Annotated in this window: 64 protein-coding genes and 2 tRNA genes (2 of these 66 cut by a window edge); 35 read left to right on the forward strand and 31 right to left on the reverse strand. The window is 58.9% G+C overall.

Going from position 1 to position 53,205, the window contains the following annotated elements; translation table 11 throughout:
- Positions 1-506, reverse strand: partial view of a valine--tRNA ligase gene (locus tag ACR0JA_RS07400; RefSeq protein WP_480572189.1) — the 5' end (the start) only. The gene continues 2,656 nt to the left of window position 1, outside the view; only the first 506 of its 3,162 coding nucleotides appear in the window; it begins with the start codon at positions 504-506; the stop codon falls past the left edge of the window.
- Between the two features lie 97 nt (positions 507-603).
- Entirely contained in the window at positions 604-1,503 is a 900-nt protein-coding gene (locus ACR0JA_RS07405) for a phytanoyl-CoA dioxygenase family protein (protein WP_480572192.1), read from the reverse strand.
- Positions 1,504-1,893: 390 nt separating this feature from the next.
- Between ACR0JA_RS07405 and ACR0JA_RS07410 the strand changes: the two genes are divergently transcribed.
- Complete coding sequence (locus ACR0JA_RS07410; protein ID WP_480572195.1) at positions 1,894-2,970, forward strand: DUF2235 domain-containing protein; 1,077 nt, start codon at positions 1,894-1,896, stop codon at positions 2,968-2,970.
- A 4-nt stretch (positions 2,971-2,974) separates the two neighbouring features.
- Here the strand turns inward: ACR0JA_RS07410 and ACR0JA_RS07415 are convergent, their stop codons facing one another.
- Both ACR0JA_RS07415 and ACR0JA_RS07420 read right to left on the reverse strand, forming a co-directional pair.
- Positions 2,975-3,718: a hypothetical protein gene (locus tag ACR0JA_RS07415; RefSeq protein ID WP_480572198.1), complete on the reverse strand. Its 744-nt coding sequence runs from the start codon at positions 3,716-3,718 to the stop codon at positions 2,975-2,977.
- Positions 3,719-3,841: 123 nt separating this feature from the next.
- The gene (locus ACR0JA_RS07420; protein WP_480572201.1) at positions 3,842-4,411 is read right to left on the reverse strand and encodes a GcrA family cell cycle regulator; all 570 of its coding nucleotides are present in this window, start codon (positions 4,409-4,411) and stop codon (positions 3,842-3,844) included.
- Positions 4,412-4,536: 125 nt separating this feature from the next.
- Between ACR0JA_RS07420 and ACR0JA_RS07425 the strand changes: the two genes are divergently transcribed.
- Positions 4,537-5,340, forward strand: a complete 804-nt coding sequence (locus tag ACR0JA_RS07425; RefSeq protein WP_480572204.1) for an ABC transporter permease — start codon at positions 4,537-4,539, stop codon at positions 5,338-5,340.
- On the opposite strand, the gene ACR0JA_RS07430 is transcribed toward ACR0JA_RS07425, so the two are convergent.
- On the reverse strand, positions 5,322-6,212 hold the full coding sequence (locus ACR0JA_RS07430; protein WP_480572207.1) for a DMT family transporter: 891 nt from the start codon (positions 6,210-6,212) through the stop codon (positions 5,322-5,324). The two genes, ACR0JA_RS07425 and ACR0JA_RS07430, sit on opposite strands and share 19 nt — an antisense overlap.
- Before the next feature lie 294 nt (positions 6,213-6,506).
- Between ACR0JA_RS07430 and ACR0JA_RS07435 the strand changes: the two genes are divergently transcribed.
- Positions 6,507-7,694, forward strand: coding sequence for an acetylornithine transaminase (locus ACR0JA_RS07435; protein ID WP_480572211.1), 1,188 nt, complete (start codon positions 6,507-6,509; stop codon positions 7,692-7,694).
- A 73-nt stretch (positions 7,695-7,767) separates the two neighbouring features.
- Entirely contained in the window at positions 7,768-8,694 is a 927-nt protein-coding gene (gene argF, locus ACR0JA_RS07440; protein WP_480572214.1) for an ornithine carbamoyltransferase, read from the forward strand.
- Here argF and ACR0JA_RS07445 read toward each other — a convergent pair.
- Complete coding sequence (locus tag ACR0JA_RS07445; RefSeq protein WP_480572217.1) at positions 8,691-9,287, reverse strand: ferric reductase-like transmembrane domain-containing protein; 597 nt, start codon at positions 9,285-9,287, stop codon at positions 8,691-8,693. The two genes, argF and ACR0JA_RS07445, sit on opposite strands and share 4 nt — an antisense overlap.
- Positions 9,288-9,290: 3 nt before the next feature.
- A complete protein-coding gene (locus ACR0JA_RS07450) occupies positions 9,291-9,779 on the reverse strand; it encodes a twin-arginine translocation pathway signal (RefSeq protein WP_480572220.1) in 489 nt (162 codons plus the stop codon).
- A 294-nt stretch (positions 9,780-10,073) separates the two neighbouring features.
- Here ACR0JA_RS07450 and ACR0JA_RS07455 point away from each other — a divergent pair, with 294 nt between their 5' ends.
- Positions 10,074-11,036 carry a pirin family protein gene (locus ACR0JA_RS07455; RefSeq protein ID WP_480572223.1) on the forward strand — a complete coding sequence of 321 codons (963 nt, stop codon included), beginning with the start codon at positions 10,074-10,076 and terminating at the stop codon, positions 11,034-11,036.
- 79 nt (positions 11,037-11,115) lie between these two features.
- Complete coding sequence (locus tag ACR0JA_RS07460) at positions 11,116-12,102, forward strand: 2-dehydropantoate 2-reductase (RefSeq protein WP_480572226.1); 987 nt, start codon at positions 11,116-11,118, stop codon at positions 12,100-12,102.
- 9 nt (positions 12,103-12,111) lie between these two features.
- On the opposite strand, the gene ACR0JA_RS07465 is transcribed toward ACR0JA_RS07460, so the two are convergent.
- From ACR0JA_RS07465 to hrpB, 3 genes are all read right to left on the reverse strand, one after another.
- Positions 12,112-13,590 carry an inorganic phosphate transporter gene (locus ACR0JA_RS07465; RefSeq protein ID WP_480572229.1) on the reverse strand — a complete coding sequence of 493 codons (1,479 nt, stop codon included), beginning with the start codon at positions 13,588-13,590 and terminating at the stop codon, positions 12,112-12,114.
- Between the two features lie 85 nt (positions 13,591-13,675).
- Complete coding sequence (locus ACR0JA_RS07470) at positions 13,676-14,134, reverse strand: NUDIX hydrolase (protein WP_480572232.1); 459 nt, start codon at positions 14,132-14,134, stop codon at positions 13,676-13,678.
- 100 nt (positions 14,135-14,234) lie between these two features.
- Positions 14,235-16,685, reverse strand: coding sequence for an ATP-dependent helicase HrpB (gene hrpB / locus ACR0JA_RS07475; protein WP_480572408.1), 2,451 nt, complete (start codon positions 16,683-16,685; stop codon positions 14,235-14,237).
- A 130-nt stretch (positions 16,686-16,815) separates the two neighbouring features.
- Between hrpB and meaB the strand changes: the two genes are divergently transcribed.
- The 4 genes from meaB to ACR0JA_RS07495 all read left to right on the forward strand — a co-directional run bounded on the left by meaB (position 16,816) and on the right by ACR0JA_RS07495 (position 19,557).
- Complete coding sequence (meaB, locus tag ACR0JA_RS07480; protein ID WP_480572235.1) at positions 16,816-17,787, forward strand: methylmalonyl Co-A mutase-associated GTPase MeaB; 972 nt, start codon at positions 16,816-16,818, stop codon at positions 17,785-17,787.
- 231 nt (positions 17,788-18,018) lie between these two features.
- Positions 18,019-18,306, forward strand: coding sequence for a 50S ribosomal protein L28 (gene rpmB, locus ACR0JA_RS07485; protein ID WP_170473488.1), 288 nt, complete (start codon positions 18,019-18,021; stop codon positions 18,304-18,306).
- A gap of 393 nt (positions 18,307-18,699) precedes the next feature.
- Entirely contained in the window at positions 18,700-19,050 is a 351-nt protein-coding gene (locus tag ACR0JA_RS07490) for a hypothetical protein (protein WP_480572238.1), read from the forward strand.
- Positions 19,051-19,095: 45 nt separating this feature from the next.
- A complete protein-coding gene (locus tag ACR0JA_RS07495; protein WP_480572241.1) occupies positions 19,096-19,557 on the forward strand; it encodes a copper chaperone PCu(A)C in 462 nt (153 codons plus the stop codon).
- Between the two features lie 84 nt (positions 19,558-19,641).
- On the opposite strand, the gene ACR0JA_RS07500 is transcribed toward ACR0JA_RS07495, so the two are convergent.
- Together ACR0JA_RS07500 and ACR0JA_RS07505 are read right to left on the reverse strand one after the other, a co-directional pair.
- Positions 19,642-20,250 carry an HdeD family acid-resistance protein gene (locus ACR0JA_RS07500; RefSeq protein WP_480572244.1) on the reverse strand — a complete coding sequence of 203 codons (609 nt, stop codon included), beginning with the start codon at positions 20,248-20,250 and terminating at the stop codon, positions 19,642-19,644.
- A 56-nt stretch (positions 20,251-20,306) separates the two neighbouring features.
- Positions 20,307-21,002: an NAD-dependent deacylase gene (locus tag ACR0JA_RS07505; RefSeq protein WP_480572411.1), complete on the reverse strand. Its 696-nt coding sequence runs from the start codon at positions 21,000-21,002 to the stop codon at positions 20,307-20,309.
- Positions 21,003-21,030: 28 nt separating this feature from the next.
- On the opposite strand from ACR0JA_RS07505, the gene ACR0JA_RS07510 reads away from it, so the two are divergent.
- Positions 21,031-21,474: a low molecular weight protein-tyrosine-phosphatase gene (locus tag ACR0JA_RS07510; protein ID WP_480572247.1), complete on the forward strand. Its 444-nt coding sequence runs from the start codon at positions 21,031-21,033 to the stop codon at positions 21,472-21,474.
- Here ACR0JA_RS07510 and ACR0JA_RS07515 read toward each other — a convergent pair.
- Both ACR0JA_RS07515 and ACR0JA_RS07520 read right to left on the reverse strand, forming a co-directional pair.
- The gene (locus tag ACR0JA_RS07515) at positions 21,471-22,412 is read right to left on the reverse strand and encodes a LysR family transcriptional regulator (RefSeq protein WP_480572250.1); all 942 of its coding nucleotides are present in this window, start codon (positions 22,410-22,412) and stop codon (positions 21,471-21,473) included. The two genes, ACR0JA_RS07510 and ACR0JA_RS07515, sit on opposite strands and share 4 nt — an antisense overlap.
- A gap of 65 nt (positions 22,413-22,477) precedes the next feature.
- The gene (locus ACR0JA_RS07520) at positions 22,478-22,786 is read right to left on the reverse strand and encodes a hypothetical protein (protein ID WP_480572253.1); all 309 of its coding nucleotides are present in this window, start codon (positions 22,784-22,786) and stop codon (positions 22,478-22,480) included.
- 271 nt (positions 22,787-23,057) lie between these two features.
- Here ACR0JA_RS07520 and ACR0JA_RS07525 point away from each other — a divergent pair, with 271 nt between their 5' ends.
- Together ACR0JA_RS07525 and lepA are read left to right on the forward strand one after the other, a co-directional pair.
- The gene (locus ACR0JA_RS07525; protein ID WP_480572256.1) at positions 23,058-23,582 is read left to right on the forward strand and encodes a hypothetical protein; all 525 of its coding nucleotides are present in this window, start codon (positions 23,058-23,060) and stop codon (positions 23,580-23,582) included.
- A gap of 128 nt (positions 23,583-23,710) precedes the next feature.
- Positions 23,711-25,510 (forward strand): translation elongation factor 4, encoded by a 1,800-nt coding sequence (lepA, locus tag ACR0JA_RS07530; protein ID WP_480572259.1) that lies wholly within the window; start codon positions 23,711-23,713, stop codon positions 25,508-25,510.
- Here the strand turns inward: lepA and ACR0JA_RS07535 are convergent, their stop codons facing one another.
- Complete coding sequence (locus ACR0JA_RS07535) at positions 25,511-26,254, reverse strand: hypothetical protein (RefSeq protein WP_480572262.1); 744 nt, start codon at positions 26,252-26,254, stop codon at positions 25,511-25,513.
- Positions 26,255-26,836: 582 nt separating this feature from the next.
- Between ACR0JA_RS07535 and ACR0JA_RS07540 the strand changes: the two genes are divergently transcribed.
- Both ACR0JA_RS07540 and ACR0JA_RS07545 read left to right on the forward strand, forming a co-directional pair.
- The gene (locus ACR0JA_RS07540; protein WP_480572265.1) at positions 26,837-27,157 is read left to right on the forward strand and encodes a hypothetical protein; all 321 of its coding nucleotides are present in this window, start codon (positions 26,837-26,839) and stop codon (positions 27,155-27,157) included.
- Between the two features lie 92 nt (positions 27,158-27,249).
- Positions 27,250-27,696, forward strand: coding sequence for a hypothetical protein (locus ACR0JA_RS07545; RefSeq protein ID WP_480572268.1), 447 nt, complete (start codon positions 27,250-27,252; stop codon positions 27,694-27,696).
- Positions 27,697-27,902: 206 nt separating this feature from the next.
- Here the strand turns inward: ACR0JA_RS07545 and ACR0JA_RS07550 are convergent, their stop codons facing one another.
- Positions 27,903-28,040 (reverse strand): entericidin A/B family lipoprotein, encoded by a 138-nt coding sequence (locus ACR0JA_RS07550; RefSeq protein ID WP_480572270.1) that lies wholly within the window; start codon positions 28,038-28,040, stop codon positions 27,903-27,905.
- A gap of 98 nt (positions 28,041-28,138) precedes the next feature.
- Positions 28,139-28,480, reverse strand: coding sequence for an ArsR/SmtB family transcription factor (locus ACR0JA_RS07555; protein WP_480572273.1), 342 nt, complete (start codon positions 28,478-28,480; stop codon positions 28,139-28,141).
- Positions 28,481-28,834: 354 nt separating this feature from the next.
- On the opposite strand from ACR0JA_RS07555, the gene ACR0JA_RS07560 reads away from it, so the two are divergent.
- The 6 genes from ACR0JA_RS07560 (at position 28,835) to ACR0JA_RS07585 (ending at position 32,729) form a co-directional block, all read left to right on the forward strand.
- On the forward strand, positions 28,835-29,467 hold the full coding sequence (locus ACR0JA_RS07560) for an ATP-dependent Clp protease proteolytic subunit (RefSeq protein ID WP_480572276.1): 633 nt from the start codon (positions 28,835-28,837) through the stop codon (positions 29,465-29,467).
- A 134-nt stretch (positions 29,468-29,601) separates the two neighbouring features.
- Positions 29,602-30,867 (forward strand): ATP-dependent Clp protease ATP-binding subunit ClpX, encoded by a 1,266-nt coding sequence (gene clpX / locus ACR0JA_RS07565; protein WP_170717036.1) that lies wholly within the window; start codon positions 29,602-29,604, stop codon positions 30,865-30,867.
- 216 nt (positions 30,868-31,083) lie between these two features.
- A complete protein-coding gene (locus ACR0JA_RS07570) occupies positions 31,084-31,446 on the forward strand; it encodes a RidA family protein (RefSeq protein WP_480572279.1) in 363 nt (120 codons plus the stop codon).
- A 78-nt stretch (positions 31,447-31,524) separates the two neighbouring features.
- Entirely contained in the window at positions 31,525-31,908 is a 384-nt protein-coding gene (locus tag ACR0JA_RS07575) for an NADH:ubiquinone oxidoreductase subunit NDUFA12 (RefSeq protein WP_480572281.1), read from the forward strand.
- 12 nt (positions 31,909-31,920) lie between these two features.
- Positions 31,921-32,373: an outer membrane lipid asymmetry maintenance protein MlaD gene (gene mlaD, locus ACR0JA_RS07580; protein ID WP_480572283.1), complete on the forward strand. Its 453-nt coding sequence runs from the start codon at positions 31,921-31,923 to the stop codon at positions 32,371-32,373.
- Positions 32,370-32,729 carry a DUF2155 domain-containing protein gene (locus ACR0JA_RS07585; RefSeq protein ID WP_480572285.1) on the forward strand — a complete coding sequence of 120 codons (360 nt, stop codon included), beginning with the start codon at positions 32,370-32,372 and terminating at the stop codon, positions 32,727-32,729. Before mlaD ends, ACR0JA_RS07585 begins: the two co-directional genes overlap by 4 nt.
- Here ACR0JA_RS07585 and aat read toward each other — a convergent pair.
- The 4 genes from aat to ACR0JA_RS07605 form a co-directional block, all read right to left on the reverse strand.
- Positions 32,693-33,325: a leucyl/phenylalanyl-tRNA--protein transferase gene (aat, locus tag ACR0JA_RS07590; RefSeq protein ID WP_480572288.1), complete on the reverse strand. Its 633-nt coding sequence runs from the start codon at positions 33,323-33,325 to the stop codon at positions 32,693-32,695. The two genes, ACR0JA_RS07585 and aat, sit on opposite strands and share 37 nt — an antisense overlap.
- Positions 33,326-33,364: 39 nt before the next feature.
- Entirely contained in the window at positions 33,365-34,714 is a 1,350-nt protein-coding gene (accC, locus tag ACR0JA_RS07595) for an acetyl-CoA carboxylase biotin carboxylase subunit (RefSeq protein WP_480572291.1), read from the reverse strand.
- Positions 34,715-34,723: 9 nt separating this feature from the next.
- Positions 34,724-35,221 (reverse strand): acetyl-CoA carboxylase biotin carboxyl carrier protein, encoded by a 498-nt coding sequence (gene accB / locus ACR0JA_RS07600; RefSeq protein ID WP_480572294.1) that lies wholly within the window; start codon positions 35,219-35,221, stop codon positions 34,724-34,726.
- Between the two features lie 151 nt (positions 35,222-35,372).
- Positions 35,373-35,909 (reverse strand): helix-turn-helix transcriptional regulator, encoded by a 537-nt coding sequence (locus ACR0JA_RS07605; RefSeq protein ID WP_480572297.1) that lies wholly within the window; start codon positions 35,907-35,909, stop codon positions 35,373-35,375.
- A 176-nt stretch (positions 35,910-36,085) separates the two neighbouring features.
- Between ACR0JA_RS07605 and ACR0JA_RS07610 the strand changes: the two genes are divergently transcribed.
- The 5 genes from ACR0JA_RS07610 (at position 36,086) to ACR0JA_RS07630 (ending at position 41,981) form a co-directional block, all read left to right on the forward strand.
- Entirely contained in the window at positions 36,086-37,378 is a 1,293-nt protein-coding gene (locus tag ACR0JA_RS07610) for a helix-turn-helix domain-containing protein (RefSeq protein ID WP_480572300.1), read from the forward strand.
- Between the two features lie 78 nt (positions 37,379-37,456).
- A complete protein-coding gene (locus ACR0JA_RS07615) occupies positions 37,457-37,837 on the forward strand; it encodes a response regulator transcription factor (protein WP_480572303.1) in 381 nt (126 codons plus the stop codon).
- Positions 37,834-38,142, forward strand: a complete 309-nt coding sequence (locus ACR0JA_RS07620; protein ID WP_480572306.1) for a hypothetical protein — start codon at positions 37,834-37,836, stop codon at positions 38,140-38,142. The genes ACR0JA_RS07615 and ACR0JA_RS07620 overlap by 4 nt, the downstream gene beginning before the upstream one ends.
- A complete protein-coding gene (locus ACR0JA_RS07625; protein ID WP_480572309.1) occupies positions 38,130-40,811 on the forward strand; it encodes an ATP-binding protein in 2,682 nt (893 codons plus the stop codon). Before ACR0JA_RS07620 ends, ACR0JA_RS07625 begins: the two co-directional genes overlap by 13 nt.
- A 78-nt stretch (positions 40,812-40,889) precedes the next feature.
- Positions 40,890-41,981 (forward strand): FliM/FliN family flagellar motor C-terminal domain-containing protein, encoded by a 1,092-nt coding sequence (locus ACR0JA_RS07630; RefSeq protein WP_480572313.1) that lies wholly within the window; start codon positions 40,890-40,892, stop codon positions 41,979-41,981.
- Between the two features lie 81 nt (positions 41,982-42,062).
- Here the strand turns inward: ACR0JA_RS07630 and ACR0JA_RS07635 are convergent, their stop codons facing one another.
- Genes ACR0JA_RS07635 through ACR0JA_RS07650 form a run of 4 tightly spaced genes read right to left on the reverse strand, consistent with a single transcriptional unit; the run spans position 42,063 to position 44,254 of the window.
- Entirely contained in the window at positions 42,063-42,494 is a 432-nt protein-coding gene (locus ACR0JA_RS07635) for a protein tyrosine phosphatase family protein (RefSeq protein WP_480572315.1), read from the reverse strand.
- 9 nt (positions 42,495-42,503) lie between these two features.
- Positions 42,504-42,935, reverse strand: a complete 432-nt coding sequence (locus tag ACR0JA_RS07640; protein ID WP_480572318.1) for a DUF6691 family protein — start codon at positions 42,933-42,935, stop codon at positions 42,504-42,506.
- A complete protein-coding gene (locus ACR0JA_RS07645; RefSeq protein WP_480572321.1) occupies positions 42,935-43,363 on the reverse strand; it encodes a YeeE/YedE family protein in 429 nt (142 codons plus the stop codon). Before ACR0JA_RS07645 ends, ACR0JA_RS07640 begins: the two co-directional genes overlap by 1 nt.
- 27 nt (positions 43,364-43,390) lie before the next feature.
- Positions 43,391-44,254 carry an MBL fold metallo-hydrolase gene (locus tag ACR0JA_RS07650; RefSeq protein ID WP_480572324.1) on the reverse strand — a complete coding sequence of 288 codons (864 nt, stop codon included), beginning with the start codon at positions 44,252-44,254 and terminating at the stop codon, positions 43,391-43,393.
- Positions 44,255-44,494: 240 nt separating this feature from the next.
- Between ACR0JA_RS07650 and ACR0JA_RS07655 the strand changes: the two genes are divergently transcribed.
- A complete protein-coding gene (locus ACR0JA_RS07655) occupies positions 44,495-44,710 on the forward strand; it encodes a hypothetical protein (RefSeq protein ID WP_480572327.1) in 216 nt (71 codons plus the stop codon).
- A 9-nt stretch (positions 44,711-44,719) separates the two neighbouring features.
- Here the strand turns inward: ACR0JA_RS07655 and ACR0JA_RS07660 are convergent, their stop codons facing one another.
- A complete protein-coding gene (locus ACR0JA_RS07660) occupies positions 44,720-44,938 on the reverse strand; it encodes a hypothetical protein (RefSeq protein WP_480572330.1) in 219 nt (72 codons plus the stop codon).
- 156 nt (positions 44,939-45,094) lie between these two features.
- Between ACR0JA_RS07660 and ACR0JA_RS07665 the strand changes: the two genes are divergently transcribed.
- The gene (locus ACR0JA_RS07665) at positions 45,095-45,364 is read left to right on the forward strand and encodes a DUF2312 domain-containing protein (protein WP_480572333.1); all 270 of its coding nucleotides are present in this window, start codon (positions 45,095-45,097) and stop codon (positions 45,362-45,364) included.
- A gap of 218 nt (positions 45,365-45,582) precedes the next feature.
- Here ACR0JA_RS07665 and ACR0JA_RS07670 read toward each other — a convergent pair.
- A tRNA-Leu gene (locus tag ACR0JA_RS07670) sits at positions 45,583-45,668 on the reverse strand.
- Positions 45,669-46,079: 411 nt separating this feature from the next.
- Here ACR0JA_RS07670 and ACR0JA_RS07675 point away from each other — a divergent pair.
- The 5 genes from ACR0JA_RS07675 to ACR0JA_RS07695 are packed head-to-tail and all read left to right on the forward strand — an operon-like array spanning position 46,080 to position 48,908.
- The gene (locus ACR0JA_RS07675; protein ID WP_480572336.1) at positions 46,080-46,514 is read left to right on the forward strand and encodes a hypothetical protein; all 435 of its coding nucleotides are present in this window, start codon (positions 46,080-46,082) and stop codon (positions 46,512-46,514) included.
- A complete protein-coding gene (locus ACR0JA_RS07680) occupies positions 46,511-47,176 on the forward strand; it encodes a MotA/TolQ/ExbB proton channel family protein (protein ID WP_480572338.1) in 666 nt (221 codons plus the stop codon). The genes ACR0JA_RS07675 and ACR0JA_RS07680 overlap by 4 nt, the downstream gene beginning before the upstream one ends.
- Positions 47,169-47,534, forward strand: a complete 366-nt coding sequence (locus tag ACR0JA_RS07685) for an ExbD/TolR family protein (protein WP_480572341.1) — start codon at positions 47,169-47,171, stop codon at positions 47,532-47,534. Before ACR0JA_RS07680 ends, ACR0JA_RS07685 begins: the two co-directional genes overlap by 8 nt.
- Before the next feature lie 4 nt (positions 47,535-47,538).
- A complete protein-coding gene (locus ACR0JA_RS07690) occupies positions 47,539-47,916 on the forward strand; it encodes an ExbD/TolR family protein (RefSeq protein WP_480572344.1) in 378 nt (125 codons plus the stop codon).
- Complete coding sequence (locus tag ACR0JA_RS07695) at positions 47,913-48,908, forward strand: energy transducer TonB family protein (RefSeq protein ID WP_480572347.1); 996 nt, start codon at positions 47,913-47,915, stop codon at positions 48,906-48,908. The genes ACR0JA_RS07690 and ACR0JA_RS07695 overlap by 4 nt, the downstream gene beginning before the upstream one ends.
- 756 nt (positions 48,909-49,664) lie before the next feature.
- On the opposite strand, the gene ACR0JA_RS07700 is transcribed toward ACR0JA_RS07695, so the two are convergent.
- Both ACR0JA_RS07700 and ACR0JA_RS07705 read right to left on the reverse strand, forming a co-directional pair.
- Positions 49,665-49,862 (reverse strand): hypothetical protein, encoded by a 198-nt coding sequence (locus ACR0JA_RS07700; protein ID WP_480572350.1) that lies wholly within the window; start codon positions 49,860-49,862, stop codon positions 49,665-49,667.
- Between the two features lie 191 nt (positions 49,863-50,053).
- Positions 50,054-50,129, reverse strand: a tRNA-Thr gene (locus tag ACR0JA_RS07705).
- Between the two features lie 182 nt (positions 50,130-50,311).
- On the opposite strand from ACR0JA_RS07705, the gene ACR0JA_RS07710 reads away from it, so the two are divergent.
- Positions 50,312-51,187 carry a hypothetical protein gene (locus ACR0JA_RS07710; RefSeq protein ID WP_480572353.1) on the forward strand — a complete coding sequence of 292 codons (876 nt, stop codon included), beginning with the start codon at positions 50,312-50,314 and terminating at the stop codon, positions 51,185-51,187.
- 91 nt (positions 51,188-51,278) lie between these two features.
- Here the strand turns inward: ACR0JA_RS07710 and ACR0JA_RS07715 are convergent, their stop codons facing one another.
- A complete protein-coding gene (locus ACR0JA_RS07715) occupies positions 51,279-51,776 on the reverse strand; it encodes a hypothetical protein (protein ID WP_480572356.1) in 498 nt (165 codons plus the stop codon).
- The gene (locus tag ACR0JA_RS07720; RefSeq protein WP_480572359.1) at positions 51,769-52,530 is read right to left on the reverse strand and encodes a helix-turn-helix transcriptional regulator; all 762 of its coding nucleotides are present in this window, start codon (positions 52,528-52,530) and stop codon (positions 51,769-51,771) included. The genes ACR0JA_RS07715 and ACR0JA_RS07720 overlap by 8 nt, the downstream gene beginning before the upstream one ends.
- 616 nt (positions 52,531-53,146) lie before the next feature.
- Between ACR0JA_RS07720 and ACR0JA_RS07725 the strand changes: the two genes are divergently transcribed.
- On the forward strand, positions 53,147-53,205 hold the 5' portion of the coding sequence (locus ACR0JA_RS07725; RefSeq protein ID WP_480572361.1) for a beta strand repeat-containing protein. 2,476 nt of this gene lie beyond the right edge of the window; only the first 59 of its 2,535 coding nucleotides appear in the window; it begins with the start codon at positions 53,147-53,149; its stop codon lies off the right edge, out of view.

The raw sequence follows: 53,205 nt of genomic DNA on the forward strand, positions 1-53,205 counted from the left end.
ACCGCGTCGTGGAAATTGGCCGAGTTCTCATGCCCGGTACGTGGGTCACGCGGCGCGCCAGCCATGGTGAAAGCGTTGCGCGACCAATCACAGCTTGAACCCAGACGCTTCAGCTGCTCGATAATCGTGCCGCCGTATTCGCCTTTCCACTCCCAGACCTTGTCCAGAAACGCCTCGCGCCCCAACTCGCGGCGGCCGGGCTGTTGGGACGCGGCGAGCATCTTTTCCACCTGCATCTGCGTGGCGATACCGGCGTGATCCTGCCCGGGCTGCCACAGCGTGTCAAAGCCACGCATCCGGTGCCAGCGGGTAAGGATGTCCTGCAGCGTATTGTTGAACGCATGGCCCACATGTAAGGCACCCGTCACGTTGGGCGGCGGGATCATGATGGTAAAGCTTTCGTTGCGCGAGCGGTTCGCGCCTGCCTTGAAGGCTCCGGCCTGTTCCCAGGCCTCATAAATGCGGGCCTCGGCCTCGGCCGCGTTGAATGTCTTTTCCATCGCCATGGGATGAGTCCTGCGTGATCAATTCCGGGTCAGCGCCTGCAATAACGAATGCGCGCGGCAAGGGGAAGGGGCCGCTCGCGCTCGGAACGCTGTCGATCTATGATCCGCCGGACTCTATTGGCGTATACAGGTCAAAGCTCTCTGCTGCGCCTTGCGCCATCGCTTTGGCCTGATCCGCGCGAATGCGGGCGTGCAACTGTAGCGCGTCGGCGGTGAAGAGTTCATTGGGCGCGGGAATATGGACAAAATTCCCGACCCGATCCTCGCCCCGCGCCAGAATGGCATAGTCGCGCTCGGCCACCTTTTGCTGCGCGTTGGGGTTCAGGTAGCGTATGGCCAGCCCGATCCGGCGATCATCGGACAGGTTCGGACCCGACCCATGTATCGTCAACCCGTGGTGCAGAGACATTTGACCCGGTTGCAGTTCGATATGGGTCTTGTCCGCGTCCGCCACGTCGACTGCAACCTCTTGGCCGCGCGACAGAAGGTTATTGTCTGAAAACGTGTCGTTATGCGGCAGGATCGGGTTTTTATGGCTGCCCTTGACGAAATCCATACAGCCGCTTTCGACGGTGGCAGGTGACAAGGCAATCCAGGCGGTCAACTGATCCTGCGTCTCGCCCATGCCCCAATAGGTCAGATCCTGATGCATCCCCACGACCTGAGTCGTTTTCGGCTCCTTGATGAACAGTTCGGCGGACCACAACAACAGATCGCGGCCCAGCACAGATTCGACGACATCCAGCACCCGTGGGTCCAGCGCAATGCGCGCGACCAGTGGCATCACAACATGGGCGTTTACACGTTTATAGGTGTTCAGGGGCAGGGGCAGGTCGGCCTCGCGCCAAGTACCCTCGATTTCTTCCAGTTCCGCGCGGTACCCTGTGGCTTCGGATTGGGGAAAAACGGTGATTGGAAAGACAAAGCCGTTCTGCCAGTAATCCCGGACGGTTTGATCCGCTAACTGGCCATTTTTTAGTTCGATGGGAACAGACATGAGACCTCCGAGAGCGCGTGTTGTTTTCTCAGCCTAGGCAGGTGCGGAAGACCATCGCAACGCCGTTTCGGGATGCGGATGTCGCATTCGAACCATCGGAGACACTTTTGTTTTCCCAAGCCTGCCGACCCGTAGCTCCGCCTTCAGGTGTACCCCGACAATGATGCCGAGCGGCAACGGATCACGGTAACGTTTCCGGAATTTGCCTTGCCCCAAAGGGTCTGGATACCCATGATTGAGGTTACCCCGGCACCAGTTGGCACAACCGTAAGTGGCTGCGGAGTGGCGGGCCGCAGGGGTGTAACGGCTATTGGGCCGACGCCCTGGCAGTTTGGGGTGCGACGGGCAGATTTGCTTTTCCGCCCTGCAAAGTAAGGGAATTGATTGCGCATGGTTCTGTCACGGCTGAGCAGAAGGATTCTTGGGTGGCTTGGGCGGCCGTTCCGGTCCGAGCATTCTGCCGAAGCGCATCACCGCGAGCCGATTGCCCATGTGATAATTCTCGATGGCACCATGTCGACCCTTGAGCCAGGGTTCGAAACCCATGCAGGCCAGACCCTACGCTTGTGTTGTGAAATGGGCCGGAAGGTCTCGGTCTTTTATGAGGCCGGGGTTCAGTGGGATAGCTGGAAGACCTCTTTGGACGTGATGATGGGACGCGGGATCAACCGTCAGATCCGTCGTGCCTATGGCTATCTGGCGTCGCGCTACAAGCCCGGCGACAAGATATATTTCATCGGCTATTCGCGCGGGGCCTACGGGGTTCGCAGCCTTGCGGGGGTGATCGATCTGATCGGCCTGCTACGGGCCGAACACGCGACCGAGCGCAACATCAAACAGGCCTACCGCCACTATGAATGCAATGCCGCAAGCGAGGCTGCCGCCGATTTTCGCCGGGCATTCTGTCACGAAGACGTTGCGATCGAGATGGTGGGCGTCTGGGATACGGTCAAGGCGCTGGGCCTGCGCCTGCCGCTCTTGTGGCGCTGGGCCGAAGAACGCCACGCCTTTCACAACCACAAGCTTGGGCCCGCGATCCGCCACGGCTATCACGCCATGGCGCTGGACGAGACGCGCGAGGTTTACGAGCCGGTATTGTGGACCTGCACGCCCGAGTTCGAGGGCCATGTCGAGCAGGTCTGGTTCCGGGGTACCCATGGCGATGTGGGAGGGCAGCTCAACGGCTTTGAAGAGGCGCGCCCGCTCAGCAATATCTCTTTAATCTGGATGCTGGATAAGGCGGAACAGCACGGGTTGCCGCTGCCCGAAGGTTGGCGTGACCGCTTCCCCACAGACTCGCATGCGCAATCTGTCGGGACATGGCGCGGCTGGGGCAAGATATTCCTGCTGCGCAAACATCGCAAAGTGGGCAGCGACCGGTCCGAGAGCCTGCACGCTTCGGTCTCACCGGACGAACTGCCGGGCTGGGTGCCGATGCCGAATCTGCCGTCGCATCCGGCGCAGTAGCAGGTCAGCTTGGGACGCAAACGTTGCGGACTGGTTCGATCAGTTTTTCTGGGCGTTCGACAACATCGAAACGCCATCGTCTCGGGGACCAGTTATAGATACGCTGCTCGTCAGGGTGATCAACGATCATCAGGCCGTGAAAGTACCACGCGGAAGTGGATTTGTAGCCGGTCTTTGTCGTGTAGAATGAAAATCCGCGCAATTCATACAGAGCTTCGACCGGAGAATTCTCTGCATGTTCGGCGATACAATAGGGTGCGCCACCTGAGATCAAGTGTGCCTGAACAAGAACCACCGGAACTGTTAACAAAGACCAAAGCGCAGTTACGGTCGCAACTGATATTCCAATCTTTGCCAGCCACGAAGGCTGTGGCTTCCCATCGCGACCAGACCAGATGAGAAAGCTTGATGCGATAGCAATGGTCAAGCTGATACCATGCAGGGCCTGAGTGTCGGTAAAGGGTCCAAAAACGCCAGATGCGAGTGTCAGCAATAGCCCGAGAACAATTGAGAAGCCTGCAAAGATTCTGGCGAGAAGTCGCGGGATCGGTCGCGTTCTCATAAGGACAGCGCCGGCAATGAATGCGGGTATGGTGGGAATGAGCCACACAGAAAGTAGAAGACCTTGAACGAGTAAAAGCAGAGCTTTCCTATCCGAGTCGTCTTCGAAAAAATATGGACCTAACGGCTGTATGTAAGCTGCAAAGATCAGCGTAGCGTAGGCGCAGAACAGAGCTTTGTATTTCAAGTATTGTTGAATCGCTAATTGATCTCTGACAGAAAAAACTGCCTATATTTCTTACAAAAGATAGGCAGCTCGACAATAAAACCCAGATTCACACCGCGATTTTCGGCGTTCACTACGAAACGTCTACCGCCGCCGGTCGCGGCGCGAGCTCATGGGCTGGAACGCCACGCCCACATGCGCCTCGCAATAGGGTTTGCCCGCCTCGACCGGCAAGCCGCAGAACCAGAAATCCTCGGTCGCGGGATCGCCGACGGGCCATTTGCAGGTCTTTTCGGTCAACTCCATCAGAGTCAACTTCTTGGCTTTCTTTTCGACCTCATTGACCTTGGCCAGCGCCTCGGGGCTGATTTCATTCGCCGAAGGCTGCGGCGGCAGCGGCTGACCGGCCGGGATGATCTGGCGGCGCGCCGGGGTGACAGGCTTGGCCTCGGGCGCGGGGGCCGGGCGGGCCGGCTCGGTCTTGGGCGCGGGTTTTGGCTTGGCCTCGGCCTTGGGGGCGGGCGCCGGTTTTTCCTTTGGCTCGGCCTTGGCCGGGGCGGCACCTGTTGCGCGGTTCGACAGGCCCAAACGATGGACTTTACCGATCACAGCATTGCGGGTCACACCGCCCAGTTCCTTGGCGATCTGGCTGGCCGACTGGCCCTCGCCCCACATCTTCTTCAGCAGCTCTACACGCTCGTCAGTCCAGGACATCATTTGCCTTTCAAAAGCGGAAAGCGGCCCCGGATTCGGGCCGCCTTGGGAATTCGTCTCAGCGCCCTATTCTAATCACTGCCGCCCGAGTTACAAGCGGTCTTCGAATCAGCTATGGGGCAGCTATGCAGAATCTTGTGGAACAGGACGTGCATCGTTTCGGTGCGGTCAATTGGATGGGCCTCTATACACTGGCCAAACGCGAAACGCTGCGGTTTCTGGCGGTCTGGACCCAGACCTTGCTGGCGCCTCTGGTGACTGCGGGATTGTTCCTGCTGATCTTCACCATCGCCGTCGGGCCGGGCAGGCCGGACGTCATGGGAGTACCGTTTCTGGTGTTTCTGGCACCAGGTATCATGATGATGACGGTGATTCAGAACGCGTTTGCCAACACCTCATCCTCGATCGTCATCGCCAAGGTGCAGGGGAACATCGTTGATACGCTGATGCCGCCACTTTCTCCGCTGGAAATCCTTTTGGGGTATCTGGCCGGGGGGATCGCCCGAGGAGTTCTGATCGCCTGCGTCGTCATTGTGGCACTGGCGGTGTTTCTGGCGATCACCCCGCAAAATCCGCTGATTGCCTTGGTCTTCGTCATCCTTGGTGGGGCGTTCATGGGGGTTCTGGGCGTTTTTGCCGGAATTTTTGCCAACAAGTTTGACCAGATGGCCGCGATTACCAACTTCATCGTCACTCCGCTGGCGTTTCTATCCGGCACTTTCTACTCGGTCGAAGCGCTGCCGCCCGTTCTCAACCGCCTGAGCCATCTGAACCCTGTCTTCTATCTGATTGATGGTCTTCGCTATGGGATGATCGGCGTGTCCGATAGCTCTCCGTGGCTGGGCATGGCCGTTTGTACCACCGCGACGTTGCTGGTCGGGGCCGTCACCTGGCAAATGCTGCGGACGGGTTACCGACTCAAGGCCTGACGCAGCCGCGCCTCGCGCCAGACCAGAATCAGGCCTCCGGTCAGGATGATGACCGAGCCGATCAGGCTGACCCCGTCCGGGACCACCCCGAACACCACGAAATCGTAGAACGCGGCGAAGATCAGCGTGGCATAGCTGATGGGTGCCACAAAGGACGCGTCCGCCCGCGCCATTCCGTTGACGAAACAAGCTTGCGCGCAGGCCATCAGCACGCCGATGCCTGCCAATGCCGCCCATTGCTGTGACGTCGGCCACTGAAACACAAAGCTGACTGCGACCGAGGCGATGGTCAGTCCCATGGCATTGTTGATCAGCAGAATCTGAATTGGAATCTCTCTGCCCGAGAGTTTTTTGATGAATATCAGTTCCATTCCGATCACCGCCGCGGCCGTCAGCGCCAGCAACGCAGCGGGTTGAAAGCTTGCAGGTGTGGGACGCAGCAGCACCAGCGCCCCAATCAGAGCGACTAAGGCGGCCAGCCAGCGCCAGGGGCCGACACCCTCTTTCAACAACGGAATAGCCAGCACCATGGCAAAGACCGGGTTCAGGAAGGATATCGCCGTTGCGTCCGCAATCGGGATGAACGCGACCGAAGCAAACATCAGCGTGATCCCCAACCAGCCAAAACTCGTCCGACCGATATGCAGGCCCCAATGCGGGCGGCTCAGGCGTGGACGCAGTACGCCAACGGCAGTCACGATCACCAGAAAGGCGAACAGAAACCGCCCGTGGCTGATCTGCATTGGGTGCAGCGCGGGGCCCAGTACATCCGTACCCAGTGCTTTGGCAAGCAACGTGGTGGCCGCCAGAAGGGCGCTTGCCGCGAGGATCAGCAAGGCCGCAAGCGGAGGGTTCTGGCGTATCGGCGTCATGGTCCACCCGTGCGGCACAGCTAGGCAAATGGCAAGCGGCAAATACCTGTCTTGGCATGAATTTAGCCTGACCACAAAAAACAGGGTTTTCAGGCCGTCCATGTCCGGCTATACGGCCCGGCATGATCAAAACCGCACATATCCTGCGCCTCCGACGCCGACGCCCGACCGCTTAACCGGCCCGTTTGATCTATTTGCGCTGTTCAAATCCGCGCAGTTCCCACCAAATCAGTTGACGAACCCGGCCCCGGTGCATCACTCACTTGGGCTCAATATATCGAAAAGGATGATCCGATGATCCCGTCCGTTCTGCCGACCTATAATCGCGCGCCCCTGACATTCGTGAAGGGCGAAGGCGCATGGCTGACCGAGGCGGATGGTCGACGTTTTCTGGACCTCGGCGCCGGGATCGCGGTGAACGCGCTGGGCCATGCGCATCCGGCGCTGGTGGCCGCGCTGACCGAACAGGCGCACGCGCTGTGGCATGTTTCGAACCTCTATAACATCCCGCAGCAACAGGCGCTGGCCGACAAACTGGTGGAACACACTTTTGCCGACACGGTGTTCTTCACCAACTCAGGCACGGAATCCTGCGAACTGGCCGTGAAAATGGCCCGCAAGTATTTCTATGACAAAGGTCAGCCTGACCGGGTCGAGATCATCACCTTCGACGGCTCGTTCCATGGCCGGTCGTCTGCAGGCATCGCCGCCGCCGGGTCTGAGAAGATGACTAAGGGCTTCGGCCCCCTGCTGCCCGGCTTTGTGCACCTGACCTTCGGCGATCTCGACGGCGTCACCAACGCCATCACCGAACAAACGGCGGCAATCATGATCGAGCCCGTGCAGGGCGAAGGCGGCATCCGCCCGGTTCCCGACGCGGAACTCAAAGCACTGCGCCAGATCTGCGATGACAACGGCCTGCTGCTGATCCTCGACGAGGTGCAATGCGGCGTTGGCCGCACCGGCAAGCTCTTCGCGCATGAATGGGCGGGCATCACGCCTGATATCATGATGGTCGCCAAGGGTATCGGCGGCGGCTTCCCGCTGGGCGCCGTCTTGGCGACCGAAGAGGCAGCCAGCGGCATGACCGCAGGCACCCACGGTTCGACCTATGGCGGCAACCCTCTGGGCTGTGCCGTGGGCTGCGCAGTGCTGGATCAGGTCGCCACCCCTGCCTTTCTGGATGGCGTCAACCGTAAGGGGGGCCTGCTGCGTCAGAAGCTAGAAGGGCTGGTGGCCGACCACCCCGAGGTGTTCGAAGAGGTGCGCGGATCAGGTCTGATGCTGGGTCTCAAATGCAAACCCGCAAATATTGAAGTGGTCAACGCAGGCTATGACAATGAGGTCATCACGGTTCCCGCCGCTGACAACGTGATCCGCCTGCTGCCTCCGCTGACATTGACCGAGGACGACATCGCGCAGGCGCTGATCCGCCTCGACAAAGCGGCATCTCAGGTCGAGGCTACCCTCGAAACTGCCTGAATTCATCTTTTCTTAAATACTCCGGGGGTGTGGGGGCTGGCCCCCACCCTTAACCAGTCAAAAGCGAAACGAAATGAACCACTTTCTTGATATCCACAAAACCGATGCGGCCGCATTGCGGTCCATGATTGATCAGGCAGCGGCGATGAAACAGGCCCGTCTCGGCCGTCCCAAGGCTGCGTTGGATGCTGAGCAACCGCTCAAAGATCGCATGGTCGCCTTGATATTCGAAAAGCCGTCGACCCGGACCCGTGTGTCTTTTGATGTCGGCGTGCGGCAAATGGGCGGACAATCCATGGTGCTGTCCGGCAAGGATATGCAACTGGGTCATGGCGAGACGATTGCCGATACGGCTCGGGTGCTGTCGCGCTATGTCGACATGATCATGATCCGTACTTTTGACGAAACCATCCTGACCGAAATGGCCGAATATTCTGACGTGCCGGTGATCAATGGCCTGACCGACCGTACGCATCCCTGCCAGATCATGGCCGACGTTTTGACCTTCGAAGAACATCGTGGCCCGATCAAAGGTAAAAAGGTCGTCTGGACCGGCGACGGCAACAATGTCTGTTCTTCGTTTCTGCACGCAGCAGGACAATTTGGATTTGACTTGACCTTCACCGGGCCAGCCCAGTTTGACCCCGAGGAAGAATTCATGGGTTTTGCGCGCCAGAAGGGTTCGAAAATCGTGGTCGAACGGGACGCGTTCAAAGCCGTCGAAGGGGCCGACCTTGTGGTCGCTGACACTTGGGTTTCGATGCACGATTCCCAGTCGGCGAAAGAGCGTCGCCACAACCTGCTGCGGCCCTATCAGGTCAACCCCGAGTTGATGGCGCATGCCAAACCAGACGCGCTGTTCATGCATTGTCTGCCCGCCCATCGCGAAGAAGAGGCGACCTCGGATGTCATGGACGGCCCGAATTCGGTCATTTTTGATGAGGCCGAAAACCGGCTGCATGCGCAAAAGGCCGTGATGCGCTGGTGCTTGGGCGTCTAACGCTTTCGCACATCCCACACGCGCAATTTGGCGAGCGTGCGTGCGCTCGCCAATAGAACCAATATGCAGATCGTGGACTTGGTCATGATCTCCATCGTGCCCTCGATCAGCATGGCGTGCACGACGCTACCGATGATGGTCACGACCGCCAAGGCCGTATGCGATAGGCGCCAGATGCGAAATCGTAGCTTTAGGCGCTGTCGGAACACGCCCAGCAAGCCAGCGGCAAAAACCGCCCACATGGCCACCACGCCCCAGGCCGAGAACGGTGTCGGTGATGTAAACAGAAGCGCGTCTACAACATCCGGGGGGCTGGTGATCCACAAACCAACCACGTGAATGATGACGGCTGCCACTAGACTCAGGCCAACCCGCCGGTGCCAGTGTCGGCTGGCCACGGCAGACAACCCCGGAAGATATCGACCTGCCAAAAGTGGCTGCACAAGCAGCAGGCTCATGCTGATCACCCCTGCAAATCCGGCGAGGATGTAAACGGGCTGGCGCCAGGCCAGATAAGGGCTGGTCGCCGCTGCGCCGATCGGGGCCAAGAGGACGATGATCAGGCTCGCCCAGATCGCTACTGGTTTGAGCACGCGTCAGGCAGGTTGCAGCACAAAATGCGCAGCAAGCGTTGTGTCGCTGGCGCGGGACATGATGGGGCGCAGAAACACGGTCTTAAACTCACCACTGTCATAAGCCAGATGGCCATGGGGTTGGCCGAACGCCGGAACGATCTGTGGCATCTCCAAACGAAACTCTCCGTTTGCGTCGGTCAGAGTGGCGCCGTGGCTATGCGGATCGCGCTCGTGCCCTTCGGTCGTGTGGGCCCAAATCTGGATGCGCTGGCCGGGCAGGGGCGCACCGTCCCCGGCGCGGCGGACTGTCCCTGTCATCCAAAACCCACCGCGACCGATCCGGTCGACAATCGGTGCACCGGGCAGGTAGTTGTTCGAGCCACCTCGCATGGATCGCGTCGGCGCCAGCCCGCTAGCGCGCGCCGGGCGCCAGAGACCGGACGCTCCGGTCGCAAGAACCGCACCGCCAGCGGCGATCATCGCGCGGCGCGTCAGTTTCGAATGAGTCATGGCAGACCTCCTGCAATGCACGATCTGATCGGGTCGTTTCCGGAACCCGGACACTACCTTTCCGCAAATATAGCACGCCAGGCTTGCTTGCCGAGCCGTCACCGGCAGAGAATTGCGCAACCTCACGCCGCCGTGAGCCGCCGCGACGATCCGGGCACGTCCAAAAGGCAACGGGTCGGCCGCGTCCGCACCGGCATTGTGCGAAGGCGCACTTTCCCAAGCTGTTCGCTGTCTTATATGCATTTGTGTGAACACGGCGTCACCTCAGACGCGCGGCCAAATGGGAGAAAAGTCATGAGCTGGAATCCGACCCACACCCCAGAATCCGTTTATGCCGATGCGGCGCTTGAGACGCTGATAATCCCACGGGCGCGGGATCTGGGCGGCTTCGAAGTGCGGCGGGCTTTGCCGTCGGTCGAGCGTCAACTGGTTGGACCTTTCATCTTTTTTGATCAGATGGGGCCTGCCGAGTTCATCACAGAAGGCGGGATCGACGTGCGTCCGCACCCTCATATCGGGCTGGGCACCGTCACCTACCTGTATCAGGGCGAATTCGAGCATCGCGACAGCCTTGGCACACATCAGATGATCTACCCGGGCGAGGTCAACTGGATGGTCGCAGGTCGCGGCGTGACCCATTCCGAACGTACCAGCGACGCAACCCGCGGAAAAAGGCACAGCCTGTTCGGCATACAAACCTGGATTGCCCTGCCCGAAGCGCATGAGGACATGGCTCCGGATTTCGAGCATCACAAGCAAGCTGCCTTGCCGCATATTCAGGATGCAGGCGTCAGCGCTCGGCTGATCCTCGGGTCGGCCTATGGCGAAAGCAGCCCGGTGACCATGCTGTCCGAGACCTTCTATCTGGATGTTCAGCTAGAGCCGGGGGCCTCTTTCCCGTTGCCGGACGACCACGAAGACCGTGGGGTTTATGTCACTGAGGGCTCGGTCGAGATCGCTGGCGACACGTTCGAGGCAGGTCGCATGATGGTCTTTCGTCCCGGCGACAGATTGTCCGCAAAGGCAGGGCCGATTGGAGCCAGGCTGATGCTGCTGGGCGGTGCGACCCTAAACGAAGATCGCTATATCTGGTGGAATTTCGTCTCGTCCTCGAAAGAGAAAATTGAAGCGGCGACGCGGGAATGGCAATCCGCAGATTGGGCCAAGGGCGCGTTCCAACTGCCGCCCGGTGACGATCAGGAGTTCATTCCGATTTCCGAGGAGCTGGCGCGTACGAAACCGCGCCTGGCCCGCTGAACGCTGCGTCAGCGCGCGCAGTTCTTGCCCGCCCGAACAAACCTCGCGATGCTTCTGCCGGTAGCAAGAGGGCATCACCATGAAGATCGCAATAGCAGGCGCTGGAAGCATCGGATGTTTCTGCGGGGCTTTATTGGCGGAGGCCGGGCACGATGTGACGCTTCTGGGTCGGTCCCGAATTTTGGACCCGATAGGGGACGAGGGGCTTACCGTCACTGATTTTGGTGGGCTGCATGTACATGTCCCGCCAGAAAACCTGACTTTGGCCGAAGACCCTGCATGTCTGGCCGCTGCCGAGGCCGTGATCGTTACTGTAAAGACCGGGGCCACCGCTGACATGGCAAACCTGATCGCACAGAACGCACCAGCCTCAACGCCCATCCTGTCTTGGCAGAATGGGTTAGAGGCCGTTCGGGTTTTGCACGCGGCCTTGCCGGGGCGGGATGTTCGTGCGGGGATGGTCCCTTTCAACGTCGTGCCGACCGGGCCGGCCAGCTACCACCGGGCCACGTCAGGCGAAATCGCGCTTGAAAGTGGGCCGGGCAGGCTGGGTGCGCGCATAACCTGCGCCGATCTGCCTGTGGGCGAAACCGATGACATCGACGCAGTGCAATGGGGCAAACTGGTGTTGAACCTCAACAACGCTTTGAACGCCCTGTCTGGTCTGACGTTGCGCGAACAGTTGCTGGACCGGAATTGGCGCAGGTTGATGGCGGATCAGATGGCCGAAGCGCTTGCGGTTCTCAGAGCTGCAGGGCAAGGCGTTGCGTCAACCACGCCTTTGCCTGCCTGGATCACGCCACATATCTTGCGGCTGCCGACGCCACTGTTTACCCGTATCGCGTCGCGCATGTTGACCATTGATCCAAGCGCGCGGACGTCGATGGCGTATGACCTGACGGCGGGTCGCGTGACCGAGATCGATAGTTTGCAGGGCGAAGTGATACGGCTTGGCGTCAGAACCAGTGTCGCCACGCCGATCAACAGCAAAGTGGCCGATCTGATCCAGAACGGAAATCAAGGCCCGCTGAACCCCGATCAGATAATCGGATCAAAAACAGGCTGAGCCGGTCCTTTAGCCAAAGCCTGTGAGGACCTTGAAAATGAGGGCGGACATTGCTGCCGTTGCCGGGACTGTCACAATCCAGGCGGCTATGATCGTCATGAAATGCGAACGGCGCACCAGCTTGCGGCGCCGGAACTCTTCGGGTGCCAGACGCAGGTCCGTGCCCGGGCGCGGGCGCAGCGGAGCCCGCCGCCGCGCGATTTCCCATTCGCGAAAAAAGCCGACACCAAACACGGCACCTACGGCGATATGGGTAGAGCTGACGGGCAGGCCGAACCAACTGGCGACGATGACAGTAATCGCGGTAGACAGCGCCACGCAAAAGGCACGCATCGGATTTAGCTTGGTGATCTGGTTCCCGACCATGCGGATCAGTTTGGGACCGAACAGAAACAAGCCAAAGGATATGCCGAATGCTCCGATAATCATGACCCATTCGGGAACCGCAACTTGCGTGGCGACGCCACCGGACTGGGTCGCGTGGACGATCGCGGCCAAAGGACCCACGGCATTGGCCACATCATTGGCGCCATGAGCAAAGCTCAGCAAGGTGGCAGCGATCACCAGCGGCAGTCCGAACAGGGCTTTCAGCGACCTGGTACGGTTCTCCATGCCTTTGGATTTGTGGTGTACCCAGGGGATCGTGGCAGCCCAGACAACAATCGCCGAGGCCATGCCGATCAGCAGTGCGAGTTCAGGGGATACGTTGATGATGCGATTTGCTGCCTTGATCGCCAGGTAGGTCGAAAACGAACCCGCCATGACGGCCACCAAAATCGGAACCCAGCGCCGTGCTGCGGCGATCTTGTCCTGCCTGTATTGAATGCGCGATTTGATCAGCGCCAGAAAAGCGGCTGCAATCGCGCCCCCCATAACGGGCGAGACCACCCAACTGGACGCAATCGCTCCCATCGTGCTCCAGTGGACTGCGCCAAATCCTGCGGCGGCAACGCCCGCCCCCATCACGCCCCCCACAACCGTATGCGTCGTCGATACCGGAGCACCGATCCAGGTGGCCGCGTTGATCCAGACCGCCGACGAGATCAGCGCCGCCATCATCGCCCAGATCAGTGCGTTTGCGTCCCGCAGCGCCGAAGGATCAATGATGTCCTGCGAGATCGTGGTGACCACGTCGCCGCCGGCCAATAGTGCCCCGGCACTTTCGGCCACCGCCGCAATCGCGATGGCCCCAGCCATGGTCAGGGCCTTTGACCCCACTGCCGGACCCATGTTGTTGGCGACATCATTGGCCCCGATCGTTATCGCCAAGTAGGCCCCGAACGCAGCCGCAGCGACGACGATCATGCCGCCATCCGCCCGCCCGAAAAAAACTGCCGCCAGCAAACCGGCCAGCGCCATGAACGCAAGGGCAACACCCGGCGCCAGCAAAGGGCGGGAGACATGAGCGTTGGCGCGTTCGACGCTGGTGATGCGGTGCAGGTCGCGATCCAGTGCCTGCCAGCGCGGTCTGGTTGATTTGTCGGTCATACTGTTCGTGCGTGTTAAACAGCGCGCGCTATCGGCTTTTGACTTTCAGAACAAGGGGGGAGGCCGGAAAAGTGATCGAAAACAGCTATATCTGCCGCAGCACTGCGCGCAATTCGGGCTCGTTCACCCGCTCGGCGGCCTCAGCGGCAGACATCCATTCGCGGTCGCGTTGCCCGGCCTCGGGGAAATCTTCGACCAGTTCATCGACATGGATCTTGTAGATATTGGTCAGAACCGGCTGGGCTGAACCGTCTTTGAGGATCTTGTCATATGTGAATTGACCAATCGGGTTCGGGTCCACGGTTTTGGCGCGCACGCCGGCCTCTTCCCAGGCTTCCTGCTGTGCGGTGCCCGCGCCATCCAACCCGTCAATAGGCCACCCCTTTGGGATGATCCAGCGCCGGGTGTCACGGCTGGTGATCAACAGAACCTCTGGCTGCCCGTTTCTGGTACGCGTGCACAGCGCTGCGAACTGCACCCGCCTGGGGCGTAGAAACAGAGGTCTCGCGACCTCTTCCCAGATATTTCGCAGCCATTTGGCCATAATCAGCCCTTTATTGCGGGGTCGGACCCCGGATCAAGGCTACATAGGTGCGCAGCGCGGGTTTCTCAATGTGTTTGTCTGCAGGGGCGTCTGGCCAGCTTTAGCTTCCGCGCCGCTTGGCGCGCAGGGTCGGGTCGGCCTGGGTCGGATCTTCGGGCCAGGGGTGTTTGGGATATTGCGCCCGCATATCCTTGCGCACATCCGCGTACGACCCGGCCCAGAATCCCGGCAGGTCGCGGGTGATCTGGATCGGTCTTTGCGCTGGCGACAAAAGCGTGATTTTCAGGGGTTCTCTTCCGATTGTGGGATGTTGCGTGACGCCGAACACCTCTTGCAGGCGCACCGAGATCTCGGGGACCGAGCTGCTGTAATCAATCGGCACCTTGCGCCCCAAAGGTGTCTGGAACGACCCCGGCGCACGGCGATCCAGTTCGTTCGTCTGCGCCCAGGTTAGTCGCGATTTCAAGGCGGGCAGCAGGTCAAAACGCTTCCAGTCTTCGGCGCTGCGGACATTCTGGAGCATGGGCAACAGCCATTCCTCGAGATCGTCCATCAGCCCTTCGGGCGAAAAGTCGGGCAGGTCGGTCCCTTCGGCCCGAACCAATTCGACACGCGCTGCCAGACGCGCCGCAGCACCCTCTAGCCGCAAGCCGAGGTCACGAACGCCGTCCAGCATCGCATTCGCGATGGCGTCGGGTGGCACGTCCTTCCAGATGCGGTCGTCGAGCGTGATCGCGCCAAACCGCTCTTGCTGCCGGGCGATAACCCGGCGTTCGCGCTTGGACCAGTCGCAACTTTCGACCCACGAGATCCGTTCCGCGAACAGGTCGCGAATCTCGCTTTCGGAGATCTGTGCGGCCATCCGGACCCGCGCCTCGCGCGGATTGCCGTCTGTGTCCAGTGCCACCAAGTATGGGGCCGCCGCCAGCGTGTCACCTGCGTCCAGCACCACACCCTTGCCGCCCGAAAGCACGTATCGAGGGGTGTCGCCTTTCCGTCTCTGGCCGATCCGGTCGGGATAGGCCAGAGCCACCATCGCTGCGGCTGAGATTTTGGGTGCCGCTTTGCCAGATTGCTTCCGCAACCGCTTGGTTTCTGCCGCGATCCTGTCCAGTGTTGCAGGATTGGCAGGCCAAGGGCGGCTTCGCTGATACGCGCGCCGATCCCGCATCGCATCGACGCGCAGCGCCAGATCGGTCGGAGCGCCCTTCAACGGGTCGCGTTCCGCCAGCAGCGCGGCCAAGGGCGCGGCCTGCTCTCCGGCTGTCAGCAGCATATGCCCCAGGCGCGGATGCAGAGGGAGGCTTGCGAGTGCACGACCATGATCAGTGATGCGGGCGCTGACATCCAACGCCCCCAACATGGTCAACAGAGCGCGGGCCTCGGCCATCGATCCTGCGGGCGGGGGCGTCAGAAACGCCAGATTTGCCGCATCGGCACCCCAAAGTGCCAGCTCCAACGCCAGACCGGTCAGGTCGGCTGCTTCGATCTCGGCTGGTGGAAAGGCCGCCATCGCACCGTCTTCGCCCCTGGACCACAACCGGTAACACAGGCCTTTGGCCACGCGCCCCGCCCGCCCGGCACGTTGCGTCGCCTCGGCCCGGGTTACCCGTTCGGTAACCAGTCGAGACATGCCCGAACCCGGATCAAAACGCGCCCGCCGGGCCTGTCCCATGTCCACGACCACACGAATGTCGGGAATGGTCAACGACGTTTCCGCGATCGACGTAGCCAATACGATCTTACGCCCCCTTTCGACTGGGGCGATTGCCTGACGCTGGGCGGAAAACGGCATCGCGCCATACAAGGGCCGCAAGGTGCAATCCTCTGGCAGGCGACCGGACAGAGCAGTCTCGGCTCGCCGAATTTCGCCTTCACCGGGAAGGAAAACCAGAATGCCGCCGCCTATTCCACGGGTTTCACGTTCAGCGCGGATAACAAGATCGACCAGCGCATCCAACCGCCGTGCATCCGCCCCCAATGGCCGGTCAAGCCAGCGCGTTTCGACCGGAAAGCTGCGACCTTCCGAGGTCACCAACGGTGCGCTCATAAGCTGGCCGACCGGTTCTGCGTCGAGCGTGGCCGACATCGCCAGAAGAACCAGATCGTCGCGCAGCGCTTCGGTCACCTCAAGGCACAGGGCCAGCCCCAGATCCGCATTCAGCGACCGCTCATGGAATTCGTCGAAGATTACGGCCCCGACACCGGGCAGATCCGGGTCTGATTGCAGCATCCGCGTCAGAATGCCCTCGGTCACCACCTCGATCCGCGTCGACCCGGATACCTTAGATTCACCTCTTACCCGGTACCCGACAGTTTCCCCTGCGCGTTGCCCCAGCGTGTCCGCCATGCGCTCGGCCGCGGCGCGGGCGGCCAGCCGTCGGGGTTCGAGCATGATGATCTTTCCATCGCACAGCCCCGCCTCAAGCAAGGCCAGCGGTACCCGCGTCGTCTTTCCCGCGCCGGGTGGGGCCTGCAGCACGGCGCGGCCTGACGCTTTCAGGGCGGCAAGTAGGTCGGGAATGGCATCGTCGATCGGCAGGCGAGTCATGTGGGCTTTATCGGTCAACCACTTGCCAAGGTCCAGTTCCTGCGCATTGCGGCATCTATGACCGCGCTTGGTACTGGACAAACCCGGCCTCGCGCCGTCATTTAGGCAAAATACGGGTAAGGGACCGCGCATGGAAATAACTGAGCTGGCTGACAGGATACTGAAGGGTGAGCGCCGCGCGCTGGCCCGCGCCATTACGCTGGTTGAAAGCGGGCGGGATGATCACCGGGCTCAGGCCGCTACGTTGCTGGGTCATCTGGCCGCAGCAAACCGGCAATCGCTGCGCATTGGCCTGTCCGGCACGCCCGGCGTCGGTAAGTCTACGTTTATCGAAAGCTTTGGCATGATGCTGACAGGGCAGGGGCTGCGTGTGGCGGTTCTGGCCGTTGACCCAAGCTCGGCCCGGTCCGGTGGCTCGATTCTGGGGGACAAGACCCGGATGGAGCGTCTGAGTCGCGAAAAGAATGCCTTCATCCGCCCGTCGCCCAGTCAAAGCCACCTCGGCGGCGTGGCGCGCCGCACGCGAGAGGCGATCGCTCTGTGCGAGGCGGCGGGATTTGACATCGTTCTGATCGAAACCGTCGGCGTCGGCCAGTCCGAGACCGTGGTGTCCGAAATGTCCGACCTGTTCCTGCTTCTGCTCGCCCCTGCAGGCGGGGATGAGTTGCAGGGCGTCAAACGCGGCATCATGGAAATGGCCGACATGATCCTGATCAACAAGGCCGATGGCGACCTCAAGGCGACCGCCACGCGTACCTGCGCCGACTATTCCGGTGCGCTGCGGCTGCTGCGCAAACGTCCGCAGGACCCCGAAGGCTTCCCCAAGGCCATGACCGTCTCGGCGGTCGAAGAACACGGGCTTGATGCGGCATGGACTGAGGTGCAAGCGCTGACCACATGGCGTCGGGAAAACGCCCATTGGGATGCAAACCGAGCAGCCCAGGCACGCTACTGGTTCGATCAGGAGGTCCGCCATACCCTTTTGGCCCGGCTTGAGACCGCGCAGGCCAAAGCAGAATTGGAGCGGTTGAACACCGAAGTCACCAGCGGCCGCCTCAGCCCGACATTGGCGGCAAAACAGATGCTGGCGACCCTGACCTGACAATGTGCACAGGCATCTTCATCTTTTCCAAAATACTCTCGCCGAAGGCATGGCTCGGCCGAGCCATTCCTGCCCAGAAGCAATGTCAAAGAATTCGCGCAGGCTGTCTTGACCCTTCCGCCGATTCCCACTAAACGCATCCAACCAGTTTTCGGGCGCGACTTCGGGTTGCGCCCCTTGTGATTTGGCCGAGGGTCCTGTACCTGGCCTCCAGAAACAAAGGAAGAAACCATGTCGCGCCGTTGCGAACTGACCGGAAAAGGCCCGATGACTGGCAACAATGTCAGCCACGCCAAAAACAGAACTCGTCGTCGTTTTCTGCCGAATCTGAACGACGTCACCCTGCAGTCGGAAACCCTGGGTCGTGGCGTCAAGCTGCGCATCTCGGCGGCTGCGCTGCGCTCTGTCGACCACCGCGGTGGTCTGGACGCGTTCCTGGCCAAAGCCAAAGACGAAGAGCTGTCGGATAACGCCCTGAAAGTGAAGAAAGAAATTGCCAAGGCGCAAGCCTCGGCCTAAGTCTTCACCGGCTTCGAATTGATCAAGCCCTGTGCCACTTGGCGCGGGGCTTTTTTGTGTCCACTTCCAATGTTTCTGATTTGAGCACAATCGACCCGGTTAAGTGAAGTTGTTCACATAAACATTAGTGAATATGAGTTAAGCTCGCACGTGTTCCAACGGGGGAGAATTACAAATGCCCTTCAGAGTTATTGATATCCTTTTGTTTGTACCGAGTTTTCTGGGCAGAAACTTCAACACGTTCATGCGGATGCAGCGCAGGGTCAACCGCCGGCACAACAGTCTGACCGTTGATTTGGTCAAGCGACCGGGAATGGATGGTTGACGCATCGTCGCGGGTTCGATTAACGCGCTTGAAGGCCGGATTTTTGTGACGCTATACGTGGCCCCAGAATGACCGGGTTCCTGCGCATAACGGTGGCTTTGGCCCTCTCAGCACTGCTTGGGTTGACCGGGCATAGCGTTGCTGCATCACGCGGTGTAGACAACGCTGTAGGAAAGATGGTGCTGTGCACCGGAACAGGTCCCGTAGTCGTCTACTATGACGATCAGGGGCAACCGACCCGTCCGCCACATTATTGTCCCGACTATGCGCTTGCGCTTCTAGGTGCGTTACTGGCGGTTCAACCTGACCTGCCATCCTTGCCCCAAATGTCAATGCCAGCGCCGGTTCGCGCGCAAGCAAGCCTTGTCGCCGCTCCGGTCCCGCAACGCCCGGCGCGGGCCCCTCCTGTGTTTTTGTGACGTTCGCTTTCAGAAACACACAATCGAAATACAGGAGTAACTCCGATGACCTTCAAATCCAAACTCTTGGCCACGCTTGCTTTTGCAACGTTTGCCACAGCTGCGTTCGCCGAAAGCGCGATCAAGGTGGACGACGCGTATGCCAGATCGTCAGGCAAACATGCCAAAGCCGGAGCGGCGTTCATGATGATCGTCAACAGCAGCGATACGGATGATCGACTGATCGGTGTCGCCTCGGATGTGGCAGACCGGGTCGAGTTGCATACACACAAGGTGAACGCTGATGGCGTGGCCCAGATGATGCAGGTCGAAGAAGGATTCGCGATCCCGGCGGGCGAAACCCACATGCTGAAGCGCGGCGGTGACCACGTGATGTTCATGGGGCTGAAACAGCCGTTTGAACAGGATGCCAAGATTCCGGTGACGTTGGTCTTTGAACAGGCCGGAGAAGTCGAGATCGAAATCCCCGTCGATCTTGAGCGCAAAGGCGGCGCGCATTCACACTGAAGCACGCCTGTCTTCGGGCCGCGTCGCGGCCGTCATCCATGCGTCAGACCGGGCAATGCCCGGTCTGGTCCACAGACCCCTCCATCAGCGATTGATTGATTTCATCCCCACTTTGTCCCCGGCCCGTTTGAACCGCGCGGTCAGCCAGAACATGACAACCGCCATGGCAAGGGCGGAAAAGGCGATGACCCAGCCAAGCGCGAAAAGGCCGATGCCCGGGGAAAACAGCAGCACCAGCCCGATGGTCAGCGCGACGAATCCCGAATTGCGCATCGCGTTTCGCTGGGGATCGCGGTCATGCATTTGCCGCCAGGTGGCAAGTGAGCCGATCCCGATGATCAATGCCCAGACTCCCAGCAGGAAAAACGCCAGTTTTGCGGTCCCCTCGGGCCAGATCAACAGCACCAGGCCGATCAGAACCGCTCCGATCCCGGCGCTGCCGACCAGCCCGCGGCGTCCAAATCCCAGCAAGGTCAGGCCGCCATCCACGATCAGCAACAGCCCGACCAGACGCAGCAACATCGCGATGCTGCCGCTTGGCCAGAACAGGGCCGCGATACCGACGCAGGCCGCCAGAATACCCCGGATCAGGAAGGTCCACCACAGGTCTGCCAATTGCGCGCCAAGCGCATCGCGCCCCTGCATGCTGTCCTCATCCAAGATTTCGCCGGAAATGGGATCCTGATCTGTCATTGTTCTCTCTCAGTTTGCCTTTGGGTCAGATTAGCCCGATTTGTGATCTACTGTCTTCATCTCCGGTTCAGAAGGTCTTCGACCCACTGGGGTACGATGCTGGTGGCCGGACCAAGGATGGTTTCGCCGAAAGCAGGGGTGCCCTCGGAGGCCTTAAGGTTCAGTTCGACGGTTTCCGCCCCGATCGCCTTTGCCTCATGCACAAAGGCGGCGGCAGGATAAACCTGACCGGATGTTCCGATCGCCGCGAAGATCTGAGCTGTCGACAGGTGGTCATAAATTTCATCCATGAAATAAGGCATTTCGCCAAACCAGACCACATCCGGCCGCACAGCGGGTTGGCCGCAGGCGGGGCAGGGATCGGTTGGTGTCATCTCCAGGTCCGATGCCCAGCGGTGACCGCATTGGGCACATAATGCACCGGCCAGAGTGCCGTGCATGTGAATGACGTCGCGGGCCCCTCCGGCCTCGTGCAAGGAGTCGACATTCTGGGTCACGATAACCACGTCATCAGGCCAGTCGCGCTGTAGCCGGGCCAGTGCACGATGGGCGGCATTCGGATGTGCTGCGGCGGCCTGTAATCGGCGCGCATTGTAAAAGCGGTGGACCAGTTCCGGGTCGCGGGCAAACCCTTCGGGCGTGGCGACATCCTCGATCCGGTGTTGCGCCCAGAGTCCGCCTTCGTCGCGGAACGTGCCCAGACCGCTTTCAGCCGAGATTCCGGCCCCGGTCAGAATGACGATCTTTCCCATCTCCCCTCCGTGCGGTACAGCTTGGCTCATGACCCAGCGTATCCTCTTTGTCTGTTTGGGCAATATCTGCCGTTCTCCCAGCGCCGAGGGCGTTTTTCGCGCCCGCGCTCCGCAACATGCTACCGACAGCGCCGGAACAGCGGGCTGGCATGTCGGGAACCCGCCTTATGGCCCGATGCAACGGGCAGCGAAGGACCGTGGCATTGACCTAAGCGGTTTGCGCGCGCGGCAACTTTCGCCTGACGATTTCGAACGGTTCGATCTGATCATAGGAATGGACGCGGACAATCTGGCCAATATCGAGGCCTTGCGCCCATCCGGCAACGCGACCCCGGTGCGGGTGCTGACCGAGTTCGCGCCGCACCTGGGTGTCGATCACGTGCCCGACCCGTATTACACGCGGGATTTCGACGGTGCACTAGACCTGATCGAAGACGCGGTGAGCGGCCTGATAGCGCATCTGAACACTTAGGTCATGACTTTCAGTTCCTGGCTCAGCCAGGGCAATTGCGAAACCGCCGGATCGACGATTTGGCTTTTCATCAACCGTCGCATCATGCCGGCGACCTCTTGCGGAACCTGATCGGACCAGTCCGAGCGGGTAAACAGGGAAATGGTTCTGGAAAACGCCCCAAATGGCGCGGGGTGGGCCGTGAGCCCGTCATGGAATCGGGCGGCCCGCATGTAACCGAGCGGAGTGGTGATCGCCCACCCGAGACCGCGCGCAACCATCGCCATCAGCGCCAGATGCGAGCCGATTTCGAACCGTTCCTCGAACTCCAGTTGCTGACGGGCCAGATGCGCTTCGATTTGGCGGCTGATTAACTGTTCTCGGGCATAACGCAAAAAGGGCAGGGCACGGGTCGGGTCATCTACCCCCTTCGGGGCCACAAGGATGAACGGATCCTGCACCAGCGGGTATTCAACGACACCTTCGAGCAATTCTCCGGAATGGGCAGAAACCGCCATATGCAGGCGCTGCGCTTCTAGTTCGGCGAACAGGTCCAGACTGGGCAGGGTAATCAGCTTGAACTTTGATCGCGTCAGACTGTCGGCCAGCAATGTCGCCAGCCGAGGGGTCAGGTCATTGTCGAAATCGTCGATCAGACCGATCGAAAGCGTGGTCAGATGCCCAAGGTCCATGACCGTCAGTTCGCTCTGGGCCATCTGCAACTCGGATAGGACCGTCTCGGCGCGGGCCAGAAAGCTGCGACCGGCTTGGGTCAGCCGCATCGGCCGCCGCCCGTGATCGACCAGATCGGTGCCCAGTGCGTTTTCGAGGTTGCGCAACTGCTGGCTGACCGAGGGTTGGCTGAGCCCGGTGATCTCGGCCGCCTGCGCCACCGATCCCGTCCGCGCCAATGCCTCGAACACCTCAAGGCCCCGCAGGGTCAGCCCTTTCATCACCATTGCACACACCTTTCGCTGCGCCTTTTCTGGGGCGCAGGGCGGGTCAGGTCAAGGACTGACGGGGGTTAGCTGCAGATCGCCTGCGCCATCTGGCCAAAGTTCTGATACCGATCCCACAGCGCATCATCGCGCGCGGTCTGCGACATCTTCAACTCCTGCGCCTGATGCGGGTCACTGAACCACTTGGCCACGGTCTTCTGATCGCTGCGGGTGAGGGCCTGATTGGCGACCCGCTGGATGCAATTGCACCGATCCCGCGTCGCCGCCGAGCGATCCGACGCCAAACACGCCCGCTTGATCTGCGCCGCCTCAGCCGGTTGCTGCACCGCCACCATCGACGCGGCGCAAAATGCTATAAGTAGGAACTTTTTCATACTCGAGCCTCGTTTTGCCTGCCCGGACGGGTCTGATGCCCTTCTCGGTCTGCGGCGGAGTATGAATCAAAGTGGTTAACGGATCAATCATGTGGTGCGAAAAAGTGATTACCCGAGTCAGAAACACCCCACACCGTAGGTCGGGCTTCGGCCCGGCACTGGCCGAAGCTCATACAAATCGACGAGGTTTTGGCGACGCTGCTTGCCTGATCGACCCAAGGGTTTAAGGTGCTGAACAACTCAGGCCTTCGACGCGAAAGAGTGCGTGAAATTGAAGAAAATTAAACGCTTCTTTGCTGCGATACTGGTGTTTTTCGTCGGATCTGCAGCGCAATCATTCGCCCAGGATCGGGCCGACGAGTTGGATCGACCTGTCAGAGCGCTCGTTTCGGGGATAACTCAACAACTAATCCAAGAAGTCAGGGCAATTGATATCGACGAAAAAATTGATTTCAGCTACCCTTCAGCGGACCTTTCAGACTTTGATATCTTGCTAATCGTCGTTGACGAGCAACAAGACGCATTTGATCTCGACCTGTTTACTCAGTTTGGTTTTAGCAGAGATACTCTCCCTGAACGAGGCGAACACCCTTTCATGACGGCGGTCTCGGTCGAATTCGAAGGTGATGACACACTGTTTCCAGTCTACGTGGTGGATCGCCGAAAATTCTATTCGAGGGATACCAGCTGCCATGCTCCGCTACTAAGCGAACTCATTTTGAGGCCAGATTGGAGCAGCGCTGCCGACCGACAGACAAACTACAAGTTGGCGTCGGATTGTGAACCAACCTCTTAAACTGTTCTAACTCGGATGGTTGACGTGGAAACGACCAGTTTGAACGTCCGTGGTGGATTTTAGCGTGGAAATCTTCTCGTGCGAACCCACCTTGACCAACCCACGATTCCTCTACATATCCCCAACCCATGACAGACCTCGCTCATATCCGCAATTTCTCCATCGTCGCGCATATCGACCATGGCAAATCCACCCTTGCTGACCGGCTCATTCAAGAGACCGGAACGGTCAAGGATCGCGACATGAAGGAACAGCTGCTCGACAGCATGGATATCGAGCGGGAACGCGGCATTACCATCAAGGCCAACACGGTCCGCATCGACTATACCGCCGACAATGGCGAGGCATACGTGCTGAACCTGATCGACACCCCCGGCCACGTGGACTTTGCCTATGAGGTCAGCCGGTCTATGCGCGCGGTCGAGGGTTCTCTGTTGGTCGTGGACTCGACCCAAGGGGTCGAGGCGCAGACGCTGGCGAATGTGTATCAGGCCATCGACGCCGACCATGAGATCGTGCCGGTGCTGAACAAGATCGATCTGCCTGCGTCCGATTGTGACCGCGTGGCAGAACAGATCGAGGATGTGATTGGCATCGACGCGACCGACGCCATTCAGGTCAGTGCCAAGACGGGGCAGGGCATCCATGAGACGCTTGAGGCCATCGTGCAGCAACTGCCCGCGCCGCAGGGCAATCTGGACGCGCCGCTCAAGGCGATGCTGGTCGACTCGTGGTACGACGCCTATCTCGGCGTCATCGTTCTGGTCCGCATCATGGACGGCACGCTGAAAAAGGGAATGCGGGTCAAGTTCATGTCGAACGGCACCCTGCACCATGTGGACCGCGTCGGCGTCTTTCGGCCTGAGATGGAGATGGTGGACTCGCTTGGCCCGGGTGAGATCGGCTTCCTCACCGCGTCCATCAAACAGGTCCGCGACACCCGCGTTGGTGATACCATCACCAATGACCGCAACGGCACCGAGGACGCACTGGACGGCTTCAAACCCGCGCAGCCGGTGGTGTTCTGTGGTCTCTTCCCCGTGGACAGTTCAGAATTCGAAGACCTGCGCGATGCGATCGACAAGCTGGCGTTGAACGATGCGAGCTTCAGCTTTGAAATGGAAACCTCAGCCGCGCTGGGCTTTGGCTTCCGCTGCGGCTTCCTCGGGCTTCTGCATCTTGAGGTCATCCGAGACCGCATCGAACGCGAATATGATATCGAGCTGATCACCACGGCGCCGTCGGTGATCTATCACGTCTACATGAAAGACGGCGAGATGATCGAGCTGCACAACCCCGCCGACATGCCCGATCCATCCAAGGTCGACCATATCGAGGAGCCGCGCATCAAGGCGACCATTCTGGTGCCCGACGAATATCTGGGCGATGTGCTGAAACTCTGTCAGGACCGCCGCGGCATCCAGCTGGACCTGACCTATGCAGGCACCCGCGCCATGGTCGTCTACGACCTGCCGCTGAACGAGGTCGTCTTTGACTTCTACGACCGCCTGAAATCGGTGACCAAGGGCTATGCCAGCTTCGACTACCAGATGACCGGCTATACCGAAGACAATCTGGTCAAGATGTCTGTGCTGGTGAATGACGAACCCGTCGACGCGCTGTCGACCATGGTTCACCGCGACCGGGCCGAGATGCGGGGCCGGGCGATGTGCGAAAAGCTCAAGGACCTGATCCCGCGCCACATGTTCAAAATCCCGATCCAGGCCGCCATCGGAGGCAAGGTCATCGCCCGCGAGACCCTCTCGGCGCTGCGCAAGGACGTGACCGCCAAATGCTACGGAGGCGACGCCACGCGGAAACGCAAACTGCTGGACAAGCAGAAGGCGGGTAAGAAGAAGATGCGTCAGTTCGGGAAGGTGGATATCCCACAGGAGGCGTTTATTAGCGCCTTAAAAATGGACAGCTAATTAGAAACTAACAGGCATTTTTCGAACTCCCAGTTGATAGCCACTTTTTGAGTTGTTGTTGACAAAGAAGTTCAAAACTCCGGTGAAACTAAAATGGCTAGTGCCTTCAATGTCTGGTGGCGTTCCCGCGATTTTCTCAAACGTAAACAGAAGGTTGTAGTTGTCTTCGCGGTTTAAGTTGAATTTATGAAGTCCGCCCGTATCGATTAGCTTGTAGACAGCAGTATTGCCGTCTGTATCAGCCTTTGCCATGCCTCTAAATGAAGCAGGTTCGAGCTCGAACCAACTAAAGCCGTTGTTTCTTTTTCCTGACAAACTGATCTCAGCTAGAACTAGGTCTTCTACGACCGTCGCTGAGCGTCCAACTAGAACATAGTATTGTGTTTCCTGAATGGTAGGGATCGCATCCAGATTGCCGTTAACGAGTGGGAGAATAAATTCAATCAGACATTTTTGATATAATTCGTGAACTTCGAATGCCTTATCCTCAGAAATAGTTTTGTCCAAGATCGCGCCTATTTCCTCTTGACCATAGCCAACTTGAGCGTCTGCCGCCGCGCCACCTAGGTTTCGCCGCAGTGCACTTACGAACCCTTCAACATCGGCGTCTGCGAAGTTCCGCTCCACTTTTCCTTGGCTACATATAGCGATGCTTGACCGAAGCGCCTCTGTGCGCAGGTTTTCTTCGTCTGCTACGCATGGAAACGCAGTTAGTATAAATAGAATGGCGGTGAATATCCGCATGAGATTTGCTCCAAACTGAATTAGCAATAATTAATTTGCTATCATGGCTCTCAGTTTTTTCCAACTTTTGGGCAATTATGCTTTATCCCCGACTACTTACGTTCAAATCCGGTATTTTTCGATCAACTTACTCGCCCGGCGGCACCGCCGGGCCGCGCCGACCCGCCCCCATGGGGCGGCGCGTTTGCGCCTCCCCTCGAGTCGGTCGCGGCCCTCAGTTCTGTTGATCAACCTTCGCAAACGCGTTTGCGCCCCGGGGCTCCGCCCGTTCGCGGCTGAATTCGTCCACTGGACGAATTCCGAGACGCCGCTCACCCCCCCGGGCTGGCGCTGCACTCAGTTCTGTTGATCGACTGTAGGGCGGGCTTCAGCCCGCCATTCGCCTGACCCAAACACAACGCATATGGCCGGGTGTGTTTGGTGGCGGGCTGAAGCCCGCCCTACGGGGATGGAATGGTGGGTTGAAAACCCACCCTACGTAGGATGGGTTTATAACCCATCATCCACTGTGACCCACCTCACAGCCCCAACCTCATCCTCCTGCTACACTTGACCCAACGGAACCCTCGGCAGGAGGCGCAGATGTCCACTTCCATGATCCCCATCATCGCCCTCGGGTCGGCGGGTCTCTATTCCGTGGCCATGATCGCAATGAAGTTCTGGTGGAAACTCCCCGGCGTTGGGCTTGGCCTCCTGATCGTCGCAACCCTGCTGGCCGGGGCCACGCTGGAACTCGCCGCACTGCGCGAGGAACGGCTGGGCATCATCTATACCGGCATTCTCGGGGCCGAGGTCATTCTGATCGCCGTCGCCTCGTACTTTCTGTTCGGCGAGAATTTCTCGCACCGCGAAGTCGCGGGGATTGGCCTTGTGCTGCTCGGCACCGCACTGGCCTGGGCCTGAAAGAACATTACCGGTTTATGAAGTTTCCCTTAGGTAAGTTGTAACCGCCGCGCGCCCTCCCAATCTGTTCAGCAGACAGACGGAGAGAGCCCATGACCAGATTCATGACTGCCGGAGCAGCCGCTCTGGCCACCAGCCTGACCCTTGGAACCGCCGCGATGGCCAATACGCCGGACCTGCGGGGTACATGGGTGGGCAGTTACACCACCGTTCAGCCCAGCCATTACTACAAGGGCGACCAGCCACGTTTTAATCAGGCGGAATGGGTGATCGACATTCAGCAACAGCAGGACAATGTGTTCTGGGGGCCCAGCAAGTGGCGCAGCGACGATTTTGATGTGTGGCAGGAATATGAGGTCACCGGCACGATCAGCCTCGATGGCTCGGGCAAGATTGGGCTGGTCGAGACCTCTCCGCTGATGATCGGGGCCAATGCGCTGATCGATGCGCATTATCAGGATGGCAAGATTTTCGCGGATTTCCGTAGCCTGCGGAACGGAACGACCTACAGCACCGTTCTGGAACGTCAGGTGAACTGAAGCGTTTCCGGCCGGTTCGAAAGTAGGGGGTAAGACTGCCGTTGATCCAAGACTGCGGCAGCGCGTAGTAGGTAACGCGGGCAGGCCGGAACGCTTCTCAGAATATTGGAGCCAAAGTCCCCGCAGGGAGGGGACGGGCCGGGCAAACAATGCGCACGGCGCCCGCCTGGCCCGGATTGAGCCGCTATGTTCGGATCAGTCTCAGGTCAGAGGTTTTCCTGAACATCCGTTGCTGCGTCCTGGATGGCGTCCCCGGCCTTTTCAATATCTTTGCCTGCCCCTTTTGCGGTTTCGCAGGCGGTCAGGGTGAACAGGGCCAGGCCGATCAGAATTGCACGGATCATCAGTAACTCCATAAGTACTTGTCCTGCATGGACTAGCAGCTTTCAGAGCGCGGAGCCACAGGTTTTGTAAGTCGTGAAATGGGGGTGGAGTTTCCGGTTCAGGACTCGGATTTGGCGCAGAACAATTCGTAGACGACTTCGAGGATCTTGCGCGGTCTGTCATCAGCCAGACGGTAGTAGATCGCCTTGCCTTCGCGGCGTGGTGTGACCAGTCCTTCGAGCCGCAAGCGCGACAATTGCTGCGATACCGCAGCCTGCCGGGCGGACAGCAATTCCTCAAGCTCGGTGACGGATTTTTCGCCGGATACAAGATGGCAGAGGATCATCAAACGGCCTTCGTGGCTGATCGCCTTCAGAAAGTTCGACGCGCGGGTTGCATTGGCGACCATGTCGTCCAAATCCTTGGTCCCCAGTTCTTTGGAAAATTGGGAAAGTGCCATTCCTGCGGTTCCTTATCTACCTAACCGACGCATCGGTGAAGCATGCTTGTGCATTCTTGCCGTTTCGTTGTCCACATTATTCAATCATGTATTTTCATATGTATGCATCAAAATGATGTGAAGATATCAGGGGAAAAATCGGAAAGAATCATCTCTGACGGTCTGGATCGACCGAGTGTCCGGGAAGGCGGCGGCCTGGTGCGCTTGTGGTCAACCCCGGGCAAGGTCCCGGCCTGCGCCCTGAACGCACCGATCATTTCGGCCCCCCTTGCAGCCCCCCGGCAGCGGCACTAAGACTCGGGTAACTCTTCTTCGGGTATTGTCCCGATCCATATCAAAACAGGCAGGTTCCGTATGTTCGATCCAGTTGACACCTACATGAATACGCTCGTCCCCATGGTCGTGGAACAGACCAGCCGAGGAGAGCGCGCGTATGACATTTTCTCGCGTCTGCTGAAAGAGCGGATCATTTTCATCAACGGTCCAATCCACGACGGGATGAGCCATCTGGTTGTGGCACAGCTGCTGCATCTCGAGGCGGAAAACCCGAACAAGGAAATCTCGATCTACATCAACTCGCCCGGCGGTGTGGTGACCAGCGGTTTGTCGATTTACGACACAATGCAGTACATCAAGCCGAAATGTTCGACATTGGTGATCGGTCAGGCGGCCTCGATGGGGTCGGTTTTGCTGGCCGGAGGTGAGACGGGCATGCGATTCTCGCTGCCGAACAGCCGGATCATGGTGCATCAGCCCAGCGGTGGCTATCAGGGCCAGGCCAGCGACATCATGATTCACGCGGCCGAGACGCAAAAGCTGAAAGATCGCCTGTATGACATCTATGTGCGCCATACAGGGCAGACGAAAAAGGCGGTTGAAAAAGCGTTGGACCGTGACAATTTCATGAGCCCGGAAGAAGCCAAAGAATGGGGCCATATCGACGAAATCGTTGAAAATCGCGCCAAAATGGACGGCGAAGACGCGTGACCTTGAAACCGCGTACGGAAGGCTCGCGGTGCGATTTTGACATTGTAGCTGCCACGGCGCTGGCCTAAGCTGCATCAACAGGCGGAAAGCGCGGCCCCGAGCGGGCCGCAGGGACGGAGCCCGAAAGGTACAACATGGCGACGAATTCAGGCGGTGACGGCAAAAACACGCTCTATTGCAGCTTCTGTGGCAAAAGCCAGCACGAAGTTCGCAAGCTGATCGCGGGGCCGACCGTATTCATCTGCGATGAATGCGTTGAGTTGTGTATGGACATCATCCGGGAAGAGACCAAGGCCAGCGGGCTGAAGTCGTCCGACGGTGTGCCCACGCCCAAAGATATCTGCGAAGTGCTCGATGATTATGTCATCGGTCAGGCTACGGCCAAACGGGTCCTGTCGGTTGCAGTCCACAACCACTACAAACGTCTGAACCATGCCCAGAAAGCCGGCAGCGATATCGAGTTGGCGAAGTCCAATATCCTGCTGATTGGCCCAACCGGGTGCGGCAAAACATTGCTGGCGCAGACACTGGCCCGAATTCTGGACGTTCCGTTCACCATGGCCGATGCGACCACGCTGACCGAAGCCGGTTACGTTGGCGAAGATGTGGAAAACATCATCCTCAAACTGTTGCAGGCCAGTGAATACAACGTCGAGCGCGCTCAGCGCGGCATCGTCTATATCGACGAGGTCGACAAGATCACGCGCAAGTCCGAGAACCCCTCGATCACCCGTGACGTGTCGGGTGAGGGCGTGCAGCAGGCGTTGCTGAAACTGATGGAAGGCACCGTTGCCAGCGTTCCACCGCAGGGTGGCCGCAAGCATCCGCAGCAAGAATTTCTGCAGGTGGACACGACGAATATCCTGTTCATTTGTGGCGGCGCCTTTGCGGGGCTGGACAAGATCATTGCGCAGCGCGGCAAGGGTTCAGCCATGGGTTTTGGCGCAGATGTGCGCGACAATGACGAGCGCGGCGTCGGCGAGATATTCAAGGATCTCGAGCCCGAAGACCTGCTCAAATTCGGCCTGATCCCGGAATTTGTTGGCCGTTTGCCGGTTCTGGCGACACTGGAAGATCTGGACGAAGACGCGCTTGTCACCATCCTGACCAAGCCCAAGAACGCTCTGGTCAAACAATACCAGCGCCTGTTCGAGTTGGAAGATGCGGAACTTGCCTTTACCGACGATGCGTTGAAAGCAATTGCCAAGAAGGCGATCGAACGCAAGACGGGCGCGCGCGGGCTGCGTTCGATCCTTGAGGATATCCTGCTGGACACGATGTTCGAATTGCCGGGACTGAAGAACGTTACCGAAGTGATGGTGAACCTCGAAGCGGTCACCTCTGAGGCACAACCGTTGATCATCTATGCGGATGCGGCGGAATCAGCCTCGGCCGGATGATCAGGCATTCAACGGGGCCGTTTCTCTTACTTTGATCGTCAGGTTGGGGGTTCTGCCCCCGCCAGTGCAAGCTGCGATTCCCTAGGGACATTAATAACCAGATGACTCAAGGGATCCGTTCTAAGTCTGGCCTCAAATATCCCGGAGCGCGAGGTAAAAACTCGCAATTGCGGGCCGTTACCTGAGTGACAACCACGCTGTAAATTGGGGATATCCATGACAATTAGGCGCATTTCGTCCGGTGGAGAATTCGAAGCCAAAGTCGGTTATTGCCGCGCGGTCGTTGCGGGGGGCTGGGTTCACGTGGCCGGAACGGTTGGGCAGGGCACAGATGCGGCAGAACAATGCCGTTCGGCCCTGACCGTGATTGAAAAGGCGCTGGCCGAGGCAGGGGCAAGCTTTGCCGATGTTGTGCGCGTGACCTATATGTTGCCGGACCGGAACGAATTTGAGCCCTGTTGGCCGATCCTGGAACAGACCTTTGGGGCCAACCCGCCAGCTGCGACGATGATTGAATGCGGTTTGATTGATCCGAAATACCGGATCGAGATCGAAGTCACTGCCATTTTGCCGCAATAGCAGCTGCGGTGACGTGACACTGGACCTTGGCCCGCCTTTGGTTCATATCTGCAGGGACCGAAACGTAGGAGGCGTCCGATGGGCATCCTGAACTCTCTTTTGCGGGCCGTGACCTGGTGGAATGGAGCGACCCTGAACACGCAGATTTTTACGGCGCGCAAAGGTGTCAAGGTCGGCGAGGATGACGAAGGCAACGTGTTCTACCGCACTGCCGATGACAGCAGGCGCTGGGTGATTTTTAATGGCGAGGCTGAGGCAAGCCGTATCGATCCTGACTGGCACGGATGGCTGCACCGGACCTGGGACGAGCCCCCGACCGATAAACCGCTGCCGCACAAATCCTGGGAAAAGCCCCATCAAGAAAACCTGACAGGTACGGCTTTGGCCTATGCGCCAGCCGGGTCTTTGCGCCGCCCTGACCCGGTTAAGCGCAAGGACTATGAGGCCTGGAGCCCGGAATAAACGAGGCCAAGAATGTCGAGCTATAATATGACCGAAGTCCTTGTCGGCGGGGCCGTTCTGGCCTGTGCCGTCGCGTTTGGTGTCTACGCAAGCCAATCCACGGGCTTGTCGCAAAGCCACACTGGATACGAGCTGGGGGCGTCGTTCCGATCGCTAGAAGGCGTCGGCGTGGGCACTGATGTTCGGCTGGCAGGTGTCAAGATCGGCACGGTCACGCAGGTCGAACTGAACCCCGACACCTATCGCGCCGATACCAGCTTTTCCGTCGCGGATGGGATTTTGATACCGGATGACAGCGCTGTTGTGATCTCTTCCGAAGGATTGCTGGGGGGCAACTTTGTCGAAGTCATGCCCGGCGGGTCACCGTTTTACTTCGAGGCCGGGGATGAGGTCGAGGATACGCAAGGCGCGGTCAGCCTGATCTCGTTGCTGGTGAAGTTCGTGGCCGGAGACGGCAGCGAATGATCCGTTCGGCGTTGCTCGCCCTGTGTCTGATGGCGGCCGGAGCTTCTGCTCAGCAAAAGGTGGAATCCGGGCCGGGCGCGATGTTGCGCGGGCTGGACAAGGTCAGCGGGCAGACACTGGATATTCAGGTGCGGTCCGGAGAGGCCGCGAACGTGTTCGGTCTGGACGTGGCGCTTGGGGATTGCCGGTATCCGGTCGACAACCCCACTGGCGATGCGTTCGCCTATCTGACGGTTTGGGAGCAGGGGAAATCCGAACAGCTTTTTGACGGTTGGATGATCGCGACATCTCCGGCACTGAACGCATTGGATCACGCTCGTTATGATGTTTGGGTGATCCGCTGTATCACGCCCTGAGGACTCTGGAACAGTTCGGCCCCGAAGTCCGCGCTCAGATCGAGGGCGTCTTTCAGCTCTGATTGATAAACCGCCCGTGGGATTTCGATGGCACCCAGCGACGCCAGATGCGCTGTCAGAAACTGGGTGTCAAACAAGGTAAACCCGGTCCTGCGCAAACGGTCCACAAGATAGGCAAGCGCGATCTTCGAGGCATCCCTTCGGCGCGAAAACATGCTTTCGCCAAAGAATGCAGCCCCAAGGGTCACACCATAAACGCCGCCAACGAGAGCGTCTTCTTCCCAGACTTCCAGCGAATGCGCCTGACCGCCCTGATGCAGCGATCGGTACAGCCGGCGCAGTTCCGAATTGATCCAGGTGTCGGCCCGATCAGCACAGCCATCCACGACACCGTCAAAGTCCTGGTTGATGGTGATCGTGAAACCGCAGCTTCGGATGCGCCGCGCAAGGCTGCGCGAGATATGGAAGCCGTCCAGTGGAAAGACACCGCGAAATTTTGGATCGACCCAGAATAGTTCCGGGTCGTCGCGGTGTTCCGCCATCGGGAAGATGCCGATGGAATAGCCGTGCAGCAGCAGTTCGGGGGAAAGGCTCATGTCGGATATGTCGGGACCGAACGGTTCGGTCCCGAGACCTTATTGGGCCATATTCTCCGCAAGCCAACGCTCCAGCCAATGGATGTTGTAATCGCCGCTGTGCAGATCGGGTTCCTGTAGCAATGCATGGAACAGCGGCACCGTGGTATCGATACCGTCCACGATCAATTCACCCAATGCACGCTCGAGCCGGGCAAGCGCTTCGTCCCGGTCGCGGCCCTGAACAATCAGCTTGGCGATCAGCGAGTCGTAATACGGTGGGATCGAATACCCATCATAAAGCGCTGAATCCATCCGCACACCCAGCCCGCCCGGCGCGTGATAAGCTGAAATCTTGCCCGGACAGGGCGAGAAGTTGGGCAGTTTTTCGGCGTTGATCCGAACCTCGATGGCGTGGCCGTTGATCTCAAGATCGTCCTGACCGAACGACATAGGCTCACCGGCGGCGACGCGGATCTGTTCGCGAACGAGGTCCACGCCAAAGATGCCTTCGGTCACCGGGTGTTCCACCTGCAATCGCGTGTTCATTTCGATGAAATAGAACTCGCCATTTTCGTACAGGAACTCGATGGTGCCCGCGCCGATATAGTTGATTTTGGCGACCGCGTCGGCACAGACCTTACCGATCTTGGCGCGTTCTTCCGGTGTGATGCAGGGGCCGGGGGCCTCTTCGAATACTTTCTGGTGGCGGCGCTGCAGTGAACAATCACGCTCACCCAGATGGACAGCCTTGCCCTTGCCGTCGCCAAAAACCTGGATCTCGATATGGCGCGGCGTGGTCAGGTATTTCTCGATATAGACCTCGTCATTGCCAAAGGCTGCCTTGCCTTCGGCGCGTGCGGTCATGAAGGCGCTTTCCATCTCATCCGCGCTCATCGCGACTTTCATGCCGCGACCGCCGCCGCCGGCGGTAGCTTTGATGATGACGGGATAGCCGAATTCTTCACCGATCTTTTTGGCCGTTGCCAGATCAGGCACGCCGCCATCCGAGCCCGGAACACAAGGCACGCCCAGTTCCTTCATCGTGTCCTTGGCGGTGATCTTGTCGCCCATGATGCGGATATGTTCGGCGGTGGGACCGATAAAGGTGATGTCGTGGTCTTCGACGATCTGCACGAACTCGGCATTCTCGGACAGAAAGCCATAGCCAGGGTGGATCGCCTGCGCGCCGGTGATTTCGCAGGCGGAAATGATCGCGGGCACGGACAGGTAGCTTTGTGGGCTGGGCGGAGGGCCGATGCAGACCGATTCGTCGGCCATGCGCACATGCATCGCGTCGCTGTCGGCGGTCGAATGCACGGCGACCGTCTTAATCCCCATCTCGCGCGCAGCGCGGATGACGCGCAGGGCGATCTCGCCTCGGTTGGCAATCAGGATCTTGTCGAACATGGGCCCGCCTTACTCGATGATGACCAGAGGGGTGCCGAATTCCACGGCGTCGCCATCGCCGACGAGAATGCGCTTGATGGTGCCCGATTTGGGCGCGTGGATGTGGTTCATGGTCTTCATCGCTTCGACGATCAGCAGCGTGTCGCCTTCGGAAACGGATGCGCCGACCGAGATGAACGAAGGCGCGCCGGGCTCGGGCTGCATGTAGACGGTACCAACCATCGGCGAGGTCACGGCGCCTGGGTGGCTGGCCGGGTCATCCATTGCGGCGGGCGCCTCGGCAGCTGCGGGGGCCGCAGCGGGCGCCGGTGCCGGAGCGGCAGCAGCGGGAACCGCAACCTGCACCGGAGCGGCCACGGTCTGCGCGGCGCGACTGACGCGCACATTCAGGCTGTCATCATCGCCGTATTCCCGTTTGACCTGCAACTCGGTCAGATCGTTTTCGCGCAGCAATTCGGCCAGTGCCTTGATGAACGCGACATCCGCTTCGTGTTTGGTATCTGTCATGAGTGTCCTCGAAGGTTCCCCTTTGTCCCGTCTGTTTCGCGCGGGCTTTGGTCTGATTAGGCAGCGTTATAAGCCATGCGAACGGCCATGAAAAGCGCAGTCTGGCCATGAAAAGCAAAGGGTTCTGCCCCTGCAGGATGCCAGGTTTTGGTCACAGTGGCATTCCTGACAGCTTGGCCACCAATTCCGGCAGTTTGCGGGCGCCGAATTTTTCCAGCAGGCGGGCGCGGTAGGCTTCGATCGTGCGATAACTCAGACCGAGTTCCGCGCCGATTTCCTTGGCGGACAGTCCTCGGCAGGACATGATCGCCACTTGACGTTCGCGTGCGGTCAACTCGACCAGTGGGCGTTCTTCCGAGATGTCGGAAAAGCTCCAAATGCCGTGCCGGAACGGATCGTCCGGTGTCAGTGATCGACCCCGAGCGCGGCACCAGAACAGATCGCCGCTGCGCCGCCGCATCACCCTTTCATCCGAATAATAGCCCGTGTCGCGCATGACCTGAAGGCTGCGTGCGCCAATGCGTTCCCAATCTGCGACCGAGGGGTACAGATGCAGTAACGGCATGTTTCGGTATTCGGTTTCGTCGCCACCGAAAGTGCGCGCAAATTGCAGATTGCAACGGCGTATGATCCGGTTTTCCAGCTCGACCAGACCGATGGGTGCATATTCGAAGGCGGGGTCACTCATATACCTATCGTGACGCGTATTGCCGTTAATGAGAAGGGGCGGCGGGCAAAAGGTTTGGTGCTTGCGTGGCAGTTGTTGTTAATGTTGTAAATTCGCGTTGAAAATTGCTGGCCAACACGCGAAAATCACAGGGAATTCCCGATAATTTCCTTGAGTTTCACTAAGGTTTAGTAGCGATGAGAGACACTCTGACCGGCAGTCGTATCCGCGAAAGGCGTCAAATCTGCGGTCTGCGTCAGGCCGAACTGGCGCGGCAGGTGGGAATTTCGGCCTCGTATCTGAACCTCATCGAGCACAATCGCCGCCGGATTGGCGGCAAGCTTTTGGTGGATATCGCTGCGGCGCTGTCGGTCGAGCCCTCGTTGCTGACGCAAGGCCTTGAGGAGACGCTGATCTCGGCGTTGCGCGAGGCTGCGGCGGACGCGGTTGGGCAACAGGCGGAACTGGACGGGCTCGAGGAATTCGCCGGACGGTTTCCTGGTTGGTCGGGCGTTCTGGCGCAGATGCATCGTCGTGTGGTTTCTCTTGAACGCACGGTCGAAACTTTGTCGGACCGCCTGACCCACGACCCCCATCTTGCCGCATCGATGCACGAAGTGCTGTCAACGGCTGCCGCCATCCGGTCCACCGCCGCAATTCTTGCCGAGCCCGGTGATATCGACGCCGAGTGGCGCGATCGTTTTCACCGCAATCTGCATCAGGATGCAGAGCGGCTGGCCGAAAGCTCCAAAGCGTTGGTGACTTATTTGGATGACAGCGAGGGGCAGGGTGATCTGCGTGGCACCCCGATGGACGCGGTCGAGGCGTTCTTTGCCGAAAGAGGGTTTCACTTTCCCGAGCTTGAGGATGGGGACGGTGTCCAGAATATTCCGATGCCCGAATTGGGTGCGGCGTCCCGATCGGTCGCTGCGGACTTGCTTGGGCTTTATGTCGCTGATGCAAAGGCCCTGCCGTTGAGCGATTTGAAGGTCGCGATTGATCGCATGGGATTTGACCCGGTGGGACTGGCCCATCATTTTGCCGTCGATCTACCGACAATGCTGCGCCGCCTTGCTGCGCTGCCCCAGGGCGTGCTGCCCAGGCCGGTGGGGCTTGTAACCTGCGACGCCTCAGGGGGCGTCCTGTTCTACAAGCCGCTGCCTGGATTTGCCCTGCCGCGCCAAGGTGAAACCTGCCCACATTGGCCGGTGTTTACGGCGCTGAACCGGCCATTGGTTCCGACGCGCAAACGGGTCGTGCAGCTAGGCCGGACCGCAGCGGTGTTCGACTGCTATGCCATCGCCTGGCCGCAGACGGTCGACAGGTTTGATGCCGACCCGGTTTACCGGTCGGTGATGCTGGTGATCCCAGTTGATGGGGCAGCGCCTTCGTCTGACGAGGCGACCCAGGTGGGCACCAACTGTCGTATCTGCCCAAAGTCCGATTGCACCGCGCGACGCGAGCCATCGATCCTGAGCGAAGGCTTTTGACAGTTCCCCGGCGCAGCGCTTAATCTGCCCTCGACAGCACGCCCTTCGCGCGATCTGTCATGGGGAGGACGTAGAAATATGAGCCGTAAGGTTCTGCTGATTGAGGATGAGCCCAATATCACCGAGGCAATCCGGTTCTTGCTGACCCGCGAGGGATGGCAAGTTGAAACCCATGCCGAGGGCACGGATGCTGTTCAGGTTATTTTGGCCGCTCAACCGGACCTGGTGATTCTGGACGTGATGCTGCCGGGCAAAAGCGGGATGGACATATTGCGTGACCTGCGCGAGCTCAGCGAAATGCGGTCGTTGCCCGTTTTGATGCTGACCGCCCGCGGTCAGTCCCGCGATAGGGAAATGGCCGAACAGGCCGGTGTAAGCCGGTTCATGACCAAGCCCTTTTCCAACGCCGAGGTGCTGACAGCAGTGCGAGACCTGCACGCGCAGGCGTCACGGCTATGACCGCGCCAGGCGAAGGCAGGCGACGCAGGCCTTCGCTGTTTCTGGAAAGACAAAGCTATCGCCGGCGCAGGCTGATGGACGCCGCGCGGCTGTTACCGCTCTTGGGGGCGGCGATGATTGCTTTGCCTTTGCTTTGGCCGGACGACAGCAGCGGCGCCGGGGGCGTACCGCTATCGGCGGCAATTCTCTATATATTCGCCTGCTGGGGCATTCTGATCCTGATCAGCGTCGTGTTCGGCATCGCCGCAAGACGTCTGGCTGCGCGCGAAAAGGATGAGCCGGAGGCGGGCGAATGGCAACGCTGAATGTCCTGATACTGGTGTGTCTGGGCTATGTGGTGCTGCTGTTTGGCGTTGCCTTTGCAGCGGACCGCCTTGCGGCGGCTGGGCGGGGAAAATGGTTGCGGTCGCCGCTGATCTATACGCTCTCGCTGTCGATCTATTGCACCGCCTGGACGTTCTATGGCGCGGTTGGCAACGCGGCGCGGTCGGGGTTGGAGTTTGTAACGATCTACCTGGGTCCGACGCTGGTCATGGTCGGCTGGTGGTGGGGACTGCGCAAGCTGGTCCGGGTCGGGCGCAGCCAGCGTGTCACCTCGATCGCTGACCTGATTTCGTCGCGCTATGGCAAGTCCAACACGCTGGCGATCTGTGTCACGATCCTGGCCGTGGTCGGGGGCACGCCTTATATCGCATTGCAACTGCAATCGATCACACTTTCGTTTTCGATCTTTGCCGAAGCGGACCCAACGGGGCTGTATCGCGAGGGCTCCAGCGTGTTCTGGGTCGCGACCGGCCTGGCGGTGTTTGCCATCCTGTTCGGAACCCGGAATCTGGACGCGAACGAGCGGCACCACGGCGTTGTGACCGCGATCGCGCTCGAGGCAGTGGTCAAGCTGTTTGCGCTTTTGGCAGTTGGCGTCTTCGTCGTCTGGGGCATCGCGGGCGGGATCGAGCCGATGATGAACCGCATCGACAACTCGGCCATCGGGCAGTGGAACGTGGATGCAAGTCGCTGGACGACATTCACGTTCTTGTCTGCCGCTGCCTTCATCTGTCTGCCGCGCATGTTTCAGGTCATGGTCGTCGAAAACGACGACGAAAGCCATTTGCGCACCGCCGCATGGGCATTTCCGCTGTACCTGCTGCTGATGAGCCTGTTTGTAGTGCCGATTGCCGTCATCGGTCTGGACCTGTTGCCCGAGGGTGCGAACCCTGACCTGTTCGTTCTGACCGTGCCGCTGTCACAGGGCAACGACTGGCTGGCGATGCTGTCCTTCATAGGCGGCTTTTCCTCGGCCACGTCGATGGTGATCGTGACCGCCATGGCCCTGTCGACAATGGTATCGAACCACGTTGTGATGCCGATCTGGTTGAACACGCAAGAAGGCTCGGCCTCGGTTTCAGGCGATGTCCGTACGATTGTTCTGATGGCGCGACGGGTGTCGATCGCGGCGATCATGGCGTTGGGGTACTTCTATTTCCGGCTTTCGGGGGGCGGCGCGGCGCTTGCGTCCATCGGGTTGGTGGCATTCGCCGGGATTTCCCAGATCCTGCCCGCGCTTGTGGGCGGGCTGTTCTGGCGCGGAGCAACGCGGACAGGCGCGCTGGTAGGCTTGAGCATCGGCTTCGGGCTCTGGATTTACACATTGCTGTTGCCCGGTATGGGTGGCGGGATCATTCCAATTTCGGTCATAGAAAACGGCCCCTTTGGCTGGGGATTCCTTCGGCCGCAGGCCTTGTTCGGGATCGAAGGAATCGACCCGATGGTCCATTCCGTAATGTGGTCGCTGTTGCTGAACACGATCGGGTTCTGCGTCGCCTCGCTGCTGAGTTTTCCAAGCCCGCTGGAAAGGTTGCAGGGGGCTCAATTCGTCAATGTCTTTGACCATTCGGTCGCGCCGCAAGGTTGGACCGGATCGGTTGCGCAAAGCGAGGATTTGATGATCATGACCCAGCGCATACTGGGCACTGTGCCGGCGCAGGAGTTTTTTCAGGCCGAAGTGGAACGACAAAACGGACGACCCGGGCGATTGCCAGAGCCAACGCCGGGTTTTCTGCAACGGCTTGAACGCGAGTTGAGCGGCTCGGTCGGGGCCGCAACTGCTCATGCGATGATCGGGCAGATCGTTGGCGGATCGTCGGTGTCGGTCGAAGATCTGCTGGCCGTTGCCGATGAATCTGCGCATCTGTTGGAATATTCCAGCCAGTTGGAGGAGAAATCGGCCGAGCTGACCCGCACCGCGCGCAAATTGCGAGAGGCGAATACGAAACTGACACAAGTGTCAGCGCAAAAAGACGATTTTCTTGGTCAGGTCAGTCACGAATTGCGCACACCTATGACCTCGATCCGCGCCTTTTCCGAGATCATGCGCGATACGGACGACCTGAGTGCGGACGAGCAGATCCGCTATGCCGCGATCATCCACGACGAAGCGCTGCGCCTGACCCGTGTGCTGGACGATCTGCTGGACCTGAGTGTTCTGGAAAGCGGGCAGGTCAGCCTGAACGTTGCCGATGGTAGCTTGCGGTCCGTTCTCGATCGTGCCGTGTCCAGCGCTCTGGCAGGCGGTGACGGCGCCCTCGAGGTGCGGCGGTCTCATGCGGCCGAGCGTATCCAGTTGCACACCGATCTCGACCGGCTGGGACAGGTCTTTATCAACCTCATCTCGAATGCGCAGAAATACTGTGACGCCTCCGAACCCGTTCTGACCATCTCGACCCATGATGTCGGCGGGCAGGTGGTCATAGATTTTGCCGACAATGGCAGCGGTATCCCGCCCGAGGCCCAGTCGCTGATCTTCGAGAAATTCGCCCGGGTCGGGTCGGAAAAAGCTGGTGGCGCGGGGCTGGGGTTGGCCATCTGCCGCGAGATCATGCAGCGGCTGGGTGGGGATATCACGTATTTGTCCGGTCAGGGCGGCGCAGGTTTCCGCGTCAGCCTGCCTTTGGCCTTCCGGCAGGCAGCGCAATAACGCGGGACATAAAGACAATCGTAACTTTGGTCGCGCTAAACCGATCTTCGGAACAGGAAGAAACGGCGATTCGATGCCATGAACCAGCAGCTCAATGCCGCTTTGGCGCGCAAACTTTCGGCAGGGCAGGAGGGTGCGGCCTCCAATGGGCGCTCGATTCTGCGGGCGTTTCGTCTTGCTTTGGCGCGTTCGGCTGCGCAGCGCATGAACTTGCCCCTTGCAGTGATTGGCGCGAAACTGGCGACGCGTACGCCGACTGACCTGAACGGCGTGATCACGGATGATTGGCTGCTTTTGGTTTTTGCCTCTGAACACGGCGCCGCCGGTATCTGTCTGGATCCGGGTTTTGTTTCGGCTATCGTGCAGTTCCAAACAATCGGTGACGTCACTGCGGACCCTCCGGAAACGCGATCTTTCACCGATACCGACACGGCCATGACAATTCCCTTGATCGAGGGATTTCTTGCGGTCGCGCAGACGCTGGTTGACGGGGTCGAGGACCTGAGCAGCCTGTCGGGCCTGACTTTTGCGTCTCGGGTTCCCGATGTCCGTTCGCTGGGTCTGGCGCTGATCGATGACAGCTATCGGGCCTATGATCTGACCGCCGAGCTTGCGGGGCGCGCGCGGCAAGGGCGGGTTTGCGTGCTGCTTCCAGTGTTGCCTGATGCCGACCGGGCCGCAGAAGGGGACAGCGTTGCGCAAGGTCCCTGTCTTGAACAGGCAGCGGGGGTGATCCGGGCTGAATTGCACAGTGTGACCTGCCGGATTTCACTGCCGCTTGCCAGATTGTCCGAGTTGCAGGTGGGGGATGTGCTGCCCTTGACGGGCGCACGGTTGGACCGGACTGAGGTCACCACTATCGATGGCACGCGCACGGCGATCGGACGGTTGGGCCAATGCGGCGGAATGCGGGCTGTTCGCATCAACGAACAGATCTCATTGCCTGCGCTTTCGGATCCAACTCAGCATATCTTCATGGAGAATGCACCGGGTCCAAGCGCCACCGAAACCCATATCGACGTGACGCCGCCGCAAACAGACGTTGCCACGCAGGGGCAGAGCGACCCTGTCATCGTGGACGACCCTCAATTAAGACCGGCCAATTCTGAACAAATGGTCGCTGAAATTTCCCAATTAGCTGGCCTGAGTGACCTGGACGAAGAGAGCTGATCCTGTCTGAAACGGCTACTTCGGTTGAAGTCGTAGGACTAAAAGCTTGAATTGACACCCCTCGCAGGACAGCCAAGCGCGCTAGTCTTGCGAATTGCTGAGTTGTTCCAATGCGGGGCGCAGGTTGTCCAGCGCGTATCCGGCTTTCCCGGTGGCGTCCAGAATTTCGTCGGCACTCATCTGCTCGCATTGACCCAGCGCCCAGACCACCGAGCATCTTGTCCCCGAGGCGCAATATGCCAAAACCGGCCCGGCGCAGCTTTCGGCCAGATCTCTTTGACGCGCCACGTTTTCCGGCGTCATGGTCTGGTGCGTCAATTCCAGAACCTCATATTCCATCCCTGCGGCACGAACCGCCTCGCCGATTGCGTCCGATTGCATGTCAAACGGGACTTCGACGTTGGGACGGTTGCAGATCACCTTGACAAAACCTGCCTCGGCGATGGCTGGCACGTCTTCGACCGTGATTTGAGGCGAGACGGCATAGCGGGGTGTAATCGGGCGAATCTCCATGGCAATTGATTAGGGCGCGTTTGCCGCTCTGTCCAGTTGTGCGCCCAGAGTTGGGGCTGCCAACATGCCCGCCACCATCGTGACGAAAAACACCAATCCATTGACGCCGCCATAACTCAGCGATGCCATAGCCGGGCCGGGGCACAGCCCGGCCAATGCCCAGCCCATGCCGAACATTACCGATCCCACAACCAGTCGCCGGTCAATCGCGGTTGCCGGTGGGGCAGGGAATTGCCCACCGGCCAAGGGCGCCCGGCCGCGCGTCAATCGCCACGCCAGCAGCATTGGCGCAATCGCGCCAGCCATTACGAAGGCAAGCGTTGGGTCCCAGTCGCCGAAGATATCCAGCCATCCCTGGACCTTTCGGGTGTTTGTCATGCCCGATATCAAAAGGCCGGTTCCAAACAGCGATCCAGCCAAAAATGCGATCAGCCCGCGCATCAGATCAACCCCCAGACGTGCCGCATCAGAGCCAGGGTCAAAGCACCGGCGATGATGTAAACCACAGTCGCCACAATTCCGCGCATCGAAAAGCGAGAGATCCCACAAACGCCATGCCCCGATGTGCATCCATTTGCGATGCGGGTCCCAACGCCCACCAGCAGACCGGCTGCGATCACGACCGAGACGTTACTTGTCAGGTTCGTCTGCACATCGGGCGCGATCAGCGGGCGCAGCAACAGTGGCATCCCGATCAGACCGGCGACAAAGACAAGACGCTCAAGTCGGAGGTCGCGCGGGCCACGCTCGAACAGCCCGCCCAGAATTCCGCTTGCGCCCATGATGCGCCCATTGCCCAACAGGAAAATTGCAGCACCACATCCGATCAGCAAGCCACCGATCAGGCCCCAGATCCATTCTGCATGCATGTTGATGTCCTTTGGTTGGTGTGCCCGTCACAGCTTGTTGACGGGAATTTTCAGCATAACGTCGCCATGTTCGTCCGTTGGCGGCATCTGACCGGCCCGCATGTTTACTTGCAGCGAGGGCAAGATCAGGCGCGGCATCGCCAGCGTCGCATCGCGCGCATCACGCATTTCTACGAATTCTTCGATGCTGCGACCCTGACCGATGTGGACATTAAGCGCCCTTTGTTCGCCAACCGTCGTCTCCCACGCATATTCGTCGCGTCCCGGAGCCTTGTAGTCATGGCCGACAAAGATTCGGGTTTCGTCCGGCAAGGACAGGATTTTCTGAATCGATTCAAACAGCATTGCCGATGAACCACCCGGAAAATCGCAACGAGCGGTACCGAAATCGGGCATGAACAGCGTGTCTCCGACAAATGCGGCATCTCCGATTACATAGGTCAGACAAGCCGGCGTATGCCCCGGAGTATGCAGCACATCCCCGCGCATCTGCCCGATGTGAAAGCTGTCGCCCTCGGCAAACAGTGCGTCGAACTGGCTGCCATCGCGTTGAAACTCGGTGCCTTCGTTAAAGACTTTGCCGAACGTGTCCTGAATCTGAACGATGTTTGCGCCGATCCCGATCTTCCCGCCCAGTTCCTGCTGAAGGTAGGGCGCGGCGCTGAGATGGTCGGCGTGAACGTGGCTTTCCAGTATCCACTGCACGCTCAAATTTCTTTCTTTGACATGGGCGATGATCTGATCAGCAGCCTGAGTTCCAGTGCGCCCCGAGGCGTGATCGAAGTCCAGCACGCTGTCGATGATCGCGCAGGCAGTGCCTTGCGGTTCCTGTGCCACGTAAGAAACGGTGAAGGTCTGTTCGTCAAAGAAAGCTGTCACTTTGGGTGTCATGGTATCCTCCGCCAGGCGATTACATATATCAATAATGGAATATGAAAGGATTTCCAATCCGTGAATTGATATAGGTCATGGCATTTGGAACAAATCTTGCGTAACGTTTAACCAAAGCGCAAGACATTGGCGATTTCCCGCCGCACAACCCGCGAAATTATGAGACATTCATGAAACCGCATGATGGTCTTAATCCCGTTACCTATATCTGGCACTGTAGCACCAATTGGGAGGAAGCAGATGACAGCTCAGGATCTCTATTTTGAGGCGGAAAAGCTTGAACGAAAGCTGAAGGGTGCCTGTATGGATACGCGTCTGGCCCTGCAACCAAACGTCAGCCAGGTTATCGGTGCCATGCGCGCCCGCGGCGTTCAGGTCCCCTCGCGTCTGCGTCAGCTGGATGCGGCGCTTTACGAAGACGCGATTGAGGCTCAGTTCGACAATATGCCCGTCTGAACAGGTTGGTCATCCGAAGGATATGCCAAGGATGACCAGCATCAGCCCCAGAACAGACAAGAACAAGGACGCCATGTTCCAGGGTAGAACGCCTTGTACTGTGGCGCGCAGTTCATCATCCGACAACCCGGCTTTGCGCGCCCTGATCACGCGCAGGATGCACCAGACAAGACCGACCAGCCCGGCCAGCGACAGGGCGGCTCCGCCCCAGACGATAATGTCGAACATGCTTCCCCACGGACACAAACAGAACGTGCACCGCGCTTAACGGATCGCTTCCAGCGGCACAAGCCCGGCGGCGGGAATGCACGCTTGCACCCAGTGCAACGGCGATGTATCCGGGCACCTTGCCCGCATCGTATTTTAGCCTTGGGAGAGACGCAGATGGAAGACATCACCGAAGATCAGGCCGCCGCAAATTATCGCGTGACCGCAGGCGAACTGCGCCAGTTTGTCGAGCGTATTGAGCGTTTAGAACTGGAGAAGAAGGACATCGCGGACCAGATCAAGGAAGTCTATTCCGAGAGTAAAGCGCGCGGCTACGACGTGAAGGCGCTGCGCAGCATTATCTCGCTGAGAAAACGCGACAAAGATGACATTGCCGAGCAAGAGGCCGTTATCGAAATGTATAAAGAAGCCTTGGGTATGACCTAAAGGTGATCCTGCCAACAAGGCCCACGATCGTCGTTTCTGTACCTTTGTTCGAGAACGTAAACACCTTGAAAGAGGAAGTTGCAGCTTATCGCGCCTAGCCGCTGCGATCTGATGGGTCGCCGCGTTGGCGTTGCCATTGGCAGTGTCTTGTCAGACGCGGCCGAGCAAGCGCGCGAACTTTATCTCGTCTGGTCGTCGGTCCGGTTTCATTGATTTTGTGGTACCCGCGGCCGGACTCGAACCGGCACGGCCTTCCGGCCCAGAGATTTTAAGTCTCTTGTGTCTACCATTCCACCACGCGGGCGTACGTGTCGGGCCTATTTTGGGCCTAGAAATCTCCATACGGCCACAAGATCATGAATACAATGCGCTTTGCGGGTGGAAACGCAGGAATTTCTGTCCGACAGGTCATCCAGTAAAACGCCCCCGAAATACTCTGAAGCAGGTATCTGGTGATACGAAACGGGCTTGCCGCGTTGGAATACAGTAGCGAAGACGTTTGTTTCGTGAGTGCCTATATGGCTTTGGCTTGTGGCCGCGACAACAATTCCCCATCGCACCCGGCTTGAAATTCGCGCGTCCTGACGTATCTGTCGCTCCAACTGAATTCGAAATCGACCACTCTTTCACGCAGTTTCTGACTGGGTTAGAGAGAAGGGAACCGCAAAAGGCCAACCGGCCCCATCGATCAAGGCATGAGAATAGGGACCCGTCCATGAAGTTACGAAACCTCATCCTTGGCTCTCTGTTGGTTGGTGCGCTGCCGTCGCTGGCAACGGCACAGACAGCCCAGGGTCCCTCAACCGGGCTGTTGGTCGAACTCAACACCGCGCAGGACGTCAACGGATCGTGCCAGCTAACCTTTCTGGTTCAGAACCAAACCGGCGTGTCGATCGAAAGCGCCCACTTCGAATTTGTTTTCTTTGACTCCGACGGCAGCCTTCTGAACCTTGCGGTCTATGATTTCAGCGATCTTCCCGCGGGCAGGCCAAGGGTGCGTCAGTACAGCCTCGCGGACAGATCGTGTTCCTCAATCGGGCGTGTCTTGATCAACGGGGCAAACAAATGCACCGTCGAAAGCGCGGACAGCGCCCTGTGTCAGCAGGCGCTGACGCCGAGCAGCCGGGTCGAATTGGAGTTATTGGGATGAACCCTTTGGCAGCCCTCCGCGAAATACTGGCGCTTGGCGGGCCGGTGGTGGCGATCCTGATCGTGATGTCGGTTCTGACCCTGGCGGTAACCTTGTACAAGCTGTGGCAATTCGCGGCCTGCGGCGTTGGTCGCCATCGCGTCTTGTCCGAAGCACTGGCCGCTTGGGATACGGGGGATCATGAAACGGCCCGCGTGCGACTGAACCAAAGCAGCAGTTACCTCGCCCCCATCGTCGGTGCCGCGATGGATGCAGCGGATGTGCCTGGCGTGGATGACAGGTTGGATGCCGAGGCCGGGCTAGCACTGGCCGGTCTGGAACGCGGCTTTCGCCTCTTGGACACTGTGGCGCAGCTTGCGCCGTTGTTGGGTCTGTTTGGCACTGTCCTTGGAATGATCAACGCCTTTCAAAGCCTTCAGTCGGCCGGATCTTCGGTAGACCCATCAGTGCTGGCCGGGGGGATCTGGGTCGCACTGGTCACCACTGCAGTAGGGCTGGCTGTGGCCATGCCAACGTCGATGGTTCTGTCCTGGCTGGAAAGCCGTACTGCACGCGAAAGGGTCTTTGCCGACAAGGCGCTGCGGACAGTTCTGGTGCCTGGTCAGGCGCTTACACCTGTTGGTGGCGTCAGTGGCGCGGCAGCCACGCCCGAGCATGCGTAAAGCAGCACCCTTCGTCCGCCGTCCTCTGTCGATGACTCCGCTCATCGACGTGATTTTCTTGCTGTTGCTTTTCTTCATGCTGTCTTCGACGTTTTCGCGGTTCGGAGAGATCGAATTGAACCAGGCCGCCGCCGGTTCGTCCGCAACCTCCGAACCTTCGGATCGATATTTCGTGCAGCTTGGGACCGAACGGCTGTCTCTGAACGGCGTTGCCGTGATGCTGGACGACCTGGAAGCTGAACTGGAAGCCGGGCAGGTTCTGGTGAGCCTGGATGCCGACACGACCGCCCAACGTCTGGTGGATCTGCTGGTGCGCTTGCGCGGGCAGGATAGCCTGACGGTCACAGTGTTGGAGTGACCAGATGATCCGCTATGCCCGACCCCGCCACAAACGCGACTCGACGATCCCGCTGATCAATGTCGTGTTCCTGATGCTGATCTTCTTCCTGATCGCGGGCACCATAGCCACCCCTCTGGACCCCGATCTTGAACTGGTGGACACGCGCGACCTGCAAGGCAGCGAACCGCCCGATACGCTGGTTTTGTACCGCGACGGCATGCTCAGCTATCAGGGTAAGGCGATTGACGCTGAAACCTATATGGCCCGTCATACAGGCGGGCCGGTCCGCATAGTGCCTGATCGCAACGCTCTTGGTCCGCGACTGATCGAAGTGACCGCTCAGCTCAGGGCGTCGGGCGCGCAATCCATAGTTCTGGTCACCCGGCAGGCGCTGGAATGATCCGCAAGTCTGCATTTGTTGCGGCGCTGGCCATCGTGCTTTCGCTGGGCTTGCATTTTCTTGGGCTGACGTTCACCGCGCCAAACCTGACGCATCAACCTATTGATCCGCAACGATCCGGCTCGGTCGAACTGACGACCGCGTTCGAGGATTTCGCGGATCCGGTTCCCGAGCCAGACGAGCCAGAGCCTGCGACCCAGCCGGACCCGCCACCTGAACCCGAGCGCTCGGAGACGCCCACCAGCGACGCCAAGGTCGCATCGCCCGACCCACAGCGCGTCTATGCGCCGGATACCGGAGCATCAGCGATCATTCGACCGAACGCGCAGGAACCAGACGTGACCGAAGGCGATGAACCGTCCGAGAATAGTGAGCAAGCCACTGCTGAACCGCCTGAACCGACGCGCCCGGTGCAAGCGCCGACCGAGTCACCGGCAATTGCCCAGTCCACGGCCGAACCACCTCTCCCGACTGTTTCGGCCGAGCAGGATCCATCGGCCGCCGAAGAGTCCGATCTGGCGGTCACCGCCTCGATACGCCCCCGTCTGCCCGAGCAAAGGCCGGCACCGCCAACAAGCGATGCGTCGGACGAGCCGCAGGATGAATTCGCAATTTTTCGCAATCCGACGAACACGGTGGTTTCGCCACTGGCGCAATATCAGAAGGACGGCACCGATGCGTTCTCGACCCGCAACAGTTCATCGAGAGCAGGGGGGCGGGGGCCCGGCAATTCGGACGAAACAAACTATGCAGGCGAGGTTCTGGTACACCTGAATCGCGCACCGATCGTCTATGTGGCCGCCAGCGGGTTTGCGCAGATCTTTTTCGAAATAAATCCCGACGGAACCCTGGCTTGGGTCGATGTCGTCGACAGTTCCGGTTCTCCCGAGGTCGACAGGGCCGCCAAGGAACAGGTTCGTAGCGCCGCCCCGTTTCCACGCCCGCCCGGCGGCGTCAGCCGTAAGCTGTCGTTTTTCTATCGTATCAACTGACCCGGCGCTTATCTGGTTTGCAGCGAAGTGCAGGGCGGGCAGTTCCATCAGCCAAACCGCTGGGCCCCTGCGGAGCAGTCCGAACACTTGGCGGTTTCGTTTTGACGGAGGAGTGGTACGACGCGCCGAACTCGTACCCCCTCAAAGAAAATCGTCAGACATCCCCAGACGCGCCGTATCCGCTGGGTAACCCGAGGGCATGGTTGAATTGTGACAGTTTGATTAAATCTTTGCGCGCAAAGACGCACTTTGCAGGGGATAACGATGCGCGATTACTCGCCAGTCCACAGGTTTTTCGGTGAAATTCCGATGCGGTGGGGCGGCACGTCGTACTCATAACCCCCTCTAAAGCTAGTTAAAAAACCAGTACATACTAAAATCTGGACATGCCGCCCGCACCGACAGAGTGGCATTATGGCGAAATTGTGTCCATGATTCTCTTGGAAACTCACTGTTTTTGGCGGGGAAACCATTGCCGGACTGCAACAAATTTTTGTTGCCCCACTGCGACGCACCGATCTCTGGGACGGCCTCATTGGATGTGGTCGCGTCACAGTGACACGACCAAAATGCACAGGATCTTGCTGCTTGCGTGTTTGCAAGTCCAAAGCTTGGCGTCCGAATCCGGCCATTAATTTGACCTGACGTTCGACGGCACCAAACCGAGGACCTCATGCCGGTTGGGCCCTAGAAAGACCATCTGACGAGGCCCGTGGACTGTCAGAAGCGGGTGGCGACAACAACCGTATTGGCAGTTCAGTTGGTTCCTACCGCCACGAGAACGACGTCTAGCTCACTCTCCAAAGCCTGCAACTTTCGAAGTTGGTTGTCCGGCAGATGAGCTGTATTCGCGTCGACAGCGGTGAACGCAACAACCGGGCTGCCAATCTCTTTTTCCAACGCCCGAACAGCATTGAGCTTGTCAGCTTCGAGTGTCGCCAGTGGATAAAGCATCGCATTCTCCTTTTTCGGATAATGGTCAGTATAGCCGGTTTTGCTGAAACCTGTACGCTCAGAGACAACAGGGTGCTGAAATCATCCATCGCTTTTCAAGGCGGGCTGAAATGCAAACCGCTAAGGAAAGCCCACTCAAGCAACGCAGGGCTCCAGCAAATTGTTGTTTGTGACGGTTGAGTCAGATGAAGTGGTGCCCCCACACGGACTCGAACCGCGGACCTACTGATTACAAATCAGTTGCTCTACCAGCTGAGCTATAGGGGCACTGGCAGTCGATTACTGTTTCGGCATCGGAACTGCAAGCCCGAAAATTCGTTCAAGGGGTAGCTGGGAGGAGCCTCTGTAAGGGGGCAAGACACGCGGGCTCGGCAATGGGTCATTTGACTGCGTCTTTATCAGGATGTAACCCCGATTGAACGCGTCAGAATACAAGGGCAAATCGGAACATGCAGGTCGTCATCCATGCTGGTGTTGCGTTTACCGACGAGGACCGGCTTTTTGGCCTGTTGCGGGCCAACGCTGACGCGATGGTCGCCCGCAATGCCGCCGTTTGGGGTGCGCGCGTGTTCCGGCGGCAGTTCAGGCAGGTATTGAACGCGCAAGAGCCGGGTCCGATGCTGCACAATGCGCGCAAGAGCTTTCTGGGCCTCATGCCAAAGGACCGAACGGTCGACCGTGCCATCCTGTCAAACGCCGGGTATCTGGGCCCGATTCAGACGTCGATCATGGATGGGCAGTTTTATCCCGCCGCCGGCGAACGGATCGCTTACTTGGAAGATGTGTTCGACGAAATGCAGGTTGAACTGTTTTTAGGCCTGCGCAACCCGGGCAGTTTCATTCCGAAGGCGCTGATGGCCCAGTCCGAATCCGAGCGGCAACGAGTTCTGGCACAAACCGATTTGAGTTGCCTCAGTTGGCTGACATTGATCGATAACATTCGTGATCTCGCGCCCGATGTGCAAATTACACTGTGGTGCGACGAGGATACTCCGTTGATTTGGGGCGACATTGCCCGGGCCATGATCGGGCTGCCCGAAGATGCGGCCGTGAACGGTGAGTTTGCCTTGCTCAATTCGCTGGTGTCACCGGAAGGGCAGGCAAGTATTGAGGCGTTGATCGAACAACAGATTTCGCCCGGCGATCCCGAGAGCCGGAGCGAGCTTGCTCGGATATTCGAAGACCATGCCCTGCCGGACGCGATTGAGGAAGAGCTGGACCTGCCAGGATGGAACGAGGACATCGTCGCCGCCTTTACCGAACTCTACGAGCAGGATCTGGGTGTCTTGCAAACCATGCCCGATATTCGGTTTCTCGGACCCTAAGAGACACTGGCCGAAATCGATCTTTCCGTGGACATGGTGATCGAATGAGGCCTGTTTCCATCGCCGGTTTGAGCACGAACGGGTCAGGACCTCAGACCGGAAAGTTCAAGTCCCTGATCAATTGCCATATGTCCCGGTTGGCGTCCGAGAGCTGTTTGACCACGTCCTCGATCTCATGCATGGCCTGTTCGTCCACGGTGTCTTCGCGCCCCAGCTTGATCCCGGTTTTGCGATCTGCGATGCGCATCAGGATGGTCTTGGGGTTCCCGCTTTCCGGGTCAAAGGAATAGATGCAATGATTGTATTTGTTGCGAACCGATGACAGGCGCGAGAGGCGCTGAGTATGGTCCAGGATCGGATCACGGATATCGGCGGGGCGACCGTCCATCTTTGCCAATCGCTCGACCAGGTCAATCCGCGCTCGGGTGGTGTTCAGCGTCAGGAAGATGATAACTGCCACATCTTTGTTGGCCCCGGTCAGGCCTGCGATCAAGTGGATCAGCAGGCTTTCGGTATTGGTCCACATATAGTTCAATCGCCCGACCAACAGGATCAGGCGATCGAACCGGGATTCAAAGGGCTCAGTCAAGGCCGGGGCCGTGAATGTCGTCGGGGGCGACCTCAAAATAGAAATGCGCTGCAGCGGTCCGGTTGCTGACGCCGATTTTGCCAGAGACATTGTGCATGTGTAGCTTGACCGTATGTTCGGTTATGCCGAGCTTTGACGCGATGGTCTTGTTGCTTTCGCCCTGCGAAACCAGGCGCAAGACCTGTTTCTCGCGCTTGGTCAGCTTGGAATACAAAGGCATGTTGCGCGATTGCGCGGCAGGGACGGGCTGGCGCTGTGCGGGCGGTTGCTTGGGAGTTTCTGATACGACCGGAACGCAGTCGGCCAGAAAGCTCGGCAGATGCAGTTCTTCGTGCATCAGCAATCGCAGGATCGACCGCCAAACATCCGGGGCTACATTCATCGGAAGGTATCCGATATCCCCGAACTGCGCGCGGTCCCAGTGTTCAAACAGAAACCGAGCCGAGCTTTCCTTGCGATAGGCAAACGCCAGACATCCGGAATCCGCCGCCCGCACGAACTCTGCCGGTCGGTTCAGGAGATCCTCAAGCATCATCTGATCAACAACGACTATGTGGCCGGAAGCTTCGGTCTCGGCGATGTTGGACAGGAACTTTTCCAGTGCTTCAAAACGCAGGGCCTGCACCCCGAATTCGCTTTGGACACTTCGTAGAGTTTGGTTTGAATAAAAAAGCTCTTTTCCAAAAAATACGATCGACAATTCTTCGGGGTAATTCATTTCTTCACGAACATCGTTACTCAATGAGAAGCTCATTGATCCACCCTCACCAAAACCTGCGCCGCCCATTAAATTCAGTAGGATTCTGGTGCTACTTTTGGCGGTGCAATACGAAAACCGAAACATTCTAAACTGTGGTCAATGATAGCTTAAAGTGCAGATTTCAGCAATACAGCCGCAAGAGACTGACCGTTTGGGCATAGAACTTTCGATCAGGTTCCGATGCGCTGACAGACTGTATGTGGTTGAAAATATGGAGATATATTTACGTTAATTCTTTTGGCCTGGGCCGATAGCGGAAAATGCGTCAAAAATGGGGGCGCAAGAAAAAACTCTTTTCTTGTCATAATGTTGCCCAATTTAATGCTTTCGGCCAGCTATGCATTCCACAACCCCACTGCGACCATGATCGGGCTTCATTTTGCGAAGCGACGTAATTCCTAGCGTGCCCGCGTTCCGCGCATTTTCGCGATTCTCAGGCGGTCACGTTGTCGGCTTGGCCGAGAAAGGGGGTGACAGACCGATAAGGAAAAAACTCTGCCGCACAAGCGCATGGTCCGCTGCTTGTTGCGGAAAATTTTGTTTCAACCGCACCGCATGTCGCTTTGTAGATGAATGGTGGCCCGGTGCTCGAAGATGAGTGGAAATTATTATGTCAGATCGCAGATTAACAGCCGTGACACCAACCGGAGATGATGGCCGCGAAGTCGA

It is taken from the genome of Ruegeria sp. AM4 (genome assembly GCF_056540665.1).

Bases quoted from the DNA above. Each gene is read 5' to 3' on its own strand.
- ACR0JA_RS07405 (WP_480572192.1), bottom strand. From the start codon at position 1,503: ATGTCTGTTCCCATCGAACTAAAAAATGGCCAGTTAGCGGATCAAACC.
- ACR0JA_RS07410 (WP_480572195.1), top strand. From the start codon at position 1,894: ATGGTTCTGTCACGGCTGAGCAGAAGGATTCTTGGGTGGCTTGGGCGG.
- ACR0JA_RS07420 (WP_480572201.1), bottom strand. From the start codon at position 4,411: ATGTCCTGGACTGACGAGCGTGTAGAGCTGCTGAAGAAGATGTGGGGC.
- ACR0JA_RS07425 (WP_480572204.1), top strand. From the start codon at position 4,537: ATGCAGAATCTTGTGGAACAGGACGTGCATCGTTTCGGTGCGGTCAAT.
- ACR0JA_RS07430 (WP_480572207.1), bottom strand. From the start codon at position 6,212: ATGACGCCGATACGCCAGAACCCTCCGCTTGCGGCCTTGCTGATCCTC.
- ACR0JA_RS07435 (WP_480572211.1), top strand. From the start codon at position 6,507: ATGATCCCGTCCGTTCTGCCGACCTATAATCGCGCGCCCCTGACATTC.
- argF (WP_480572214.1), top strand. From the start codon at position 7,768: ATGAACCACTTTCTTGATATCCACAAAACCGATGCGGCCGCATTGCGG.
- ACR0JA_RS07450 (WP_480572220.1), bottom strand. From the start codon at position 9,779: ATGACTCATTCGAAACTGACGCGCCGCGCGATGATCGCCGCTGGCGGT.
- ACR0JA_RS07455 (WP_480572223.1), top strand. From the start codon at position 10,074: ATGAGCTGGAATCCGACCCACACCCCAGAATCCGTTTATGCCGATGCG.
- ACR0JA_RS07460 (WP_480572226.1), top strand. From the start codon at position 11,116: ATGAAGATCGCAATAGCAGGCGCTGGAAGCATCGGATGTTTCTGCGGG.
- ACR0JA_RS07465 (WP_480572229.1), bottom strand. From the start codon at position 13,590: ATGACCGACAAATCAACCAGACCGCGCTGGCAGGCACTGGATCGCGAC.
- ACR0JA_RS07470 (WP_480572232.1), bottom strand. From the start codon at position 14,134: ATGGCCAAATGGCTGCGAAATATCTGGGAAGAGGTCGCGAGACCTCTG.
- hrpB (WP_480572408.1), bottom strand. From the start codon at position 16,685: ATGACTCGCCTGCCGATCGACGATGCCATTCCCGACCTACTTGCCGCC.
- meaB (WP_480572235.1), top strand. From the start codon at position 16,816: ATGGAAATAACTGAGCTGGCTGACAGGATACTGAAGGGTGAGCGCCGC.
- rpmB (WP_170473488.1), top strand. From the start codon at position 18,019: ATGTCGCGCCGTTGCGAACTGACCGGAAAAGGCCCGATGACTGGCAAC.
- ACR0JA_RS07490 (WP_480572238.1), top strand. From the start codon at position 18,700: ATGACCGGGTTCCTGCGCATAACGGTGGCTTTGGCCCTCTCAGCACTG.
- ACR0JA_RS07495 (WP_480572241.1), top strand. From the start codon at position 19,096: ATGACCTTCAAATCCAAACTCTTGGCCACGCTTGCTTTTGCAACGTTT.
- ACR0JA_RS07500 (WP_480572244.1), bottom strand. From the start codon at position 20,250: ATGACAGATCAGGATCCCATTTCCGGCGAAATCTTGGATGAGGACAGC.
- ACR0JA_RS07505 (WP_480572411.1), bottom strand. From the start codon at position 21,002: ATGGGAAAGATCGTCATTCTGACCGGGGCCGGAATCTCGGCTGAAAGC.
- ACR0JA_RS07510 (WP_480572247.1), top strand. From the start codon at position 21,031: ATGACCCAGCGTATCCTCTTTGTCTGTTTGGGCAATATCTGCCGTTCT.
- ACR0JA_RS07515 (WP_480572250.1), bottom strand. From the start codon at position 22,412: ATGGTGATGAAAGGGCTGACCCTGCGGGGCCTTGAGGTGTTCGAGGCA.
- ACR0JA_RS07520 (WP_480572253.1), bottom strand. From the start codon at position 22,786: ATGAAAAAGTTCCTACTTATAGCATTTTGCGCCGCGTCGATGGTGGCG.
- lepA (WP_480572259.1), top strand. From the start codon at position 23,711: ATGACAGACCTCGCTCATATCCGCAATTTCTCCATCGTCGCGCATATC.
- ACR0JA_RS07535 (WP_480572262.1), bottom strand. From the start codon at position 26,254: ATGCGGATATTCACCGCCATTCTATTTATACTAACTGCGTTTCCATGC.
- ACR0JA_RS07540 (WP_480572265.1), top strand. From the start codon at position 26,837: ATGTCCACTTCCATGATCCCCATCATCGCCCTCGGGTCGGCGGGTCTC.
- ACR0JA_RS07545 (WP_480572268.1), top strand. From the start codon at position 27,250: ATGACCAGATTCATGACTGCCGGAGCAGCCGCTCTGGCCACCAGCCTG.
- ACR0JA_RS07550 (WP_480572270.1), bottom strand. From the start codon at position 28,040: ATGATCCGTGCAATTCTGATCGGCCTGGCCCTGTTCACCCTGACCGCC.
- ACR0JA_RS07555 (WP_480572273.1), bottom strand. From the start codon at position 28,480: ATGGCACTTTCCCAATTTTCCAAAGAACTGGGGACCAAGGATTTGGAC.
- ACR0JA_RS07560 (WP_480572276.1), top strand. From the start codon at position 28,835: ATGTTCGATCCAGTTGACACCTACATGAATACGCTCGTCCCCATGGTC.
- clpX (WP_170717036.1), top strand. From the start codon at position 29,602: ATGGCGACGAATTCAGGCGGTGACGGCAAAAACACGCTCTATTGCAGC.
- ACR0JA_RS07570 (WP_480572279.1), top strand. From the start codon at position 31,084: ATGACAATTAGGCGCATTTCGTCCGGTGGAGAATTCGAAGCCAAAGTC.
- ACR0JA_RS07575 (WP_480572281.1), top strand. From the start codon at position 31,525: ATGGGCATCCTGAACTCTCTTTTGCGGGCCGTGACCTGGTGGAATGGA.
- mlaD (WP_480572283.1), top strand. From the start codon at position 31,921: ATGTCGAGCTATAATATGACCGAAGTCCTTGTCGGCGGGGCCGTTCTG.
- ACR0JA_RS07585 (WP_480572285.1), top strand. From the start codon at position 32,370: ATGATCCGTTCGGCGTTGCTCGCCCTGTGTCTGATGGCGGCCGGAGCT.
- aat (WP_480572288.1), bottom strand. From the start codon at position 33,325: ATGAGCCTTTCCCCCGAACTGCTGCTGCACGGCTATTCCATCGGCATC.
- accC (WP_480572291.1), bottom strand. From the start codon at position 34,714: ATGTTCGACAAGATCCTGATTGCCAACCGAGGCGAGATCGCCCTGCGC.
- accB (WP_480572294.1), bottom strand. From the start codon at position 35,221: ATGACAGATACCAAACACGAAGCGGATGTCGCGTTCATCAAGGCACTG.
- ACR0JA_RS07605 (WP_480572297.1), bottom strand. From the start codon at position 35,909: ATGAGTGACCCCGCCTTCGAATATGCACCCATCGGTCTGGTCGAGCTG.
- ACR0JA_RS07610 (WP_480572300.1), top strand. From the start codon at position 36,086: ATGAGAGACACTCTGACCGGCAGTCGTATCCGCGAAAGGCGTCAAATC.
- ACR0JA_RS07615 (WP_480572303.1), top strand. From the start codon at position 37,457: ATGAGCCGTAAGGTTCTGCTGATTGAGGATGAGCCCAATATCACCGAG.
- ACR0JA_RS07620 (WP_480572306.1), top strand. From the start codon at position 37,834: ATGACCGCGCCAGGCGAAGGCAGGCGACGCAGGCCTTCGCTGTTTCTG.
- ACR0JA_RS07625 (WP_480572309.1), top strand. From the start codon at position 38,130: ATGGCAACGCTGAATGTCCTGATACTGGTGTGTCTGGGCTATGTGGTG.
- ACR0JA_RS07630 (WP_480572313.1), top strand. From the start codon at position 40,890: ATGAACCAGCAGCTCAATGCCGCTTTGGCGCGCAAACTTTCGGCAGGG.
- ACR0JA_RS07635 (WP_480572315.1), bottom strand. From the start codon at position 42,494: ATGGAGATTCGCCCGATTACACCCCGCTATGCCGTCTCGCCTCAAATC.
- ACR0JA_RS07640 (WP_480572318.1), bottom strand. From the start codon at position 42,935: ATGCGCGGGCTGATCGCATTTTTGGCTGGATCGCTGTTTGGAACCGGC.
- ACR0JA_RS07645 (WP_480572321.1), bottom strand. From the start codon at position 43,363: ATGCATGCAGAATGGATCTGGGGCCTGATCGGTGGCTTGCTGATCGGA.
- ACR0JA_RS07650 (WP_480572324.1), bottom strand. From the start codon at position 44,254: ATGACACCCAAAGTGACAGCTTTCTTTGACGAACAGACCTTCACCGTT.
- ACR0JA_RS07655 (WP_480572327.1), top strand. From the start codon at position 44,495: ATGACAGCTCAGGATCTCTATTTTGAGGCGGAAAAGCTTGAACGAAAG.
- ACR0JA_RS07660 (WP_480572330.1), bottom strand. From the start codon at position 44,938: ATGTTCGACATTATCGTCTGGGGCGGAGCCGCCCTGTCGCTGGCCGGG.
- ACR0JA_RS07665 (WP_480572333.1), top strand. From the start codon at position 45,095: ATGGAAGACATCACCGAAGATCAGGCCGCCGCAAATTATCGCGTGACC.
- ACR0JA_RS07675 (WP_480572336.1), top strand. From the start codon at position 46,080: ATGAAGTTACGAAACCTCATCCTTGGCTCTCTGTTGGTTGGTGCGCTG.
- ACR0JA_RS07680 (WP_480572338.1), top strand. From the start codon at position 46,511: ATGAACCCTTTGGCAGCCCTCCGCGAAATACTGGCGCTTGGCGGGCCG.
- ACR0JA_RS07685 (WP_480572341.1), top strand. From the start codon at position 47,169: ATGCGTAAAGCAGCACCCTTCGTCCGCCGTCCTCTGTCGATGACTCCG.
- ACR0JA_RS07690 (WP_480572344.1), top strand. From the start codon at position 47,539: ATGATCCGCTATGCCCGACCCCGCCACAAACGCGACTCGACGATCCCG.
- ACR0JA_RS07695 (WP_480572347.1), top strand. From the start codon at position 47,913: ATGATCCGCAAGTCTGCATTTGTTGCGGCGCTGGCCATCGTGCTTTCG.
- ACR0JA_RS07700 (WP_480572350.1), bottom strand. From the start codon at position 49,862: ATGCTTTATCCACTGGCGACACTCGAAGCTGACAAGCTCAATGCTGTT.
- ACR0JA_RS07710 (WP_480572353.1), top strand. From the start codon at position 50,312: ATGCAGGTCGTCATCCATGCTGGTGTTGCGTTTACCGACGAGGACCGG.
- ACR0JA_RS07720 (WP_480572359.1), bottom strand. From the start codon at position 52,530: ATGAGCTTCTCATTGAGTAACGATGTTCGTGAAGAAATGAATTACCCC.